Origin of the sequence: Paraburkholderia diazotrophica, from assembly GCF_900108945.1 — a bacterium.
GTDB lineage: Bacteria > Pseudomonadota > Gammaproteobacteria > Burkholderiales > Burkholderiaceae > Paraburkholderia > Paraburkholderia diazotrophica.
The window spans coordinates 55,474-111,848 of sequence record NZ_FNYE01000018.1 but is presented as its reverse complement, the minus strand read 5'-3'; the positions used below and the strand labels follow the sequence as shown (position 1 = coordinate 111,848).

Annotated in this window: 55 protein-coding genes (2 of these 55 only partly in view); 30 read left to right on the top strand and 25 right to left on the bottom strand. The window is 63.1% G+C overall.

The features are described from left to right. A protein-coding gene (locus BMW76_RS22485) for an MFS transporter (RefSeq protein ID WP_090869154.1) crosses the window boundary here: on the bottom strand, positions 1 to 399 show its 5' portion. It extends 966 nt beyond the left edge of the window; 399 of the gene's 1,365 nt are visible here — the first part of the coding sequence; it begins with the start codon at positions 397 to 399; its stop codon lies off the left edge, out of view. Positions 400 to 579: 180 nt separating this feature from the next. Between BMW76_RS22485 and BMW76_RS22480 the strand changes: the two genes are divergently transcribed. Further along, positions 580 to 1,548, top strand: coding sequence for a LysR family transcriptional regulator (locus tag BMW76_RS22480; RefSeq protein WP_090869083.1), 969 nt, complete (start codon positions 580 to 582; stop codon positions 1,546 to 1,548). Positions 1,549 to 1,576: 28 nt separating this feature from the next. Here BMW76_RS22480 and BMW76_RS22475 read toward each other — a convergent pair whose 3' ends face one another. From BMW76_RS22475 to BMW76_RS22460, 4 genes are all read right to left on the bottom strand, one after another. After that, complete coding sequence (locus BMW76_RS22475) at positions 1,577 to 2,557, bottom strand: sulfonate ABC transporter substrate-binding protein (protein WP_090869152.1); 981 nt, start codon at positions 2,555 to 2,557, stop codon at positions 1,577 to 1,579. Positions 2,558 to 2,704: 147 nt separating this feature from the next. Then, entirely contained in the window at positions 2,705 to 3,532 is an 828-nt protein-coding gene (locus tag BMW76_RS22470; RefSeq protein ID WP_090869081.1) for a MetQ/NlpA family lipoprotein, read from the bottom strand. Positions 3,533 to 3,719: 187 nt separating this feature from the next. Continuing rightward, a complete protein-coding gene (locus tag BMW76_RS22465; protein ID WP_090869079.1) occupies positions 3,720 to 4,190 on the bottom strand; it encodes a VOC family protein in 471 nt (156 codons plus the stop codon). 96 nt (positions 4,191 to 4,286) lie between these two features. Further along, on the bottom strand, positions 4,287 to 5,069 hold the full coding sequence (locus BMW76_RS22460) for a class II aldolase/adducin family protein (protein WP_090869077.1): 783 nt from the start codon (positions 5,067 to 5,069) through the stop codon (positions 4,287 to 4,289). 35 nt (positions 5,070 to 5,104) lie between these two features. Between BMW76_RS22460 and BMW76_RS22455 the strand changes: the two genes are divergently transcribed. Together BMW76_RS22455 and BMW76_RS22450 are read left to right on the top strand one after the other, a co-directional pair. Further along, positions 5,105 to 5,524: a TRAP transporter large permease subunit gene (locus BMW76_RS22455; RefSeq protein ID WP_245763320.1), complete on the top strand. Its 420-nt coding sequence runs from the start codon at positions 5,105 to 5,107 to the stop codon at positions 5,522 to 5,524. A gap of 271 nt (positions 5,525 to 5,795) precedes the next feature. Continuing rightward, the gene (locus BMW76_RS22450; protein ID WP_090869075.1) at positions 5,796 to 7,145 is read left to right on the top strand and encodes an MFS transporter; all 1,350 of its coding nucleotides are present in this window, start codon (positions 5,796 to 5,798) and stop codon (positions 7,143 to 7,145) included. Between the two features lie 76 nt (positions 7,146 to 7,221). Here BMW76_RS22450 and BMW76_RS22445 read toward each other — a convergent pair whose 3' ends face one another. Next, positions 7,222 to 8,109, bottom strand: coding sequence for a LysR family transcriptional regulator (locus tag BMW76_RS22445; RefSeq protein ID WP_090869073.1), 888 nt, complete (start codon positions 8,107 to 8,109; stop codon positions 7,222 to 7,224). A 182-nt stretch (positions 8,110 to 8,291) separates the two neighbouring features. On the opposite strand from BMW76_RS22445, the gene BMW76_RS22440 reads away from it, so the two are divergent. Beyond that, positions 8,292 to 9,473, top strand: a complete 1,182-nt coding sequence (locus tag BMW76_RS22440; RefSeq protein WP_090869071.1) for an MFS transporter — start codon at positions 8,292 to 8,294, stop codon at positions 9,471 to 9,473. A gap of 52 nt (positions 9,474 to 9,525) precedes the next feature. Here BMW76_RS22440 and BMW76_RS22435 read toward each other — a convergent pair whose 3' ends face one another. From BMW76_RS22435 to BMW76_RS22425, 3 genes are all read right to left on the bottom strand, one after another. Beyond that, complete coding sequence (locus BMW76_RS22435) at positions 9,526 to 9,795, bottom strand: DUF1488 family protein (protein WP_090869069.1); 270 nt, start codon at positions 9,793 to 9,795, stop codon at positions 9,526 to 9,528. Positions 9,796 to 9,844: 49 nt separating this feature from the next. Then, a complete protein-coding gene (locus BMW76_RS22430) occupies positions 9,845 to 10,024 on the bottom strand; it encodes a hypothetical protein (RefSeq protein ID WP_090869067.1) in 180 nt (59 codons plus the stop codon). 299 nt (positions 10,025 to 10,323) lie between these two features. Beyond that, a complete protein-coding gene (locus tag BMW76_RS22425) occupies positions 10,324 to 11,280 on the bottom strand; it encodes a ribokinase (protein ID WP_143062296.1) in 957 nt (318 codons plus the stop codon). Between the two features lie 225 nt (positions 11,281 to 11,505). Between BMW76_RS22425 and BMW76_RS22420 the strand changes: the two genes are divergently transcribed. After that, positions 11,506 to 12,711: a zinc-dependent alcohol dehydrogenase gene (locus tag BMW76_RS22420; protein ID WP_090869063.1), complete on the top strand. Its 1,206-nt coding sequence runs from the start codon at positions 11,506 to 11,508 to the stop codon at positions 12,709 to 12,711. 117 nt (positions 12,712 to 12,828) lie between these two features. Here BMW76_RS22420 and BMW76_RS22415 read toward each other — a convergent pair whose 3' ends face one another. Further along, positions 12,829 to 15,237, bottom strand: a complete 2,409-nt coding sequence (locus BMW76_RS22415; protein ID WP_407669007.1) for a glucose/quinate/shikimate family membrane-bound PQQ-dependent dehydrogenase — start codon at positions 15,235 to 15,237, stop codon at positions 12,829 to 12,831. 366 nt (positions 15,238 to 15,603) lie between these two features. Here BMW76_RS22415 and BMW76_RS22410 point away from each other — a divergent pair, with 366 nt between their 5' ends. From BMW76_RS22410 to BMW76_RS22400, 3 genes are all read left to right on the top strand, one after another. Beyond that, a complete protein-coding gene (locus tag BMW76_RS22410; protein ID WP_177200457.1) occupies positions 15,604 to 16,482 on the top strand; it encodes a glycoside hydrolase family 65 protein in 879 nt (292 codons plus the stop codon). Beyond that, positions 16,458 to 17,183 (top strand): glycoside hydrolase family 65 protein, encoded by a 726-nt coding sequence (locus BMW76_RS22405; RefSeq protein WP_177200456.1) that lies wholly within the window; start codon positions 16,458 to 16,460, stop codon positions 17,181 to 17,183. Before BMW76_RS22410 ends, BMW76_RS22405 begins: the two co-directional genes overlap by 25 nt. Before the next feature lie 292 nt (positions 17,184 to 17,475). Further along, entirely contained in the window at positions 17,476 to 17,700 is a 225-nt protein-coding gene (locus BMW76_RS22400; protein ID WP_090869055.1) for a hypothetical protein, read from the top strand. Between the two features lie 213 nt (positions 17,701 to 17,913). Here BMW76_RS22400 and BMW76_RS22395 read toward each other — a convergent pair whose 3' ends face one another. Continuing rightward, a complete protein-coding gene (locus tag BMW76_RS22395) occupies positions 17,914 to 18,186 on the bottom strand; it encodes a hypothetical protein (protein ID WP_090869052.1) in 273 nt (90 codons plus the stop codon). A 443-nt stretch (positions 18,187 to 18,629) separates the two neighbouring features. On the opposite strand from BMW76_RS22395, the gene mscL reads away from it, so the two are divergent. From mscL to BMW76_RS22365, 7 genes are all read left to right on the top strand, one after another. Then, positions 18,630 to 19,076: a large conductance mechanosensitive channel protein MscL gene (mscL, locus tag BMW76_RS22390; RefSeq protein ID WP_090869050.1), complete on the top strand. Its 447-nt coding sequence runs from the start codon at positions 18,630 to 18,632 to the stop codon at positions 19,074 to 19,076. 101 nt (positions 19,077 to 19,177) lie between these two features. Continuing rightward, positions 19,178 to 19,318, top strand: a complete 141-nt coding sequence (locus tag BMW76_RS41240; protein WP_177200455.1) for a hypothetical protein — start codon at positions 19,178 to 19,180, stop codon at positions 19,316 to 19,318. Between the two features lie 492 nt (positions 19,319 to 19,810). Next, positions 19,811 to 20,218 carry a hypothetical protein gene (locus BMW76_RS22385; protein ID WP_090869048.1) on the top strand — a complete coding sequence of 136 codons (408 nt, stop codon included), beginning with the start codon at positions 19,811 to 19,813 and terminating at the stop codon, positions 20,216 to 20,218. A gap of 70 nt (positions 20,219 to 20,288) precedes the next feature. Then, a complete protein-coding gene (locus BMW76_RS22380) occupies positions 20,289 to 20,987 on the top strand; it encodes a response regulator transcription factor (RefSeq protein ID WP_090869046.1) in 699 nt (232 codons plus the stop codon). Between the two features lie 59 nt (positions 20,988 to 21,046). After that, complete coding sequence (locus BMW76_RS22375) at positions 21,047 to 22,426, top strand: FecR domain-containing protein (RefSeq protein WP_090869150.1); 1,380 nt, start codon at positions 21,047 to 21,049, stop codon at positions 22,424 to 22,426. After that, positions 22,426 to 24,876, top strand: a complete 2,451-nt coding sequence (locus BMW76_RS22370; protein WP_090869044.1) for a CHASE2 domain-containing protein — start codon at positions 22,426 to 22,428, stop codon at positions 24,874 to 24,876. Before BMW76_RS22375 ends, BMW76_RS22370 begins: the two co-directional genes overlap by 1 nt. A 49-nt stretch (positions 24,877 to 24,925) precedes the next feature. Beyond that, positions 24,926 to 25,537: a DUF4136 domain-containing protein gene (locus BMW76_RS22365; protein WP_245763319.1), complete on the top strand. Its 612-nt coding sequence runs from the start codon at positions 24,926 to 24,928 to the stop codon at positions 25,535 to 25,537. A gap of 28 nt (positions 25,538 to 25,565) precedes the next feature. Here the strand turns inward: BMW76_RS22365 and BMW76_RS22360 are convergent, their stop codons facing one another. From BMW76_RS22360 to BMW76_RS22350, 4 genes are all read right to left on the bottom strand, one after another. After that, positions 25,566 to 27,152, bottom strand: a complete 1,587-nt coding sequence (locus BMW76_RS22360; RefSeq protein ID WP_090869039.1) for a Na+/H+ antiporter — start codon at positions 27,150 to 27,152, stop codon at positions 25,566 to 25,568. Between the two features lie 212 nt (positions 27,153 to 27,364). After that, on the bottom strand, positions 27,365 to 27,655 hold the full coding sequence (locus tag BMW76_RS42825) for a hypothetical protein (RefSeq protein ID WP_143062295.1): 291 nt from the start codon (positions 27,653 to 27,655) through the stop codon (positions 27,365 to 27,367). A gap of 70 nt (positions 27,656 to 27,725) precedes the next feature. Beyond that, on the bottom strand, positions 27,726 to 29,612 hold the full coding sequence (locus BMW76_RS22355) for an amidohydrolase (protein ID WP_090869037.1): 1,887 nt from the start codon (positions 29,610 to 29,612) through the stop codon (positions 27,726 to 27,728). Further along, positions 29,609 to 29,899 (bottom strand): XapX domain-containing protein, encoded by a 291-nt coding sequence (locus BMW76_RS22350; RefSeq protein WP_090869035.1) that lies wholly within the window; start codon positions 29,897 to 29,899, stop codon positions 29,609 to 29,611. The genes BMW76_RS22355 and BMW76_RS22350 overlap by 4 nt, the downstream gene beginning before the upstream one ends. A 510-nt stretch (positions 29,900 to 30,409) precedes the next feature. Here BMW76_RS22350 and BMW76_RS22345 point away from each other — a divergent pair. After that, positions 30,410 to 31,105 carry a hydrolase gene (locus tag BMW76_RS22345; RefSeq protein WP_090869149.1) on the top strand — a complete coding sequence of 232 codons (696 nt, stop codon included), beginning with the start codon at positions 30,410 to 30,412 and terminating at the stop codon, positions 31,103 to 31,105. Positions 31,106 to 31,388: 283 nt separating this feature from the next. On the opposite strand, the gene BMW76_RS22340 is transcribed toward BMW76_RS22345, so the two are convergent. Next, complete coding sequence (locus tag BMW76_RS22340) at positions 31,389 to 32,309, bottom strand: LysR family transcriptional regulator (RefSeq protein ID WP_090869033.1); 921 nt, start codon at positions 32,307 to 32,309, stop codon at positions 31,389 to 31,391. Positions 32,310 to 32,498: 189 nt separating this feature from the next. On the opposite strand from BMW76_RS22340, the gene BMW76_RS22335 reads away from it, so the two are divergent. The 9 genes from BMW76_RS22335 (at position 32,499) to BMW76_RS22295 (ending at position 40,187) form a co-directional block, all read left to right on the top strand. Next, a complete protein-coding gene (locus tag BMW76_RS22335) occupies positions 32,499 to 33,152 on the top strand; it encodes a hydrolase (protein WP_090869031.1) in 654 nt (217 codons plus the stop codon). Between the two features lie 83 nt (positions 33,153 to 33,235). Then, the gene (locus BMW76_RS22330) at positions 33,236 to 33,589 is read left to right on the top strand and encodes a XapX domain-containing protein (RefSeq protein WP_090869028.1); all 354 of its coding nucleotides are present in this window, start codon (positions 33,236 to 33,238) and stop codon (positions 33,587 to 33,589) included. Continuing rightward, a complete protein-coding gene (locus BMW76_RS22325) occupies positions 33,586 to 35,478 on the top strand; it encodes an amidohydrolase (RefSeq protein WP_090869026.1) in 1,893 nt (630 codons plus the stop codon). The genes BMW76_RS22330 and BMW76_RS22325 overlap by 4 nt, the downstream gene beginning before the upstream one ends. A 1-nt stretch (position 35,479) precedes the next feature. After that, positions 35,480 to 35,935, top strand: a complete 456-nt coding sequence (locus BMW76_RS22320; protein ID WP_090869023.1) for a DoxX family protein — start codon at positions 35,480 to 35,482, stop codon at positions 35,933 to 35,935. A 15-nt stretch (positions 35,936 to 35,950) separates the two neighbouring features. Further along, positions 35,951 to 36,859, top strand: coding sequence for a glyoxalase (locus BMW76_RS22315; RefSeq protein WP_090869022.1), 909 nt, complete (start codon positions 35,951 to 35,953; stop codon positions 36,857 to 36,859). Positions 36,860 to 36,964: 105 nt separating this feature from the next. After that, positions 36,965 to 37,672 (top strand): YoaK family protein, encoded by a 708-nt coding sequence (locus BMW76_RS22310; protein WP_090869020.1) that lies wholly within the window; start codon positions 36,965 to 36,967, stop codon positions 37,670 to 37,672. A gap of 137 nt (positions 37,673 to 37,809) precedes the next feature. Further along, positions 37,810 to 39,264 carry an alginate export family protein gene (locus BMW76_RS22305; RefSeq protein WP_090869018.1) on the top strand — a complete coding sequence of 485 codons (1,455 nt, stop codon included), beginning with the start codon at positions 37,810 to 37,812 and terminating at the stop codon, positions 39,262 to 39,264. Positions 39,265 to 39,343: 79 nt separating this feature from the next. Next, positions 39,344 to 39,709, top strand: coding sequence for a BON domain-containing protein (locus BMW76_RS22300; protein WP_090869016.1), 366 nt, complete (start codon positions 39,344 to 39,346; stop codon positions 39,707 to 39,709). 37 nt (positions 39,710 to 39,746) lie between these two features. Beyond that, the gene (locus BMW76_RS22295; protein WP_090869014.1) at positions 39,747 to 40,187 is read left to right on the top strand and encodes a DUF3331 domain-containing protein; all 441 of its coding nucleotides are present in this window, start codon (positions 39,747 to 39,749) and stop codon (positions 40,185 to 40,187) included. A gap of 19 nt (positions 40,188 to 40,206) precedes the next feature. Here the strand turns inward: BMW76_RS22295 and BMW76_RS22290 are convergent, their stop codons facing one another. Continuing rightward, the gene (locus BMW76_RS22290) at positions 40,207 to 40,983 is read right to left on the bottom strand and encodes a DUF4148 domain-containing protein (RefSeq protein WP_177200454.1); all 777 of its coding nucleotides are present in this window, start codon (positions 40,981 to 40,983) and stop codon (positions 40,207 to 40,209) included. Positions 40,984 to 41,280: 297 nt separating this feature from the next. On the opposite strand from BMW76_RS22290, the gene BMW76_RS22285 reads away from it, so the two are divergent. From BMW76_RS22285 to BMW76_RS22270, 4 genes are read left to right on the top strand one after another with little or no spacing between them, the layout of a single operon-like run. Next, on the top strand, positions 41,281 to 42,042 hold the full coding sequence (locus BMW76_RS22285) for a phosphocholine cytidylyltransferase family protein (RefSeq protein ID WP_090869010.1): 762 nt from the start codon (positions 41,281 to 41,283) through the stop codon (positions 42,040 to 42,042). After that, positions 42,039 to 43,748, top strand: coding sequence for a phosphoenolpyruvate mutase (gene aepX, locus BMW76_RS22280; protein ID WP_090869008.1), 1,710 nt, complete (start codon positions 42,039 to 42,041; stop codon positions 43,746 to 43,748). Before BMW76_RS22285 ends, aepX begins: the two co-directional genes overlap by 4 nt. After that, positions 43,745 to 44,929, top strand: a complete 1,185-nt coding sequence (aepY, locus tag BMW76_RS22275; RefSeq protein WP_090869006.1) for a phosphonopyruvate decarboxylase — start codon at positions 43,745 to 43,747, stop codon at positions 44,927 to 44,929. Before aepX ends, aepY begins: the two co-directional genes overlap by 4 nt. After that, a complete protein-coding gene (locus tag BMW76_RS22270) occupies positions 44,929 to 45,996 on the top strand; it encodes a 2-aminoethylphosphonate aminotransferase (RefSeq protein WP_090869004.1) in 1,068 nt (355 codons plus the stop codon). The genes aepY and BMW76_RS22270 overlap by 1 nt, the downstream gene beginning before the upstream one ends. Before the next feature lie 489 nt (positions 45,997 to 46,485). On the opposite strand, the gene BMW76_RS22265 is transcribed toward BMW76_RS22270, so the two are convergent. The 4 genes from BMW76_RS22265 to BMW76_RS22250 all read right to left on the bottom strand — a co-directional run bounded on the left by BMW76_RS22265 (position 46,486) and on the right by BMW76_RS22250 (position 51,849). Continuing rightward, positions 46,486 to 47,409 (bottom strand): fimbrial protein, encoded by a 924-nt coding sequence (locus tag BMW76_RS22265; protein ID WP_245763318.1) that lies wholly within the window; start codon positions 47,407 to 47,409, stop codon positions 46,486 to 46,488. A gap of 330 nt (positions 47,410 to 47,739) precedes the next feature. Beyond that, positions 47,740 to 50,280, bottom strand: coding sequence for a fimbria/pilus outer membrane usher protein (locus BMW76_RS22260; RefSeq protein WP_456090131.1), 2,541 nt, complete (start codon positions 50,278 to 50,280; stop codon positions 47,740 to 47,742). A gap of 198 nt (positions 50,281 to 50,478) precedes the next feature. Then, a complete protein-coding gene (locus tag BMW76_RS22255) occupies positions 50,479 to 51,237 on the bottom strand; it encodes a fimbria/pilus periplasmic chaperone (protein WP_090869000.1) in 759 nt (252 codons plus the stop codon). A gap of 63 nt (positions 51,238 to 51,300) precedes the next feature. Further along, on the bottom strand, positions 51,301 to 51,849 hold the full coding sequence (locus BMW76_RS22250) for a fimbrial protein (RefSeq protein ID WP_090868998.1): 549 nt from the start codon (positions 51,847 to 51,849) through the stop codon (positions 51,301 to 51,303). A 579-nt stretch (positions 51,850 to 52,428) separates the two neighbouring features. Here BMW76_RS22250 and BMW76_RS40435 point away from each other — a divergent pair. Beyond that, positions 52,429 to 52,698: a hypothetical protein gene (locus BMW76_RS40435; RefSeq protein ID WP_143062293.1), complete on the top strand. Its 270-nt coding sequence runs from the start codon at positions 52,429 to 52,431 to the stop codon at positions 52,696 to 52,698. A gap of 186 nt (positions 52,699 to 52,884) precedes the next feature. On the opposite strand, the gene BMW76_RS22240 is transcribed toward BMW76_RS40435, so the two are convergent. The 4 genes from BMW76_RS22240 to BMW76_RS22225 form a co-directional block, all read right to left on the bottom strand. Continuing rightward, entirely contained in the window at positions 52,885 to 54,114 is a 1,230-nt protein-coding gene (locus BMW76_RS22240) for a porin (RefSeq protein WP_090868994.1), read from the bottom strand. Positions 54,115 to 54,154: 40 nt separating this feature from the next. Next, the gene (locus tag BMW76_RS22235) at positions 54,155 to 55,660 is read right to left on the bottom strand and encodes an aldehyde dehydrogenase family protein (RefSeq protein ID WP_090868991.1); all 1,506 of its coding nucleotides are present in this window, start codon (positions 55,658 to 55,660) and stop codon (positions 54,155 to 54,157) included. A 24-nt stretch (positions 55,661 to 55,684) separates the two neighbouring features. Next, complete coding sequence (locus BMW76_RS22230) at positions 55,685 to 56,131, bottom strand: c-type cytochrome (protein ID WP_407669006.1); 447 nt, start codon at positions 56,129 to 56,131, stop codon at positions 55,685 to 55,687. Positions 56,132 to 56,271: 140 nt separating this feature from the next. Continuing rightward, on the bottom strand, positions 56,272 to 56,375 hold the end of the coding sequence (locus tag BMW76_RS22225) for a c-type cytochrome (protein WP_090868986.1). 397 nt of this gene lie beyond the right edge of the window; 104 of the gene's 501 nt are visible here — the last part of the coding sequence; its start codon lies beyond the right edge, outside the window — the gene reads right to left on this strand; its stop codon occupies positions 56,272 to 56,274.

Genomic DNA, 56,375 nt, shown 5'->3' with positions numbered 1-56,375 from the left:
GGCGAGGTAGGGCGCGATGATCGCGCTCTCGGCGCCCGTTCCCATGCCGGCCACGATTCGTGCGGCGAGAAACGTCGGCCACGAATCGGTCATCGCGCTGACGACGGAAGCAACGCAGTAGATCAGCAGCGCCGACATCATCACCTTGCGTCGGCCGATCAGGTCGCCGAGCGTGCCCGCGAGCAGCGCGCCGAAAAAGAAGCCGATGAAGTTGCCGCTGCCGAGCACGCCCGTCTGCACACTGGACAGGCTCCAGTCGTGGCGCAGCACGGGCAGCACGAAGGCGACAGCGGCGGCATCCATCGCGTCGAACGCGTAGCCGAGGCCGCCCATCAGCAGCAGGTGTCCGTGAAAGCGTCCAAACGGAAGGCGCTCGATGCGTGCAGAAACATTTGACACGGTGACGTTCGACACGGGTGTGCTCCTGTAGTCGCGATAGTCGCTCGGCCCGGCGGAGTGGCCCCGCGCAAGGTTCGCGTGCGGACGGCCCTTTCTGATTGAGGCCGATTCTATGGCTTGTCGAACGTCATAAATATTTATATTCTTGATCTCGTACATTGACCTCGTGAATGGACGGCAATGAGCTTCCGGTCGCTCGATCTGAACCTGCTGAAGGTATTCGAAGCCTTGATGACGGAAGGCGCCGTCACGCGGGCCGCCACCAAGCTGTCGCTCACGCAGCCCGCCGTCAGCAATGCGTTGAGCCGTCTGCGTGAGGCTTTCGACGATCCGCTCTTCGTGCGCAACGGCGCGGGCGTCACGCCGACACAACGCGCGATGGCGCTGTGGGGGCCTGTTGGCGATTCACTGAGCCGCATTCGTGCCGCGCTCGACGAAGAGACGTTTTCACCGGGTAACGCGCAGGTCAGCTTCAGTCTGTCGATGTCGGATTACGTCGCGGGCATCGTAATGCCGCGCCTGATCGAGCGGTTCAGCGAAAGCGCGCCGCACCTGCAATGGCACACCGTGCCGAACATCCTGCTCGATGCACCGGCGCTGCTCGAAGGCAATCGCGTCGATTGCGTGATCGGGGTCTATGTGAACGAGACGCTGCCGCCCGCGCACATCCGCTCGCGCTCACTGTGGACGGTGGACTACGCGTGTCTGATGCGGCGCGGTCATCCGCTTGCGGCACCAGGCCGGCTGACGACGCGGCGCTTTCTGAATGCAAGCCATGTCGACATCAGTCTTGCGGGACAGACGCAACCGTCATTCGGCAGCTTTCTTGCGTCGCGCGGATTGAAGCGCAACCTCGTCGCGACGGTCAACCACTACACGGTTGCGTGCGAGATCATCCGCGCAAGCGATCTGATCGCCGTGTTGCCGCGCGATCTGTGCGAACGCAGTGGAGATGGTGAACTCGTGAGCGTGCGCGCGCCGCTCGAGGCGCCGGATCGCGTGATCAGCCTGTTCTGGCATCAGCGCAACGAGACCGTGCCCGCGCATCGCTGGTTGCGCGATCAACTGGTCGATATGTTCGCTTCGCCCGGGCTCGCCGCGCAACGCGCGCTTCCGGCTGCGGGGGAGCGGCGGGCCGGCTCTGCGTAGACCGCGTCTAATGCGGTCGTTGCGTGCGCTACGCGAGATTCGGCGGCGCCGCTTTCAGTACGTCGACGTGCTTCGGAATAAGGCCAAGCTCAAGGAACGTATCCGCGATCTGTTGCTGCTCGCCGAGGATCGCGCGGGTAATCGGCTGCGTGCCGAACTGCTGGCGGCCCACGGCTGCATCGACTACGGGCTTCGGCAAGCCCCATAGCTGCGCGAGTTCGCTTGCCAGTTGATCCTTGTTCTGCTTGCCCCACTGATCGATCTTGTCGAGTTCGTCGATCAGAATCCGGATCACGTCGGGGTTCTTCGCTGCGTACGTGTGCGACGAAAAATAGTACGCGCGATTGCCTACGACGCCGCTCGCATCCGCAATCACGCGTGCGCCCAGCGATTTCTCCGCTGCCGCAAAGAACGGGTCCCAGATGACCCACGCGTCGATGGAAGCGCGCTCGAACGCGGCCCGCGCATCGGCGGGCGCGAGGAAGACCAGGTTGACGTCGCTATATTGCAAGCCATGCTGACGCAGCAGCTTCACCAGAAAGTAGTGGACGTTGCTGCCCTTGTTGAGCGCAATTCTCTTTCCTTTCAGGTCTGCCACCGAGCGGATCGTCGATTGCGGCGGTACGAGCACGGCTTCGGATTGCGGCCGCGTGACCGTCGCCGCGACATAAGCCAGGGGCGCGCCCGCTGCCTGCGCGAAGATCGGCGGCGCTTCGCCGACGTCGCCGAAATCGATCGAGCCGACATTCAGCGCTTCCAGTTGCACGGGGCCCGCCGCGAACTCCGTCCAGCTCACCGATACGTTGAGCGGAGCCAGCCGCTTTTCGAGCGTGCCGCGACCTTTGAGCAGAGTCAGATAGCCCTTCTGATTGCCGATGCGCAGCGTGCGCGGCGTCGCTGCCTGGGCCAACGACACGGGTACAACGGACATCGAGGCCGCTGCCGCAACAGCACCGACCGAAAGTTTCAGGAACGCGCGGCGATCGCGCGACGTGTTGATCGTGGACATGGCAGAAGGACGGAACGAAAGGAACAGAGAGGGCGAGTCTTCGGGAGCGGGCACGGTCATCTGTCGCGGGGCCCGCGACTCATAGCGCGACCCGCAACGTTGAGCGAGAGCGCGGCGCCGCTTATGCCGCTTGCGCCGCGTGCAGCGTCAATGCTGCGGCGCGCCCTCCCATGCCGGCAGCGTCGCGCCGTGATAAACCGTGAGGATCGCCGAAGCGACATTGGCCTGCTGATAGCTGTCGACGAGCGTCTTCACCCAGGCGGCTTTCGCATCTTTCGTGTTGACCGCGATGAAATTGCGATACGGATTGCCGGGCACCTTCTCCTGTGCGATGCGCTCCTGCGGAATCTGGATGCCGGCCTTGATCGCCCAGTCGGTATTGACGACCGCCGCGTCCAGATCGCCGATCGCGCGGCCGACGATACCCGCGTCGAGTTCCTTGATCTGGATGTGCTTCGGATTGTCCGCGATGTCGCGAGCCGTCGGCAGCAGGCCGACGTCGGGGCGCAGCTTGATGAGCCCGTTTGCCTGCAACAGCAGCAGCGCGCGGCCTTCATTGCTCGGATCGTTCGGCACGCCGATCGTCGCGTTCTGCGGCAGCGCGGCGACCGATTTCACCTTGCGCGAGTAGAGGCCGATCGGCTGCACGTACGTGAAACCCACGGGCACGATGTCATAGTGGCGCGCTGCGATCTGCGCGTCGAGATACGGCTTGTGCTGAAACGAATTGGCGTCGAGATCGTGCTGCGCGAGTGCTTCGTTCGGCTGCGTGTAGTCGGAGAACGTCGTGACCTTGACGGTGATGCCATGCTTCGCCGCGTTGGTTGCGACCGCACGCCAGACGTCCTCGTCCTCGCCGGACATGATGCCGACGCGCACGGTCTGACCGGCGGCGAGCGCCGGTTGTGCGCTCACGATGCCGCAAGCCAGAAGAAGGGAAAGGAGTGCGGTCTTGAGCGTCTTCGTTGTTCTCATAGGATCGAAGGTAATCGAAATTAGGATCACCAGATCGTAGAGAGGCGCTTGCGGCCACGCAAATAATATCGAGCGCTATCGTTATCGCGGATGAGCGCAAGTGAATTCGTTCAGCGATGCAAAGCCTTTTGCGCGGTACACGCTACGCCGCCGCTCGGGCCCACAGGCATCGATTAGATGAAGGCGCTCAATCGAGCCGTGTTCGGGTGATAAGCCCACTCGCCTTGTCCCACTCGTCAGGCGTCATCTTTTGCACGGTGACGCCGAAGGTCCAGATGTGGCCCTCCGGGTCCTTTGCACGATACGTTCGATCGCCATAGAACTGGGTTTGCGGCTCAGCCAGAATCGTCGCGCCCGCCGCGCGCGCATGGGCGCAATGGGCGTCGATGTCCTCGCCCTCGGCGAGCTGCACATGAACGGACTGCGTGTTCTTGCCGCTGACGGAGCGCGGGCTCTTATGGTCATCGCTCCACTCGCTGCCGACCATCACGACGGAATCGCCATATGACATTTCGGAGTGGGCGAGATTGCCGTCACTGTCGAGGATCACGAACAGCGGCTCGAACCCAAATGCGGCTTCGAGCCAGCGAAAAGCGGCCTTCGGGTCTTGATACGAAACTGCGCTGGACAGCCCTTTGCTACGGTAGGCATCAGTCATTTTTTCAATTCTCCTGTTGCCGTTGCAGGGAAAGCCTTGCCAGTTTCGCAATCTTTATCGAAGTCTGCCAGTCAATTTATGAGGAGGATGCTCGATCTAGTTGCGATACGAAGGGTCACGTCGGTCGAGAAAACGCAGCATCGCGGGCCATTCCATTTCGCCATAGGGGCGGCGAGTTTCGGGCTTGTAGAGGTGCGCCGTCTTGTCGATCACATGCTGTGGCGGCAAATGAAGCTCCGTATTGCACGCCATCGCATCGACTTGCGCGCGGCACGCATTTTCCAGCCAGTAGATCGCGTTGAAGGCTTGCGGTATCGATGCACTGGCAACCAGCAGGCCGTGATTGCGCAGGATCATCGCTTCGGCATTGCCCAGGTCTTCAGCGAGCGTCTTGCGTTCTTCGAGGTCGATCGCCACGCCCTGATAGTCGTGATACGCGACGGGACTGAAGCGCATCGCCGTTTGCGTAAGCGGCAAGAGCCCACACGACAGCGCCGACACAGCGAGTCCGCCACGGCTATGCGTATGGATCACGCAATTCTTCACATCATGCCTCGCCGCATGCACCGCGCTGTGAATCACATAACCGGCGGCGTTGACGCCATAAGTGCCATCGTTCGGATTGAAGAGCACGTTGCCGTCGATATCGATCGTGATGAGACTCGACGCCGTGATCTCCTCGTACATGTAGCCATACGGATTGATCAGCAGGCGCGTGTCGTCGCCGGGAATGCGTGCCGTGATGTGGTTGTACACGAGATCGCTCAAGCCGAACCAGGGCATCAGCCGGTAGCATGCGGCCAGATCGACACGTGTATTCCACTCCGCTTCGGAAACCATCGACTTCACGTCGGACGGCACGTTGTGTTCCATCAGCATGGTCGTCTCCAGAATTCATCGGATAGCGCGGCTCATTGCGGGTCGAACCCGTAGAGCGTGACAGGGTTGTCCACGAGGATGCACAGGCGGTCGCGGGCGCGCACGTCGAGCCGTGGGTGCTGTTTATCAGCATCAACCTGCTGCTGATCTTTCTCGGCTGTTTCATGGAAACCATTGCGATCATCGTCGTGACGATGCCCGTGCTCGTCCCTGTGGTGCAAGCGTATCACTGGAATCTGATCTGGTTCGGCGTCGTCGTCGTGATCAACATGGAGATGGCGCTGATCCATCCGCCCGTCGGGCTCAACCTCTTCGTCGTGCAAAGCGTGGCGCCCGATGTGCCGCTGCGGCGGATCGTGCTGGGGACGCTGCCCTATGTGTTCATCATGGCGGGCGTGCTTGCGCTGATCGGCATCTGTCCGCAACTGACGATGCTGCTTTTCAATGGCGCCTGATGGGAAGCGCGAGAAGCACGAGAAGAACGTACAAGAAGATCGAAGCGAAGTCTTCTCACATGCAACTGTCCGGTGATTCACGGTCGCATCTTGCGGAAGGTGTTGCTGACGAGTGCTTCCGCAAGGAAATTCTTTCCGAAGGTTTGCTCCCGATACTTTGCAAGCAAGCCCATTCCTTTCAAACAGCCATAAAGCACTTTTGTGCGCGCGGCCTAAGGAGTAGTCTCGTGAAGCATTGATACCGGACTGATCAATTCGGAGGAGACAAACGATGGAGCTGGAAAACCGCACCATGCGGCGCGTGATGATCCGCCTCGTGCCGTTCCTGATCGTGTGTTATTTCATTGCCTATCTCGACCGCGTCAATGTCGGCTTTGCGGCACTGCAGATGAACAGCGCGCTGGGCTTTTCGGCAAGCCAGTTCGGTTTCGGTGCGGGCGTGTTCTTCATCGCGTACTTCTTTTTCGAAGTGCCTTCGAATCTTCTGCTGGAGCGGTTCGGCGCGCGGCGCTGGATTGCGCGGATCATGTTCACGTGGGGCATCCTCGCCGGCTTGATGGCGTTCATTCCGGATATTTCCCGATATACGGGAATGTCGTCGGTTCACGTGTTCTACGGGCTGCGCGTGCTGCTCGGTGTCGCCGAAGCAGGGTTCTTTCCCGGCATCATTTTCCTGCTGACGTTGTGGTTTCCCGCCGTGTATCGCGGTCGGGTCGTCGGCTATTTCATGGCGGCGATTCCGCTGTCGACGGTGATCGGCAGTCCGATATCGGGCGCGCTGCTGTCGCTCGATGGCCGCGGCCAGCTTGCCGGCTGGCAGTGGCTCTACCTCATTGAAGCCTTGCCTGCTCTGCTGCTCGCGTTCGTCGTGTACTTCTACCTGACGGACAAGCCGGCCGATGCGCACTGGCTTTCGGCTGACGAGCGCGACTGGCTCGTCGCTCGCCAGGCCGAGGAGCGCAGGCAACGGGAGGCCGTGCGTGCATTCAGCGTGAAAGAGGCGCTCATCAATTCTCGCGTGCTCGCCATTGCGCTGATCTATTTCGGTGCCAATGCAACGAACTATGGCCTGAGCTTCTTTCTGCCCCAGATCGTCAAGTCGTTCGGCCTGACGAACGTGCAGACGGGTTTCGTGACATCGCTGCCTTATGTGGTCGGCGTGATCAGCATGATCGCGTGGGGTCGCCGCTCGGACCGCAAGCTGGAGCGCCGCTGGCATGTCGCGATTGCATTGCTGGTCGCGGCGGGCGGCATCGCGGCGTCGGCTGGCCTCGACAATCCCGTGCTGAAGATGGCCGCGCTGTCGATTGCGGGATTCGGCATCTTCGGCTGCCTGCCCGTGATCTGGACTTTGCCGGCCGCTTTCCTGTCCGGCGCAGCGGCTGCGGGCGGCATCGCCGCGATCAATTCGCTCGGCAACCTGGCGGGCTTCTTCGGACCCTATGCGATGGGCTGGATCAAGGACAGCACAGGCGGGTTCGGCGCGGGTCTGCTGTGCCTCGCGGGCGCAGGTCTGATCGGCGTGGCGGCCGTTCTGCTGCTGCATCACGACCCTTCGCTCGAAACGACGTCGACGGACGATCTCGACGACGCCCGCCGCGCGAGCACCGTCGGATCGTAGGCGCATGGCGTGCGCGCGGCGACGGTGCGGTCGCCGCGCGGCGCCACGTGTTTTAGAAGTAAATGCGCGAAGTCTGTCAGCGACCGGGCCATTGTTCGACGAGGTAATCGACGAACGTGCGGATTTTCGGCGATGACAGCTTCGCGCGTTCGAACAGCACGTGGACGGGCGTCGCGGGCGGCGCGTACCTGTCGAGCACGGACCGCAGGCGTCCTGCCTCGATATGCGCCGCGACCTGCCATCCGGGCGCACGCACGATGCCTGCGCCTTCGATCGACGCCGACACCAGCGCATCGAGGCTATTCATCCACAGACGCCCCGTCACGCCGATGCGCGAGCGCGTCGCACCCGACTGGAAGCGCCAGTCGACCGGGCCGGGCGCGTCCGAGAAAACGAGGCAATCGTGCTTGCGCAGATCATCGGGCGTGCGAGGCGTGCCGCGCCGCACGAGATATGCGGGCGCCGCGCAGACGACCATCTGAATGTCATCGAGCTTGCGCGCAACCAGACTCGAATCCGGCAGGCGGCCCACGCGCACGGCGAGGTGCAGGCCCTCTTCGACGAGATTGACGACACGGTCGACGAGCATGAGATCGACGGCGACTTCCGGATGTAGCGCAAGAAAGCGCGGCAGCAGCGGCGCGATCACGAGCCGGCCAAGCAGAGTCGGCGCGCTGATCCGTAGACGCCCGGACAGCTTGCCGCGGCCCGCCGACAGCGCACTGCCGAGCTCCTCGATCTCGCCGAGTATCGCCTTGGCGCGGTCGTACAGAATGCGTCCTTCGTCCGTCATCGCGAGATTGCGCGTGGTGCGCCGGAGCAACTGCGCGCCGAACTGCTCTTCCAGCGCCGAGATGTGCCTGCTGACCGAGGTCAGCGACATCGGGATCGCGCGCGCAGCGGCGGACAGGCTTCCCGCCTCCACGACCCGCACGTAGACGTTCATTGCTTCAAAGCGGTCCATGATTCGAGCCTTCCGGATTTCGCAAGGGTGCTTGCCGGTCGGCGTGGATACCGGCGATTTCCGGAATAGTCTACATTCGTTGCGTTAGACGGCAAGAGCCGATGCCGCGCGTTGTCGTCGATGGGATCGAGGCCGCCGATGGGTTCATGCGTCGGTCTGCGTCAAAGCTTCGGAGCACAAGGATGAAACGTTCGATCTACTGGCTGATGGCAGCCGCGGCCGGCATCGTGGTCGCGAACAACTACTACAACCAGCCGTTGCTGGCCGAATTCGCGCTGGCGTTTCATGCGAGCGAGCGGCAGGCGGGAGCGGTGTCGGTGGCCGCGCAGACGGGTTATGCGCTCGGCCTGCTGCTCTTCGTGCCGCTCGGCGACAAGCTTGAGCGCCGCTCGATGCTGCGCACGTTGCTGTGCATTGCGAGCCTCGCGCTGGTTGCCGTCGCGCTGTCTCCGACGCTGAACTGGCTCGTGGCCGCGAGCTTCGTGACCGGCCTCGCGAGCGTCGCGCCGCAGTTGCTCACGCCCTTCGCGGCGCAACTGGCAGGGCCTCAGCAGCGCGGCGAAGCCGTCGGCATCGTGATGTTCGGGTTGTTGTGCGGCATCCTCGTGTCGCGCTCGATTTCCGGAACGATCGCCGCGCACTTCGGCTGGCGCGCCGTCTATTGGCTCGCGGCGGCTGCGATGCTCGTGACAGCCGTCGTGCTGTCGCGCATGCTGCCGCGCGGCCAGCCGAGCTACACGGGCACCTATCGCGACCTGATGGGCTCGCTGTGGACGCTCCTTCGCGAAGAGCCGCTGGTGCGTCAAACGTCGGCCATCGCGGCGCTTCAGTTCGCTGCGTTCAGCGCGTTCTGGGCAACGCTGGCGTTCCACTTGCACAGCATGGATGCGCGCTACGGAAGCGAGGTGGCGGGGCTGTTCGGACTCGTCGGCGTAGCGGGCGCGCTCGCATCGACGAGCGCCGGCAAGCTGATCGACACGCGCAATCCGCGTCTTGTCGTGCTGGCCAGCGGCGCAGTCTTCGTCGCGGCGTTCGCGATTCTCGCGCTGACGGGTTCGACCATCGCGGGGCTCGTCGCCGGCGTGATCGTTCTCGACCTGGGATTGCAGAGCGGACATGTCGCGAACATGGCGCGCAACATGAGCATCAGAAGCGAAGCCAGCAGCCGCATCAATACGCTCTATATGGCGATTCGCTTTGCGGGCGGCGCGCTCGGCTCGTCGTTGGGCGTCTGGGCGTGGAGCGTATGGCAATGGCCGGGCGTATGCGCGGTCGGACTGCTGCTCGGATGCGGATCGCTGATGTTGCAGACGGGACGGCAATCAGCGGGTGAAACGGCGCATCGGCAACGATCGAGCAGTTGATACGGGCGGCGCGGCGGGCTATGCCGCGTAACGGCTGCGTTCGTCGTTGCGCTCAACGACGCGCGAAATCGTCCGGCGTCAGTTCGATATGCGCGGCCCGATGCGCGAGAAGCTTGCGCTCCGCGATGGCGCGGATGCGGCCATAGCCGTCGCGGAAGGTCTTCAGCACACGTGCGTCGCTCGCCTTCGGCTCGAGCCAGAACCAGGATTCGAGCGCAGCGATGCTGATTACGCATTCGACGGTGCTCTTCTGATGCACGAGGCCGAACGTCACGCCACGGCCGTTCGCGAGCACCTGCGGTTCGAGATCGAGTGTTTCCATCGGAGGTTCGCGCGTTTGTTCACGCGCGTTTTCTTGTTGAGTATCGGCTTCACGAATGGCTGTTCTTGATGCGCTCGACAGCCACGAGAAGATACGGCACGTACTCTTGCGGAAACTCGTCGCGCTCGCCCAGCCGTTCGAGCACGTGAACGAGCACATAAGGAAGAATGCGCCGCGCCGGCGGTTCGTCCGTATCCACTGGCAGCGGCAAATCACGAATGCTCGTCATCGGGTCACACCTCTGTTCTTGCGTCCTGGCGTCATTGCGCCGCGATCACCCGGCACTGCTTGTCGATCGCGGCTACGCGCCCTCAATTGTCAAACGGATTCTAGTCGCGCAAAAAGTGATTGCGGAGAGGCGCGGTATGTCCGAAAGCCGTACCTTTCGGACATGCCCGTCAATACTGGGTTAGACGCGGATGAATTCTTGCGGCATGTGAGGCGCGGCGGGAAAGGACAGGATAGACAGGCCAGACATGCAGCGCGGCAATGCGCTCGGACATCAACCTCAGGCATCGACCTCAGGCATCAACCATCGATTCTTTCCGTGGTCAGCTTCGCAGACCATGCTTCGATCTCGTCGCGCCGTCCGTAGGCCGGTTGCGAGCCCCATCGCGTGACGGCGAGATTCGCAGCGGCAGTCGCAAAGCGCAGCGCGGCGTCGAGTGGACGCTGTTCTGCGAGTGCTACAGCCAGCGCGCCCGTGAACGCATCGCCTGCGCCCGTCGAGTCGACGACATCCACCTTGCCGACGCGTACGGCGATCACGCCGTCATCCGATACGGCGATGCAGCCGCCATCGCTGCGCTTCACGACCGCGAGCGCGACGCCGCGATCGTGAAGGCAGCGAGCCGCGCGCACGACGTCCTCTTCGGAATCGATGCGTATGCCCGTCAGCGCGGCCGCTTCTTCTTCGTTGGGCGTGAATGCGTACACGCCGGACCACAGACGCCGCACCGATTCATCGAGCGCATGGGCCGGCGGCGCCGGGTCGAGCACGACGCGCGCGCCTCGCTCGATGGCGGCATCGAGCAACGCGGCGCATGCATGTGCGGCGATTTCGCAATCCATCGCGACGACGGCATCGCGTGGCGCCGATGCGAGCGCGCGGATCGCAAGCCCGATATCGCTTTCGCTCCAGACCTCGTTCGCATTCGACGCGAACACGATGCGCTTTTTGCCGTCGGGCGGCACTACGATGATCGCCACCGCCGTCGCGACACCTTGCGCCACGCCGACGCCATTCACGTCGACGCCGATGCCGCTGAGCGGCGCAAGTACTTCGTTGCCGAAGTCGTCGCTGCCGACCATGCCGATCAGCGTCGCTTGGTGTTCGAGCAGGCGCGCGAGGTACGCACGGTTCGCCGCCTTGCCGCCCGATAGCCGCGAGAAATTGTGAGCGCGAACGGTCTCCGCGCCAGGCGGCTCGTCGATGCGCATCTGGAGGTCGAGATTGATGCTGCCGATACTCACAACGGTGGCCACGATGCAGTACCTCAGTGCAGACAGGAGATGTCGGGACACGCCGCAAGGCGCGGGCCCGATACCGGAACGCTACGGAACGCGACGGAACGCGAAATTCGAACGACACATCGGCGCGGGAATGGGACATGCGCGCCACATGCGCGTGATTCGCACAGGTGCCCGCGTCCAGCGCGGCGCGCTTCGATTCAGCGTTTCGCTTCAAGTTCACCAAAGGGAGTGTGCAACATGAGAGCAGTCGTATTTCACGGTGTCGGCGACATCCGGCTCGACACCGTTCCCGATCCCGTCATCGAGCAGCCGACGGATGCCGTCGTGCGGGTGACATCGAGCGCGATATGCGGCACCGATCTGCACATGGTGCGCGGCACGATGCCGGGTATGCAGCCGGGGACGATACTCGGGCACGAGGCCGTCGGCATGGTCGAGGAAGTGGGGCGCAACGTGCGCAATCTGCGCGCGGGGGATCGCGTGCTCGTGCCGTCGACCATCTCGTGCGGCTACTGCGTGTACTGCCGCGCGGGCTATACGGCGCAATGCGACACGGCGAATCCGAACGGGCCGCTCGCGGGCACGGCCTTCTATGGCGGCCCGAAAACGTCGGGACCGTTCAACGGCTTGCAGGCGCAATACGCGCGCACGCCGCTCGCGAACGCGAGCCTGCTTCGGCTGCCGGACAACGTCGACGACGATCGCGCGATCCTGATGTCCGATATCTTTCCGACCGGCTATTTCGGCGCGCAACTCGCGGAGATCAAGCTCGGCGATACGGTTGCCGTATTCGGCGCGGGACCTGTCGGCCAGTTTGCGATCGCGAGTGCGAAGCTGATGGGCGCGGGCCGCGTGATCGCCGTCGATCGCGTGCCTTCGCGTCTCGACATGGCGCGCGCTCAGGGTGCCGAGGTCGTCAACTTCGACGAGGACGATCCCGTGCAGACGATCCTCGAACTGACGGGCGGCATCGGCGTCGATCGCGTGATCGATGCAGTGGGCGTCGATGCGCAGCGCGCGGAACAGGGGCCCGCCGCAAATGCGCAGACGGGCAAGGGCAAGTTCGACGAAGAGCTCAGCGAGATCGCGCCCGAGCAGAACGTGCAGGACGGCCAATGGAAACCCGGCAGCGGTCCATCGCAAGTGTTGCAGTGGGCGGTGAAGGCGGTCGCGAAGGCGGGCACGGTATCGGTGATCGGCGTATATCCGATGAACGATCGCTTCTTCCCGATCGGCGAGGCGATGAACCGCAATCTGTCCGTGAAGATGGGCAACTGCAACCATCGCTCGATCGTACCGCGGCTGGTCGAGCTCGTAGCGAACGGCTCGTTCGATCCGGCGTCGATCCTCACGCACCGCGAGCCGATCACGAATGCGATCGAAGCGTACCAGGCCTTCGACAAGCGCGAGCCAGGCTGGATCAAGGTCAAGCTGGAGCCCTGAGCGGCATGGAGCGTTATCGGTGCAATGTCGATTGCGGCGTTAGCGGCGTTAGCGGGCCTCCTCCCGAGCTATGAAGCCCGCTAACGTCCACTTACCGCTTACGCTTACGAACGCTCGTCACTTGTTGGGCAGCGCATACGCGATCACATAGTCGCCGAGCTTCGTGCCGAACGATCCATGCCCTCCCGCGGCGATGACCACGTACTGCTTGCCGTTCATCTCGTAGGTCATCGGCGTGGCCTGTCCGCCCGCGGGCAATCGCGCGCGCCATAGCTCTTCGCCCGTGTCCGTGCTGAACGCGCGCAGATAGTTGTCGGCCGTCGCGCCTATGAAGAACACATGGCCCGCCGTCGTGATCGGGCCGCCGAGCATCGGCATGCCCATCTTGAACGGCAACGGAACAGGCGCGCTGTCGCGCACCGTGCCGATGCGCTTCTTCCACACGATCTGATTCGTCTTGAGATCGAGCGCCGCGACGTAGCCCCACGCGGGCTGCTTGCACGGCAGTCCGACGGGCGACAGGAACGGGTTCAGCGTCACGCCGAACGGCGTGCCGTATTGAGGCTGGATGCCGACCTCGGTGCCCGTGCCGGCGGGACCGGCCTCCGCCGGCTCGATCGGGTTGCCGGGGCCGCGCGGCATCAGCCGTGAGACGAACGGCAACGCGATCGGATTCGCGATCGCGATCTGCCGGTCCGTATCGACGGCGAGCCCGCCCCATTCGAACATGCCGAGATTGCCGGGGAACACCAGCGTTCCCTGCTCCGACGGCGGCGTGAACGTGCCTTCATAGCGCAGCCGATGAAACATCACGCGGCACGCGAGCTGGTCGTACATCGTTGCGCCCCACATGTCGGCGCCTGTGAGATTCTTTGTCGGACGGAAGGTCAGTTGCGAGAACGGCTGTGTCGGCGAAACATGGTCGCCTTTCGCGGCACCTTGCGGCACGGGCTGCTCCGGCGCGGGCACGATCAGCTTGCCCGTGCGGCGATCGAGCACGAAGATGTTGCCCGTCTTCGCCGGCACGTAGATCGCGGGCACGACATTGCCGCTGCTATCGGCGACATCAGCGAGCGTCGGCTGCGCGGGCACGTCCATGTCCCACAGATCGTGATGGACCGTCTGATAGAACCACGCGAGTTTGCCCGTCGATGCATGCAGCGCCAGCAGTCCGCTGGCGTAGCGCTCGTTGTCGGGCGTGCGGTCGCCGCCCCAGATGTCGGGCGTCGTCACGCCCATCGGCAGATAGACGAGATCGAGCTTTGCGTCGTAGGCGGAAGGCGCCCATGAGTTCGGCGAGTTGTGCGTGAAGCTGTGCTGGTCGTCGGGAATCTCGTTCGGCGTTTTGGAGCCGGGATCGAAGGCCCACGCGAGCTTGCCCGTCTCGACGTCGAAGCCGCGTATCACGCCCGAGGGTTCGCGCGTCGAATAGTTGTCGGTCACAGACCCCGCGACGACGATGATCTTGTCCGTGACGATGGGCGGCGATGTCGGTTCGTACTGGCCCGATGTGGTGACGGGCTGAAGATGCTGGAGATCGAGGTCGCCGTTGTTGCCGAAGCCGGCGCAGCGCTGGCCCGTTATCGCATCCAGCTCGAACAGATGGCCGTTGTTGACGGGCAGGATCACGCGCCGCGCGCAGGCGGGCTGTGCGCCCGGCGTGGCGCCGCTGCTGGCGGCTGCCGCCGTCTCGTGATACGACACGCCGCGACAGGTCACATGCTGGAAGCTCGGGTCGGGCTTCAGGCCCGGATCGAAGCGCCACTTCTCCTTGCCCGTTGCGGCATCGAGTGCGAACAGGATCTGGTGCGGCGAGCATAGATACAGCATGTCGCCGGCCTTGATCGGCGTTACTTCGTTCGTGATTTCGACGGGATCGTTCGGGCCTTTCTTGTCGCCTGTTTCGAATGTCCACGCGACTTGCAGATCCTTCACGTTGTGCTGATCGATCTGCGTGAGCGGCGAATAACGGGTGCCTGTCTGCGTGCGGCCATACGCCGTCCAGTCCTCGCGCGGGACGTCCGTTTGCGCGGGCGCGGTTTGCGCGGGCGCCGCCGCATTCGTCGCCGCATTCGTCGCGATAGTGCCGTTGATCTGTTGCGGATCGTTGAACGCGGCATACGCGAGCGCGATGCCCGTGATGATCAGGCATGCGACGAGCGCGAGCGCGCCGGATCGCGCGGACGTGCGGAACGCATGAAAGACTAACGTCAGCAACAGCCACAGGCCGAACAGCACGAGGATGTCGGTGCGCGGCACGAGCGCCCAGAAGTCGAAGCCCGATTCGGCGATGGCCCACGCGAGCGTGCCGATCAGCAGCAGTGCGTAGAGCAGCAGCGCGAGCCCATTGCGCCAATACGCAAGCCACGCGACCACGAGCAGCACGATTCCGGCAACCACGTAATAAGGCGACCCGCCGATCGCGACGAGCCACGCTCCGCCCGCGAGCAGATACAGCCCCGACAGCGCGGCAAAGAGCACGCTCAGCCAGCTTGCGATGTTCAAGGGGGACCTGGGCTTTGACACGTCGCTCGAAGAAGCCCGGGACGCGTCCGTTTTCTTTTCGTCGTTCATGCTGTGTCCCTCCGGATCGTCAGCGTGCCGATACGAAATGCATGTTGCGCCGGTATGCGCAAAACATGCGCGCGAGAAATCTGATCTGCAACCTCACGATCTAGCATCTTGCGCGCCCGGCTCGCACGCATCGCGGATCACAGGCGCGATCATACGCAATGAAGCAAGGGACGCATGCCGGTGCGATCGATGATGGCACGTTTTAGGGCATCGGGTCTTCATCGGTGACGCTTGATTTTCCACGCGCCGGCGTGGGAAAAATTTTCAATCGACGACATGGGCAATGCGGCGGGTTCGCTGATTGCTCACCGACCGCTCATGAATCCAGACACGCATCCGTTGCGTTTCGATGCCTACGATCCGCGCGACGAGCGGCGCCGCGAGTCGCTGCTCGGTCTCGGCAATGGCGTGCTGTTCGTGCGTGCAGGCGTGCCGGAACAGCGCCTCGCGCGTACGTCCGCGTACCCGACAAACTACCCGCCCGACGAAGCGCACGCGCACTATCCCGGCATCTATCGCGCGGGGCTTTACAACCCGGTGACAGCATGCGCGAACGGCGAGACCTTGCGCGCGGCATTCCTGCCGCGCTTGCCGGATGCGACGGTGCTTGCGGTACGGCGCGGCGGCGAGCCGTGGCTCGGGACGCATACGGCGCAGCTCGTTCGCTACACGCATGCGCTCGACATGGAGACGGCGCAAGCAACGCGCACGCTGCTGCTACGCATCGCGGACAGCACGACGCGGATCGTCGAATCGCGTTTTGTCAGCGCGGCGCATCCGTCCGTGTTCGTGATCCGCTGGCACGTCACGGCCTGCGACTGGTCAGGGCCGCTCGATATCGCCGACGGCACGGACGGCGATGTGCGCAATGCGATCGTCGAAAGGCAGCGCGCGTTCGATGGCCGCCACATCGTCGACGTGATGCATGCGATACAACCCGATGGCGTGCTGCTGACGAGCGCGAGGTTGTCGGGCGCGCAGGTGAGCATCGCAATCGGATCGCGTGTGGATGTGCAGTGCGCGAGTGAGGAGATCGGCCCGCGCGTCGAATGGAAAGAGGGCGCGGCCTGCTTCACGCGTCGTACCGTGCATCTGCGCGCGGGCGAGACGGTATGCATCGACAAGATCGTGTCGGTGCATACGTCGCGCGATGCGTTGCGCGCAATCTGGCTGTGCCTTTCGTCGAAGATGGCGTGATCGAACAGTTCGAAGGCTTCGCGCGCCTGCGGCGAACCGCCGATCCGAAAGGACTCGCCGATGACGGCGCGCGCGTGGACTGGTCGCTCGAACGTGCCGGCGATACGGTGAATGCATGGCAGGTCTCGAAGCAGCCCGATGTCGTGATGCTGTTCTATCTGCTGGGCGAGACGAAGTTGCGCGAGTTGCTCGCGCAGGCGGGCTATGCGTTCGACGCAACTGCCGCGCGTCGCACGCTCGACTATTACCTTGCCCGCATGACGCACGAATCGAGTCTGTCGCAGGTGGTGTGCGCAGGCGCGCTCGCGCGCGGCCAGCCCGAGCGTTCGTGGGCGTACTTCTCCAATGCGCTGGCGACCGATGTCACGCCGCTCGAAGGCAGCGCGCACGAGGGATTGCATCTGGGCGCGCTCGCGGGGACGCTCGATGTGGTTGTGCGCCACTATGGCGGCGTCGACTTCGAAGATGGCGTGTTGCAGTTCGATCCCGCATGGCCGCGCGCATTGCCGCGAACGCGCCTGTCGCTGATGTTCCGTCATCAGCAGTTGCAGCTCGAAGGCAGCGTGCAAGCCGTTGCGCTTCGCGCCGCACGCGACAACACACAGGGCGTCGCAGTCGCAGCACGCGGACGACGCTTCGTGCTCGAACCCGGCGCTGTATTGACGATACGCGCGGGCAGCGGTGCCGTCGCGATCACATGACCGCGCTCGTCGATTCGCACGATAGGCAAAAACTCATTCGACGAACAGATGCGCGGGCAACACCGCCAGATGTTCAAAGATAGTTAAATCTGCTCGATCGACGTTGATGCCTGCGGGACAACGAACGAGAATGAAGACGCGGTGACCGTACCGCAAGTGGCATTTAGAGCCGCAGCCGTGGCTGCGGCTTCTTTTTTGCGGTGTGAATGAAGATGCCATTGTCAATCTGTGACGGCAGCGCGTAGGCGGCATGGCGCGATGTGGGCGACGAATTCTTTTAAGGGAGTGCGGTATGGGAATCCTCGATAAGGTAGGCGAAATAGCGGGCGCAGTAGCGGCAGTCGAAGCGCTCGAAAAGGTCGACCCGGATGCAGGTCTGCTGGCCAAGGCAGCGGCCGCCGTGGCAGGCTTCGAAGGCGCGGGCGCGCTCGAGTCGCTGATCGAAAAGAAAAAGGACGACACGCAAGAGGCAGCGGACGATCCGCAAACGGATGACGCTTCGGGTTCTCAGGCGTAACCGCGTATCGCATGCCAGCCAGTGCGAGACGAGATCAAAGCGCTCGAACATCGTCGATGTACTGGCTGCCCGTATGAAGACTTACATCGCGGCAGAGTTGCAGCCGCGATGTGCAGCTGCAAGTCTTTCCCGATTATTCATATAAGCCGAAGAGACTGGCCTCGCAATTCCTTCGGCTTTCGACACATCCCTGCGCCGCAAGTCGAGATGCCGCTATTGCGCGGCGGTGAGCCTGGGTCCCGGGCGCGTCGGCAGCGACACGTCCTGTTGTCCCTTGCGCTGGTCGGAGACCGCTTCGATGCCCTTTCTCGTGACATCTTCGAGGAAGATAAGACGCGACCGGTAGTACTCGGCGCGCAACTGTGCGTCGAGTACCTGCTGTTCGGCACGAAACAATTCCATGCGCAGTTCATCCACCGCGCGCCCGGCCTGTTTCTCGGGTGTCGGGGCGTGGCGTGCCGCCCAGTTTGCAATCCACATCAGCATGATGAATCCCTCGCGTTATCGGACAACGTTGCGCAGCCTGCGAAGCTGTTACGCCGCTGGTTCACATACGACGATCGATTCTGACGTCAAAAGACTACCAAAACCTGATGTGTTCGTTTTTTAAATAATGTTAGTGCAGTTTTGCACGACAAGCATTTGGCCGTCTTTTTTCAGTACGTCATTGCATCAAAGGCGCAAACAGGAATTGTCATCCGTGTTTGTTCACGGACTTGACAATTGCTAAAAGAATTCGATTCGCGGATCTCATATAGTACCTACCGCAATTCGAATTTCTTCGAATACGAAGGCAATCAGGGAGAACTACCAGACTGGACTATCCAGCGTCCCGATGATCGTTCAAGCGTGCAAATGACACGCCGCAGTCATCAAGTTGTCACGCAGACGTCATTGCAACCAGCTCGAAAAAAGACAAAGGAAAGTCGATGGGTATCGTTCAGGAATTCAAGGAGTTTGCCCTCAAGGCCAACGTAATGGATCTTGCTGTCGGCGTCATTATTGGCGGTGCCTTTTCGGGCATCGTCAATTCGCTGGTGAAGGATCTGATCATGCCCGTGATCGGTGTCGCGACGGGCGGCCTCGACTTCTCGAACATGTTCGTACGCCTTGGCGACATACCGTCCACCTTCAAGGGCAACCCAGACTCCTATAAAGATCTGCAGGCGGCCGGGGTCGCGGCGTTCGGCTACGGCTCTTTCGTCACCGTACTGATCAACTTCATCATCCTCGCTTTCATCATCTTCATGATGGTGAAGTTCATCAACCGCTTGCGCAATCCGGACCCGGTCGCCGCACCCGCACCTGCCGCGCCGTCCGAAGACGTGCTGCTGCTGCGTGAGATTCGCGATGCCGTGACGGGCCGCGTTTCCTGAAGGTTCGACCCGGGCGCGACTCATGCCGTGACTTACGGCATTACCGAGGCCTTTCGTTCGCAACGCGCGCGCATCGCACGCTGATTACAGGGATGGCGAACATGAAGACCTGGAGAATCATCGGATTGTGCAGCATGGCGCTGATCATCCTCGTCCTGTTCACGAGCATGTGCGTCATCCTGCAGGAAGGCGTGGCCGCACGGAGCGCGGGTGGAACGCTGCCCCGCGTCGTCCATCCGTAACCTCATCTGCCGATCGGTTGCCGGCGCGCGCCGGCAACCATCCGGTAGTTTGCGTGCCGCGAGCGGCGAGTCAGAGCAGATGAGCGGGGGCCGCTGCGATCGACACGGCCTTGTCTGCTCAATTGTCAATTCGGTCGGTTTGCAACCGTCAGCCGTTTAACAGACTGACGGTGACAACCGATGACGACAACGGGTGGATGGCGACCGTTCAGAGCCCGCCCGACGTGGCCGCAGCCAGCGATCACGACCCGCAAGAGGTGCCAGGCGGGCGGCGCCACCATCGACAGTGCCGCCTTGCGGGCGGCCCCGGCGGGCGAAAGCAATCGGTTAGGCGAACCGATCTAACAATCTTTAAATGATTTTATTGCGCCCTCTTTTTATACTGTGCGCAAAATTGTCAAAATCCGTCAACGCCGGATGACAATTTTTCGGGCTGCCAGGCCACGCAGGCACAGAGAGGGACGCGAATCGTCGTGTTCACCGAGGGATCGGATGTTTTTCAGACCAGGCACTACGAGGATTCCGTTCAAGACGGGCGAAGAGGCGAGCAAGGGCGGCAGCGACGGGCGGCGGATCGAGCTGGACCCGGCGAACGACTATCACGCTCGCGCGGCAATGGAAGCCTATGCGGATTCCTGTGCATTGGACATGCCGTGGCTCGCCGAGTGGTTGCGCGATTCGGCGGCAGGCGGCGATGCCGGTCTGACAAATTGCGCATCGACGGTTCGCCGTGTGTTCGACCTCGCGCAGGAATGGGCGTCGCGCGAGCCGGACTACGCGCACGCCGCATGGGAGCATGTGAGTATGGGTCTGCAGGCGGCGCTGGGCGCGCATCTGCGGCCGAAGGAAAACGTTGACGACAAGGTGGCGGCCCTGAGTGGCGCTGGAGCAAAGGCATGATGGACAGAGCACGTCCCGGACGATGCGGTGCGTCCGTCTGCCCGAAGAGTGATTTCGCGTGCGGGGTCTTATGAGAATTGCAGTGCTGGACGATGATGTGGCGCAAGCCGACTTCGTTTGTCAGTCGCTGGCGGTAGATGGACACGATTGCCATGCTTTTGCCGAAGGCCAGGCGCTCGTGAAGCATTTGCGCCGCCAGACATTCGATCTGCTGGTGCTCGACTGGAACGTGCCGGACATGTCGGGCGAAGAGGTGCTGCGCTGGGTGCGTCAGAGCCTGTCCGACCTTCTGCCCGTGCTGTTCATGACGAGCCGCAGCCGCGAGACCGATATCGCAGCAATGCTGAACAAGGGCGCCGACGACTATGTCGTCAAGCCCGTCGCGACGAGCGTGCTGCTCGCTCGCGTCAGATCGCTGCTGCGCCGCGCGTACCAGCTCAACCAGGCGGCGACGCGGGAAATCTTCGGTGAATTCGAGTTCGAATTGGGTTCGAAGCAGGTGGTCGCTCGCGGCCTACCCGTCACGTTGACGCAGAAGGAATTCGAACTCGCGTTGCTGCTGTTCCGGCATCTGAGCCAGCCGCTGTCGCGCGCGCATATTCTCGAAGCGATCTGGAGACAGGACATCGACATTCCGTCGCGCACGATGGACACGCACGTATCGATGCTGCGCGCAAAGCTCGGTCTTCGTCCGGAGAAGGGCTATCGGCTGACGCCCATCTACGGCTACGGCTACCGGCTCGAACGGCTCGAAAAGGGGGATGCGTGACGGTGGCCGCAGCGGACATCGCACTGCGCGTGCCGTCGCCGTCGCGTATTTCCGTCCGGATGGCGCCAATCGCGTTGCGCGGCATCATTCCGTCTTTGATGGCTGCGCTTGCGCTGCTGCCCGCGTACGCCGACGCGCAGACATCGGCGAGGCATGTGCCTGCTGCATCCACGGTCTATGTGACGCATGCCGGCGACACGCTTTACGACGTCGCCGATCGCTACCTGCGCGACCCGCGCGACTGGGTCGTGCTTCGTAAGCTCAATCATGTCGCGGACCCGCTTCATCTGCAGCCGGGCGCGAAGCTGATCCTGCCCGACGCGTTGCTGAAGCAGGAGCCCAAAACCGCGCGCGTCGTCGCAATGAGCGGTCCCGCCGAACATGCGTTCCGTCAGAACGCATTCGTGCCCGTCACGGTCGGCATGACGCTGGTCGAAGGCGACCGCGTGCGCACGGGTCACAACGGCTTCGTCACGCTGGAACTCGACGACGGCTCGCATCTGTCGGTGCCGCAGGACAGCACGATCGAGATCGGCACGCTGCGGCAGACCGTGCTGTCGGGTTCGCAGGATCGCGTGATCGACGTGCGGCAAGGCGAGATCGATAGCGAGGTCACGCATGCGACGAAGAAGGACGATCGCTTTCAGATCCGCTCGCCGTCGGTGGTAGCGGGCGTGCGCGGCACGCGCTTTCGCGTGAGCTATGACGGCGGCGAGCAGTCGACGGCTGTCGCCGTGCTCGATGGCGCCGTCGGCGTCGATGCCGCGCGCCTCCCGCCGCGTGCGCCGGGCGTGCCGCTGCGGGCATCGACGCAACTGATCGGCGCGAAGTTCGGCAGCGTCACGCGCGTGACGGGCGGCGTCGGCGCGCCCGTCGCCTTGCTGTCGGCACCCGCGCTCGCGGAACCCGGCAAGGTGCAGGACGCGAAGGACGTCTCGTTCGATATCGTGCCGTCCGGCAGAGCCCGCGCGTATCGCGTGCAGATCGCGCGCGACGCCGACCTGTTCGACCTGATCCGCGATCAGCGCGTGAACGCGCCGCACGCGACGTTCGAAGACTTGCCGGACGGCAACTACTTCGTGCGCATTGCGTCGATCGACGACATCGGCCTCGAAGGCCTGCCGCAAATCTATGCATTCGAGCGCCGCCAGTTCGCACTCGACGCGTCGGCGGGACAGCGCGCCGGCAGTCGCGACTTCGAGTTCCGCTGGCTGTCGGCGAGCCGTCCGGGTGTCGAGACGCGGTTCCGCTTCGTGCTGTCCTCGACCGACGATTTGCGCGAGCCGATCGTCGATCGCACGGATCTCGCGGCGGGACAGATCGTCGTTTCCGATTTGCCGCCGGGCGTCTACTACTGGACCGTGATCGCCGAGCAGTTCGAAAACGGCCGGTTCTATCAGAAGGGAAGTTCCGTCCGCTCGTTTACACTGGCCCGGTGATGACCACGGGCGGCCCGCGCATGAGCTTCGATCCGCGCATACGTCTTGGGCGGCCAGTCGGGCGCCGCTTCCTGTTCGAATGGCTGTGCATCGGCTGTCTCGGTGTCGTGGTCGTTCTGCTCGGCTCGCTCGGCCGGTTGACCGCGAGCGCGGATCACCTCGTCTATGACCGTTTTATGCGCTGGCGCGCGCAACCCGTGCTGTCCGATATTGCCGTCGTCGAAATCGACAACGCGAGCATCGCGCAGCTCGGTCGATGGCCGTGGCCGCGTGCCGTGCATGCGCGGCTGCTGGATGAAATCGCGAAGGCACATCCCGCTGCCGTGGTCTACGACGTGCTCTTCACCGAGCCGGCCGCAGACGATGCGCAACTCGCGCGATCGATTGCCGCGAATCCGACGTGGCTGCCTGTTCTCCTGACGCCTGAAGATGCGAGCGGCGAGCGCGTCGCGGACAAGCCCGTCGAGCCGCTCGCCGAGGCTGCGGCGGGGCTCGGCCATATCAACCTCGAAGTGGATGGTGACGGCATCGTGCGCAGTGTCGCGCTGTTCGAAGGCGATGCGCATATGCGCTGGCCGCAACTGATGGTGCCCGTATGGCGCGCGATCAGGCAGCGCGAGTTGAAACTCGCGGACGATCACAGCATTGCTGCGGCCTCGCCGGATCGAACGCGAGTCGATGGCAATGGCGAAGGGCGCTATCTGATTCCATTCAGCCCGCTCGCGCAGTCCTATCCGAAGGTTTCGTTCGCGAGCGTGCTCGATGGCCACGTGCCGCAAGACATGCTGCGCGGAAAGATCGTCGTGATCGGCGTGACGGCATCGGGGCTCTACGACCGGTTCTCGACGCCCGTATCGGGTCGGCTCGGCCCGTTGCCGGGCGTCTATATCCACGCGAACGTGCTCGATATGCTCGTCACCGGACGCGAGATCGAGCCAGCGAGCCAGGCGCTCCTATGCGCCGCGTCGCTCGTGCCGCTGGGGGTGCTGCTCGCGGGGCTGCTCGTGCTGTCGCCGGTGCGTTCACTGCTGATGACGCTCGTGCTCTGCGCGGCGATGGTCGTGGGCAGCGCGGCGCTGCTGTACGGATTGCGGCTCTGGATCTCACCCGTGCCCGCCATCGTCGGGCTGATCGCCGTGTACCCGATGTGGAACTGGCGTCGGCTCGAAATGACGATGTCGTATCTGCGCAAAGAACTGCAGCGCCTCGCCGACGAGCCGTATCTCTTGCCCGAGGCGCCGCATCGCAGCCGCGAGTTCGGCGGCGACGTGCTCGCGCAGCACATGTCGCTGATGGCGCAGGCGGCGCGGCGCGTGCAGGATATGAAGCGCTTCGTGTGGGACAGCCTCGACAGCATGCCGGAGCCGATCCTCGTGAGCGATGTGCGCGGTGTCGTGCTGATCGCGAACCATGCGGCGAAGGCACACTTCGCCGGGCTCGGCGCACCGAGGCCCGAGGGGCGGCAGATGCGCGAAGTGCTCGGCGATCTCGTCTTCGTGAAGGCGATAGGGTCGAGTGCAGAGGCCGACAGCTTCGGGCACGCGCACTGGCCCGCGATACTCGACCCTGGCCGGATTGCATTTGCCGGCATGATGGAGCAGGGCATCGAAGTGCGCGATCGCAACCTGCGCGATCACCTGTTGCGCTACGCGAGATGCACGAACGCGCAGGGCGAGGCAATCGGCTGGATTGCGGGCCTCGTCGACGTGACGGCCCTGCATGCGGCCGAGCGGTTGCGCGAGGACGCGCTGCGTCTGCTGTCGCATGACATGCGCTCGCCGCAGGCATCGATTCTGGCGCTCGTCGAGATCGAGCGGGCGCGCAAGCTCGAGTCGGACCGCATGCGCGATTTTCTGTGCCGCATCGAACGCTACGCGCAACGCGCGCTCACGCTCGCCGACGATTTCGTGCAGCTCGCGCGCGCGGAATCGCAGGCCTATGTGCTCGAACCCGTGAGCCTCGTCGAACTGGTGATCGATGCAAGCGACGAGGTCTGGCCTCAGGCGCAAGCGAAGTGCATCCGTCTCGAAGCGGCGTATGACGAGCAGGGCGACGGCCACTGGATCAACGCGGACCGCTCGCTGATGACGCGCGCGCTCGTGAACATCCTGAACAACGCAGTGAAATACAGTCCGACCGATACGCGCATCACGTGCACCGTCGCGCAGGAGCGCGGTGCTTCGGGCGCGTCGCCGGCGCGCGTGAGCTGCACGATTCGCGACGAGGGCTATGGCATTTCAACCGAAGATCAGGCGCATCTGTTCGAACGCTTTCAGCGCTTTCACGAAGCCGAGCGGCCGGAAGTCGCGGGCACGGGACTCGGCATGGCCTTCGTTAAAGCGGTCGTGACGCGGCACGGCGGCGACGTGTGCGTCGAGAGCGCGCCGGGCAAAGGGACGGCCTTCACGATTTCGCTGCCGGTGCTCGACGAGGCCGACGCGCACGCATGAACGGCACACGAATATGAACGGTACGCGAACCCTATTCAATCGAAGCGAGATGAAAGTGAAGAAAGTGACGTATAGCGCCGCAGTGGTCCTCGCGAGTGTCGTCGGTCTCGCGGGCTGCGCCGATGTGACGACGGATGTGCGCGCAACGGGAGCGCCCGTCGTGCTGCAGGGCGAACGTACCTATGCGTTCGTGCGTGCCCCGTGGCCGCAAGCGCATCCTGCGAGCGAGCAGTATGAGGCGCTGGTTCGAAGCGAACTTGCGAACTATGGGCTCGTCGATCGAACCGCGGATCACGCGAGCTATCTGGTCTCGCTTGCGTATGACACGCGGCCCGCTGCTGTCGGCGTCAGCACGGCCGATTGCGGAAACGCATGCGATCGTGCCGAAGGCGCGGGCTATTCGCTGTTCGGGCGCGTGTATCGACATTCGATGACGTTGCGGCTGCTCGAAGCGACAAGCGGCAAGGAAGTCTACAAGGTCACGGCGACGAGCCGCGACCGCGATGCCGACACCGATCATCCGATTCCGTGGCTCGTGAAGAGTGCACTCGCGCAATTTCCGTTTGCCGAGTACGGCGCGTGGCGCGTGAAGTTGCGGCCCGGCGATGCAGCCGACAAGCAGGTGCCGCGCGTGGTCGCGGTGAAGCGCGTCGACCAGTGACCAGTGGCGGGGCAGGCCGCGCCGCCCGTTAAGGTTCCAGCAGCCGCTGCAGGCGCAGTTCTTCGAGATCGAGTTCGGCCTCCAGCCTGTGCAGCACGGAGTCTTCGATCTTGCCTTCGCGATGCAAACGCAGCAGCGTTTGCCGCGAAGTTGAAACGAGATCGAGTTCGAGGCGCAGATGGCGCGCTCGCAGTTCGACATGTTCGCTGCCTTCCGAATGCGCTTTCTCGTTGTTGCGCACTCTCACCTCGTATTCGTCGATGAGCCGTCGCACGAGGTTCTTGTCTTCGCCCCCGGCTGACTTGCTGATCTTCTCCAGTTCGTTCAACGATGCGCGGAACGTATGCGAGCGGGCCTCCAGTTCCGACATCGTCGAGCCTCGCATCGGCCGAAGTCCGACGAGGCGGATCAGCACGCCGAGACTGCCGCCCTGTATCACCAGCGTCCCGAAGATCACGAGGAAGGTGCTGAACACGATGGCGTCGCGATCGGGAAACTGCTCGGGCAATGCCAGCGCCGCAGCGAGGCTGACCACGCCTCTGACGCCCGCCCAACCCAGAACGGCTATTTCGCCGGGACGCCAGGGGCGTCCTGCATTGCGATGACCGGCTGCGATGCGCGCGGGCAGATAGATCCCGATCGCCACCCACACGAGGCGCGACAGGATCACGGCCACGATGGCGGGCAACGCGACGCTCGCGCTCGTCGCCAGCATCGAGCGCGTGTCGCCCATCCGCTCGACGATTCCGTGCAGCGCGAGGCCGATCAGAATGAACACGAGCGCATCGAGCACGAACACGATCACTTCCCACGTTGCCGACGCCTTGATGCGTGTATGCGCATCGAACGCACGATGCTGACGTACGCCGAGCATCAGACCGCACGTGACGACGGACAGCACGCCTGACCCTCCGAGCTCTTCCGCGATGCTGTAGCTGGCCCATGCCATCAGAAACGTGAGCACGATGCGAAGCATCGGATCAGGGACGCGCTTGATCAGCCACATCATGATCTGTCCGCAGGCGACACCGACGGCGATGCCGATGAACGTCAGCATCAGAAAGACGCCCGTCGCGCGGCTCGCCGTGAATTGCCCTGTGAAAGCGGCAGCAATGGACATCTGATAGATAAGAAGACCCGTTGCGTCGTTGACGAGACTCTCGCCTTCGAGCACGGTAACGAGCCTCGATGGAAGCGGATTGCGATCGAGGATGGCCTTCGCGGCGACGGCGTCGGGCGGCGAGACGATCGCGCCCAGCGCAAAGCAGGCGGGCCACGCCAACGCAGGCGCGAAGGCATGCACGGTGACGGCGACCGCGACCGTGGTGAACGCAACGGCTCCCAGCACGAGCGACAGAATGCTCAAGACCTCGCGACGGAAGTCCGACCACGCAGTGTAGAACGCACTCGACATCAGCAGCGGAGGCAACACGGCCGTCAGCACCAGGTTGGGGTCCATGTCGACCGTCGTGTGCCGTCCCGTCAGCGCGACGGCGGCCCCGCCGAACAGCAGTATCACTGCGGGCGGAATGGCCACGCGCTCGGCAACCCACGTCAGTACGCCGGCACCGCAAACGAGCAGCAATATGTAGTGAAAGAGTTCGACGTTATTCATGCTGGAGTTTTCGGGCAAACATGGGACGTTGTCAGAGACGGAGGCAACATGTTCGCGTGCATCGTACCGGCGCGCGATGCGATGTTGTCACCGATGTCTGGAATTGTTGTGTGAAGGATAGCCCGACCCTGCTAGCCGACGCTACAGGGCCTGTTCAGCCAGTCCAGGTCGATTTGCCGGTTTGCCGGTTTGCCGCTCAACGCGGCTTTCCTTCAGGCAGCGGTGTCCAGTCCGTTTCGCCCGGGACCGAACCGAATGTCCGTTGCGTCCATGCAGCCTTCTGCTTCGATTTTTTCGGGCGAACTCGATACCAAGTTCCATTCGATATAGCGCTTGCCGATATCGCTTTCGCGTGGCGTGAGGATCGTTTTGATTGGAGTTGTCATGGTGCGATGAAGTGGAGCTCGATACGGTAAATCGGTAAGCCGGCGAGCGAAGCGATGGAAAAAGCCCGCGTTGTGAACGCGGGCACAGATGTTGAAGTCAGGCTTTTTGAAGAGCATTCCATGATGATGCCGCGCGCGTCGCGCATTCGAGCGCGCGGCATCGCACCGATATCGAACTGCCGTACTCTTAAACCGCCCAGCACGAGCAACCCAGCGCGCCCCAGAAGCTCTTGAGGTCAGACGCGGGCACGCTCTTCGCCCATGCTCGCGCATGCGCGTGACCATGCACGCCACAGGCGCTCGCGCAACCGCAGGCCAGCGCGTTCTGGCTGCGCTGCAACGGCGTGCCTTGCGCCGCGCCCCATCCCGCATAGCCGCCGTAGGCGCGCACGGGCGACCAGTCCGGCATCGCGGGCGCAATCGGCGCATCGTGATCCGCAAACGGACCGGCCGCATAAACGATCTTGCCGCCGACCACGGTTAGCACGGCAGTCGTATCGGCGATATCGGACTCGGGGCAGCTCAGATAGTCGCGATCCGGCACGATCAGATCAGCGAGTTGCCCTGCCTGAATGCGGCCTTTTTTGCCCTCTTCATTCGAGAACCATGTGACGTTCTCGGTCCACATGCGCAGCGCGGTCTCACGGTCCAGACAATTGCGTTGCGGATAAATCCGCAGTCCCGCGAGCGTCTTGCCCGTGACGAGCCACGCAAGCGCGACCCACGGGTTGTACGACGCGACGCGCGTCGCATCCGTCCCCGCTGATGTCTTCACGCCTTTCTCGAGCATGCGCGCGACGGGTGGCGTCGCCTCGGCCGCTGCCGCGCCATAGCGCTCGACGAAGTACTCGCCCTGATATGCCATCCGATGCTGCACGGCAATGCCGCCGCCGAGCGCCGCGATACGGTCGATCGACCGCTCGCTGATCGTTTCCGCGTGATCGAAGAACCAGTTGAGGCCCGCGAGCGGAATATCGCGGTTGATCTTTTCGAAGACATCGAGTGCGCGGCTGATGGTCTCGTCATAAGTCGCATGCATGCGCCACGGCCAGCGGTTTTCCGCGAGCACACGCACGACTTCTTCGAGCTCGCCTTCCATTTCAGCGCTCATGTCGGGGCGCGGCTGGCGAAAGTCCTCGAAGTCCGCAGCCGAGAACACGAGCATTTCGCCCGCGCCGTTATGCCGGAAGTAATCGTCGCCCTGCTTGTACTTCGACGTGCGCGTCCAGTTGAGAAAGTCTTCCTTCTCGCCTTTGGGCTTTTGCGTGAAGAGGTTATAAGCGAGCCGGATCGTCAGCAAGCCTTCGTCCGAGAGCTTCTGGATGACTTCATAGTCCTCGGGGTAGTTCTGAAAACCGCCGCCTGCGTCGATCGCGCCCGTCACGCCGAGACGGTTCAGTTCGCGCATGAAGTGGCGCGTCGAGTTGATCTGGTATTCGAGTGGCAGCTTCGGCCCTTTTGCGAGCGTCGCGTAGAGGATGCCGGCATTGGGCTTCGCGAGCAGCAGGCCCGTCGGATTGCCTGCGGAGTCGCGCACGATTTCGCCTCCGGGCGGCTCCGGCGTGTCCTTCGTATAGCCGACCACACGCAGCGCCGCAGCGTTCAACAACGCGCGGTCATAGAGATGCAGGATGAAGACGGGCGTATCGGGCGCGACGGCATTCAGTTCTTCGATCGTGGGAAGCCGCTTCTCGGCGAACTGATGTTCCGTGAAGCCGCCGACCACACGCACCCATTGCGGCGCGGGCGTAATGGCCACCTGACGCTTGAGCATCTCCATCGCGACAGCAAGCGACGGCACGCCGTCCCAACGCAACTCCATGTTGAAGTTCAGGCCGCCTCGAATAATGTGCAGATGATTGTCGATCAACCCAGGCAAGACGCGGCGGCCTTGAAGGTCGATTACCTTCGTCGCATTGCCTGCGAGCGGCAGGATCTCGGCGTCGTCGCCCACGGCGCTGAACACGCCTTCGCGTATCGCGACAGCCGTTGCTTCGGGCCTGCTTCTGTCGAGCGTGGTAAAGCGGCCGCGATGCAGGATCAGATCGGGTGTATTACCAGCATGCGTGCTCATGAGCGTTTCTCCGATGAATCGGCAGCGGCAGTGCGCGACGCGTTGCCCGTCTGGCGGCCGGGCAGCGACCCGAACATATGCTGCGTGCACTTCGAGTCGGTCCACGCGGTGTGGAAGCCGCTGCCGGACAGCATCTGTTTCGCGACGGGAATGATCTGTTCGCCGCCGAGAATGCCGAGCAGGCCGACAAGGGCGACAAGTGGCGGAGCGGGTGAACGCACGTTGATGAGGCTGTAGATCACGCCAACCAGTACGCCAGCAAGCAAGGAGAAGAGATAGAGTTTCATTGGCTCGTATTCCTGTGGTTCACGCGTCGTGCGAGTGCGTCGCAAGCGCTGGGGTGATAGGAAACGGCGACAACGGGTCGCCACTCAAGTTGGCGGATGGATGAAGGCGATGCGCAATGCACCGCACGCGCAGCACACGAGCAGTGTGGAAAGCAAGCTCGTCATCTGGTGGCGAGTACGCGAAAGAGTATCGGGTTTAAAGCGCGATGAAAAGAGGGCGTCACGTACCTGCATTTTTTGGAAATGAATCGATTCGATTTCTTTAGTGATGTCTCGCCGTATCACGTGGCGGGCGCAAAAAACAGAAGAACATCCTGCTCAATTTCTTTCCTCTGTCATCTTTTTCAGGATCGTGCGAAATAGTTTTTATGTCTCGCGATTCATGTCATACACTTCGAATCTCGTTGGCCATGTGGAGGCTACGCGGGCTGACGACAGCGATCCTGCCTTGCCTGAATCCTGGGGGCAGGGCGGTCCTTCTCTTCTATCGAAATGCGGATGGATCACACCATGAGTAATCCAAAGCTTGAAGTATTGACGCCCTCCAACTGTCAGATCATTTTCATCGATCAGCAGCCGCAGATGGCATTCGGCGTCCAATCGATTGACCGCCAGGTACTGAAGAACAATGTCGTCGCGCTGGCAAAGGCGGCAAAAGTATTCAACATCCCCACCACGATCACGACGGTGGAATCCGAGAGCTTTTCTGGCTATACCTACCCGGAATTGCTGGGCGTGTTCCCCGATCATCCGCTGCTCGAACGCACGTCGATGAACTCATGGGACGACCAGAAAGTGCGTGACGCACTCGCGAAGAACGGCCGCAAGAAAGTCGTCGTTTCGGGCCTGTGGACCGAGGTGTGCAATAACACGTTTGCGCTCTGCGCGATGGGCGAAGGCGGCTACGAGATCTACATGGTCGAAGATGCATCGGGTGGCACGTCCAAGGCCGCGCACGACTTTGCGATGCAGCGCATGATCCAGGCGGGCGTGGTGCCCGTGACGTGGCAGCAGGTCTTGCTCGAATGGCAGCGCGACTGGGCCCACAAGGACACCTACGATGCCGTGATGGCGATCGTCAAGGAGCATTCGGGCGCATACGGCATGGGTGTGGATTATGCGTACACGATGGTCCACAAGGCGGCTCAGCGCGTGAAGGACATGCACGAAGTACTCGCGCCCGTGCCGGCGCCTGTCGCGAAGTAAGCGCGCGAATCACGCAACTGTGAAGCAAAGGGAAGCGGCGGGCCGCATTCGCCTGCTACTTTCTGTCTGCCTGGTTGCGTGTCAAGGAAACTGCGTGTCAAAGAAGGCGCGTGTCAATGAAGCTGACGGGGCGACGCAACCATTGAATCATCACGGCGGCGTCTGATTGCAGCGATTTCGATGACGACGGGGGATGAGCCGGATGACTCGGCGGATCGTGTCGACGGATAAGCGCATGCGAGGAGCGACAACTTTCGTTATCGGCTCCTGCATTCACGAGACGTCATTCTTCCGGGTACGCCCAAGGTGCGTTCGCAAGACAGTCGACGAGATAGTCGAGCAGCGCTGTGACTCGCGCGGGCCTGAGAATGCCGGGCGGTGTAATCAGGTTGAGGTGAACTCTCGCGATCTGCCAGTCGGGCAAGACCTCTTCGAGTTGGCCGCTCGACAGCGCATCCCAGACGACGAACTCTGGCTGCAATGCCAGACCCTGCCCCGCAAGCAGCGCGGGGCTGATCGCCTCGGCGTTGTTGCTGCTGATGCGCCCCTTCACGGGCACGACGTATTCCCCTTCCGACTCGTGACGGAAGCGCCATTGGCCGGGCGTCGGCAGGTTCGTATAGATGAGGCACGTGTGTTCCGCGAGTTCTTGCGGATGCGTCGGGCGGCCGTGGCGAGCCAGATAGTCGGGGCTTGCGACAAGCGGCCGGCGCACCGCGCACAGCTTGCGCGAGCGCAGCGAAGAGTCGGGCAGTTCGGCGATACGCAACGCAACGTCGAAGCCTTCGGCGACGACATCGATCACCGTATCGGTGAGCGACAGGTCGATGTTGACTTGAGGATAGCGGTTGAGAAATTCGGGGAGCAGCGGCGTCAGATATTTGAGGCCGAACGACATCGGCGCGGTGACGCGTATCGTGCCGTGCGGCGTGAGCGCTTGCGCGGACGCTTCGGCTTCGACGGCTTCGCCTTCGTTCAGGATGCGGACCGCGCGTTCGAGAGCCATCACGCCTGTCGGTGTCAGTGACAGGCGGCGCGAGGTCCGATACAGCAGTGCCGTGCCGAGCCGTTGTTCCAGCCGTGCAATCGCCTTCGATACCGTGGGCTGCGACATGCCGAGCGATTCGGCCGCTTTGGCAAATGAGCCGAGATCGGAAACGCGGGCGAATATTGCCCAGGCTTCAAGATCGGGTAGAGGTGGCATGAAAAAATTGGAATGGAATCTATTCATTCCATTCTATTTATTAGGTTGAGGAGGTCAAATATTATCGCTTCTCCGAAATCGACGTTGCGAAGGCGCTTATTGATGTCGATGTGAAGTCGATGGCGCGCGCAGCGCGGGACGGCCTTCATCACGCAACGTCACGTTTGTTGATTCAACCTGGAGAACACGATGCCTCAAGCTCAAGCCAAGCCTGGAAAACTGCTGCTTTCGCCGTCCGATCACACGCTGATCATGATCGATCATCAGTCGCAGATGGCGTTCGCGACGAAGTCGATCGACCCCGTGATGCTGCGCAATAACGCGGCGCTCGTGGCCAAGGCCGCGAAGGAGTTCTCGGTCTCGACCATTCTCACCACGGTGGCCTCGAAGACTTTCTCCGGCCCGATCTTCGATGAGATCAAGTCGGTGTTTCCGGAAGCGGACATCATCGACCGCACGTCGATGAATACATGGGAAGACCAGCGCATCGCCGATCGCGTCAATGCAATCGGCAAGCCGCGCATCGTGTTCGCGGGGCTGTGGACGAGCGTGTGCATCGTCGGCCCGGCGCTGTCGGCGCTCGATCAGGGTTTCGAAGTGTATGTGATCGCCGACGCATGCGGCGACGTGACCGACGAAGCGCATGAGCGCGCGATGCAACGCATGGTGCAGGCAGGCGCGCGTCCGATGACCTCGCTGCAATACCTGCTCGAACTGCAACGCGACTGGGCGCGCAGCGAGACGTACAACCAGACGGTAGCGACGTCGATCCAGCACGGCGGCGGCTACGGTCTCGGCCTGATCTACGCGAAGACCATGTTCGGCGGCAGCGAGGGTCACTGATCTCGCGCCACAGTGGCAAGGCCGGCGCGTTCGCGCGCCGGCCGCTCTTTTAGATGATCCGACGATGCAAGCAAGGTGAGTCGATGAAAGTGTATGTGTTGTCACTGGGCGCCGGCATTCTGGTCGGCGTCATCTACAGCCTGTTGAATGTGCGTTCGCCTGCGCCGCCGCTCGTTGCGCTCGTGGGTCTGCTCGGCATTCTGGGCGGCGAGCAGATTGTTCCCGTAGGCAAGCAGCTTCTCTCGGGCTCGCCGCTTTCGACGGCATGGAACGAAGCGCGCAGTGCAGTGCACGTGTTCGGCATGCTGCCGAGCCGTCATGCCGGCGGGCAGGCTGCCCGTGCCAGTATCGATGGTGCAGAAGGCGCTAATACTGCCGAAGGTGACAATCGCGCCGACCGTGCCGATCATGCCGATATCAAGGAAAACCGCTCATGACCGTATCTGCAACACCCCCTGACCTCATCCTGCACAACGGCCGCTTCACGACGCTGAACCGCGCGAACCCGAGCGCGAGCGCAGTCGCGATCAAGGACGGCAAGTTCGTGGCCGTCGGCGACAATGCCGACGTCATGTCGCGCGCGACTTCCGCGACGAAGGTGATCGACCTGAAGGGACGTGCCGTTCTGCCGGGGCTCATCGACAATCACACGCACGTCGTGCGCGGCGGCCTGAACTTCAACATGGAACTACGTTGGGATGGCGTGCGCTCGCTTGCCGACGCGATGAACATGCTCAGGCGCCAGGTGGCCATTACGCCGCCGCCGCAATGGGTGCGCGTGGTCGGCGGCTTTACGGAACAGCAGTTCGTCGAGAAGCGTCTTCCCACGATCGAGGAATTGAATGCCGTTGCGCCCGATACGCCCGTCTTCATCCTGCATCTCTATGACCGCGCGTTGCTGAACGCTGCGGCGCTGCGTGTGGTCGGCTATACGAAGGACACGCCGGAGCCGCCGGGCGGACAGATCATGCGCGACGGCGACGGCAACCCGACGGGTCTGCTGCTGGCGAAGCCGAATGCGTCGATTCTCTACGCGACGCTTGCGAAAGGTCCGAAGCTGCCGTTCGACTATCAGCTCAATTCGACGCGTCATTTCATGCGCGAGCTGAACCGGCTCGGCGTGACGGGTGTCATCGATGCGGGCGGCGGCTTCCAGAACTACCCCGACGATTACGAAGTCATGCAGAAGCTCGCGGACGACGGACAGATGACCGTGCGTCTCGCGTACAACCTCTTCACGCAAAAGCCGAAGGCCGAGAAGCAGGACTTTCTGAACTGGACGAAGACATCAAAATACAAGCAGGGCGACGATTATTTCCGTCATAACGGCGCGGGCGAAATGCTCGTGTATTCGGCAGCGGACTTCGAAGACTTCCGCGAGCCGCGCCCGGACATGCCGCCGCAAATGGAAGACGAACTCGAAGAAGTCGTGCGCGTGCTCGCCGAAAACCGCTGGCCCTGGCGGCTTCACGCAACCTATGATGAGACCATCAGCCGCGCGCTCGATGTCTTCGAGAAGGTCAATCGGGACATTCCGCTCGACGGCATCCACTGGTTCTTCGATCACGCCGAGACGATCTCCGAGCGTTCGATGGACCGTATCGCGGCGCTTGGCGGAGGCGTAGCGGTGCAACACAGAATGGCCTACCAGGGCGAGTATTTCGTCGAACGTTATGGCGCGGCCGCAGCCGAGGGGACGCCGCCCGTCGCACGCCTGCTCGAAAAAGGCGTCCGCACATCGGCGGGTACGGACGCGACGCGTGTCGCGTCGTACAACCCGTGGGTGTCGCTTGCGTGGCTCGTGACGGGCAAGACGGTCGGCGGTCTGCGGCTCTATCCGCAGCGCAATCGTCTCGACCGCGATACCGCGTTGCGCATGTGGACCGAGAACGTCACATGGTTCTCGAACGAAGAAGGCAAGAAAGGCCAGATCGCAGTAGGCCAGCTTGCCGATCTGATCGTTCCTGATCGCGACTTCTTCGCGTGCCCCGAGGACGACATCGCGAGCACCGTGTCGGATCTGACGATTGTCGGTGGCCGCGTGGTCTTTGGTGCGGGAGCGTTCGCCGATCTCGACGACAACGCGCCGCCGCCCGCGATGCCCGACTGGTCGCCCGTGCGGCGCTTCGGTGGCTTTGCCGCGTGGAAGGACTCGAAGGGCGAAGGCGAGGCTTCGTTGCAGCAGATGGCGGCAGCATCGTGCGGCTGCTCGAACGGATGCGCGGTGCACGGCCACGACCACGCGCGCGCCTGGTCGAACAGCGCACCCGCGTCCGACCTGCGTTCGTTCTGGGGCGCGCTCGGCTGCGCGTGCTGGGCGGTCTGACATGAATGCGCGCGCTCAAGGGAATCCGCATTGGATCGCCGCGATCCTCGCGCAGCCCTGGCTGCTGATGCTCATACGCACGGCGCTGGTGTCCGCCTATGTGATCGGCGGTCTGGCGAAGCTCGCGAACTTTCATGGCGCCGTTCTGGAACAGGAGCATTTCGGGCTGCATCCGGGATGGCTATGGGCGGCGCTTGCGATCGTCGTCGAACTGGGCGGCTCGGCGTGCGTGATCGCGAACCGCTTCGTGTGGCTGGGCGCAGGCGCGCTCGCCGCATTGACGGCCGTGGCGATGTTCGTCGCGAACGACTTCTGGAACCTGAAGGGCGACGCGCACTTCTTTGCGTTGAACGCCTTCTTCGAACACCTTGGACTCATCGCCGCGCTTGTCATGGCGACATGCCTCGCCGGCGTCCAACATTCTTCCGGCCATGCCGGATTCAATAAAAGACCTTAAAGGACCTTCACCATCATGCGTAACTTCCGTTCCCTGATTGTGACGACGCTTGTTGCCGTCGGTCTTGCCGCATCGTCTGCTGCGCCCGTTGCGTACGCCAAGCCGGCGGCCAGTCCGCAACTCTCCGTCGGGCCGCAGTACGACACGACGCACGTCTACGTCGCGCCCGATGATTTCGACAAGTTCACCGACAGCTTCGTCGCGACGTTCGGCGGTCACAAGTCGCAGCAAGGCGTGTTTCAGGTGACGCCGACGCCGAGCCAGACGATGTCGCAACTCGTGTTCACACCCGTCGGCACGATCTCGGTGTTCGGCTTCAAGACGCCTGTTCCGTATCCATTCGGCAATGAGCGCACGGGCTACCTCGTGACCGACATGGACGCGGCCGTGAAGTCGGCGAAGGCGCACGGCGCGGACGTCACGGTGGCGACGTTCCCGGACCCGATCGGGCGCGATGCGATCGTCTCATGGCCGGGCGGCGTCAACATGCAGCTCTACTGGCACACGCAGGTGCCGAAATACGATCCGCTGCAGACGGTGCCGGAGAACCGCGTCTACGTATCGCCCGAACGCGCCGATGCGCTGATCCGCAATTTCGTGGCCTTTTCGCACGGCAAGATCGTCTCCGACGATCGCAAGGCGCCGGGTGTCGAGATCGGCCGGCCCAACGATACCTATCGGCGCGTGCGGATCGAGTCGGGCTTCGGCCGGATGACGGTGCTGGTGACGGACGGCCACTTGCCGTATCCGTACGGCCACGAGATGACGGGATACGAAGTGGCGGATCTCGGCGACACGCTGCAGAAAGCGAAGGCGGCAGGCGTCACCGTGCTGGTCGCGCCGTTCACTTCGGACAAGCGTGAAGCGGCCGTCGTGCAGTTCCCAGGCGGCTACATCGCCGAGATTCATGCAGCGGCGCAGTAACGCATGCGCGAGCGCTGCATGCGTTGCGTGATGGACGCGGATACATGCGCGCGCGCGTGCCGATACCGTTTGCTCCGGTGTCATCCCAACGGCGGGAGATGATCGATGAAATCTGAAGACAGCGTGCTCGCCGCTATCGCAGGCTATGTCGATACGCTCAGCTTCGTCGCGCTGTTCGGCCTGTTCACCGCGCACGTCACGGGGAACTTCGTGCTGATCGGCGCCGAGGCGGCAGGTTTCGGCCAGGGCGTGTTCATGAAGCTGATGGCGTTTCCGGCATTCGTTGCAGGCGTGGTCGTCAGCAGTCTGCTCGTGAAGAGCATGGAACCGGCGACGCCCAATCGCGCCGCGTGTCTTCTCTATGCGGTGCAGGCGGCGCTGATGCTGGCCTTTTGCGTTGCGGGTGTCGGCGTTTCGCCCGTCGTTCATTCGGACAGCACGCCCGTCATCATCTGCGGGATGGTCGGCGCGGCGGCGATGGGCGTGCAGAACGCGCACGGGCGGCTGGTCGCGCGTCCCGGAGTGCCGAACACCGTGATGACGGGCAACGTCACGCAAGCCGTGCTCGATGCGATCGACGTGCTTTCGCCGCGCGCGCCAGCCGATGCGCAGGCCGTGGCGCGAGCGCGTCTGGGCAAGATGCTGCCGGCCATTCTCGCGTTCGCTGCGGGCGCGATCGCAGGCGCGCTCGCATATCGGCATGTCGGGTTCTGGGCACTGCTGCTGCCGTTCGTCGTGCTCGTGTGGCTCGCATTCAACGCACGCGGCGCATCGTCGACGGCTGCCACAACCGCGACAGACGCAAGGAAATAGCCGAAGTACGTCCGCGCGGACTGCTGGTTGCGGCAGTTTGCGTTCGATCGAACGGCAACTGCGAACTGCATTTCGAACAGGCGCCGATGAATGTCGCGGGCAAAAGTACCACACCCCTTTCACGACACGGAGATCCTATGACGCGTGTGTGGCCCAGGCCGTTTGCAGGGACGCATGCTGTTGCGTACCTTGTCTTTTTCGTCGCTGGCCTGGCGTTGAGCGGCAATGCGCGGGCGACGGAGGAAACGACATCCGCCGATACCGCATCCGCCGCGTGCACCGCGAAGCGGCCCGTCGTGCTGTTCAACCGCTGGCAGGAGGACTGGTCCGTGCTCGCGGACAAGTGCGTGCCACGGCAGCCGCTGGACAGCCTCAAATACATTCCGCTCGGCGGCGATCCGCATTCGTATCTGTCGCTTGGCGCGAATCTGCGCGAGCGCGTCGAAGTCAACGATGCGCCGCTCTTCGGCATCGGCACAGGCCATTCGGATACCTACGTGATACAGCGCGCGCAGGTCAGCGCGGATGCGCGTATCGGTCCGTATCTCCAGTTCTTCGCGCAGCTCGAAGATGCGCGACCGTTCGGCAAGGATACGGTGTCGCCCGTCGACAAGAATCCGCTCGATCTCGAGCAGGCCTTCGTCGCGTGGGTCAGTCCGTTGGGACCCGGCACGTTCAAGTTCCGCGTCGGCCGTCAGGAGATGGCGTTCGACTTGCAGCGCTTCATCTCGGTTCGCGACGGCCCGAACGTGCGGCAGGCGTACGACGCGATCTGGGCGGACTACGAGTACGGCAAATGGCGCTTCATCGGCTATCTGACGCAGCCTGTGCAGTACCGCGACGTGACCACTTTCGACGATGTATCGAACCGGCATCTCACGTTCAGCGGCGTGCGCTTCGAGCGGCAGGGTGTCGGGCCGGGTGATCTTTCAGGCTACTACTCGAAGTACAACCGCTCGAATGCGCGCTTTCTCGATGCAACGGGCGACGAGCATCGCGACGTATTCGATCTTCGATACACAGGCAAGATGGGCCGCGCCGACTTTGACGTGGAATCGATGTATCAGTCGGGGCACGTCGGCAACAAGACGATCGGCGCGTGGGCGGTCGGCTCGCTCGCGGGCTATACGCTCGACCTTCCGTGGACGCCGCGCGTGGGCGTGCAGATCGACGCGGCGTCGGGCGACCGGCATCCCGGCGACGGACGCGTTGAGACATTCAATCCGCTCTTTCCGAACGGGTACTACTTCACGCTCGCGGGCTACACGGGCTATGCGAACCTGATCCACGTGAAGCCTTCTATCACGTTGAAGCCCACGAGCAAGCTCGCGTTGCTCGGCGCGCTCGGTTTCCAATGGCGCGAGACGACAGCGGACGCCGTGTATCAGCAGCCCAATACCGTGGTGCCGGGCACAGCGGGTCACGGCAGCCGGTGGACGGGCATGTATGTGCAGGTGCGCGCCGACTGGACGATGGCGTCGAACCTGATCGGTTCCGTCGAAGCGGTGCACTTCCAGGTCGGCGATTCCATCCGCAACGCGGGCGGCAGTAACGCGGACTACGTAGGCGTCGAACTGAAGTACGGATGGTGAGTGCATCGGAAGCGAAGCGGCGCGGCATGTCGCGTTGCCGCGTGTCGCCGGTTATCTGTGGATCGGATGGAGAACATCGATGAACGCAAAGATCGCAATGACAGGGGCTTGGGCAATCATCGTGCTGACGCTGTCAGCGAGCGTCTACGCGCAGACTGCGGGCGCACCGAATGGCGCAAGCGCCGCGGCATCTGCCGACAGCACGCAAACCCCCACGGCCGCGAAAGTGAACGACCGCCAACTGGAAAAGGACGTACATCACGCGCTCGGCAAGACGAAGCATCTGACCAGCATCGGCATCAGGGTTCACGCCGATGCGGGCGTTGTCACGCTGACGGGAACGGTGCCAAATCGCGCCGCGCTGGACAGAGCGGCTAGCGCCGCAAAGGGTGTTCGGGGCGTCACGGAGGTCAGGAACAACCTGACGATCCAGAGCGATCGATGAATGCCAGATAGCAAATGCTTCGTGGCGAAGGAATGTGATGGGCACTCTCGCGGAAGAAGACGCCGGGCGACGTGCGTTGCTGGACATCCTGATACCCGTTGCGCACGCAGCGGAGTCGGCGACGGGTACCGCGCGCCGGAAGAAGCAACGGTTCCGTTTGAAGAAACGCCGCTTGCGGGAAGAGCGCGCACCCGAAGTCGACGCGGAGCCTCGGCCGACGCGCATTTCGGTTGTCGAGCGTCTGTCATCGGAAACCGTGAGCGTTTGCTGGAGCGACGCGAGGATGGGCCGTTACTCGGAACAGACCTGGCGGCTCGGACGCGCGCGCACTGAATCGTTTTGCCTGTTGACGGGCAGACAGATTCGATACGGCGACAGGATCTTTCGGCCGCGGACCGAGCAGGGCTATCTCACGTCCGATCACAACCGGATGATCCTCGCGTGTGCCGTCGACGATTTGTGCTGCGCGGACGCATGACAGGCGCGGGCGCTCATCGTCATCGTGCGGCGTGATACGGCGAACTCGCGGACCCATACCGGGAAGGATTGCCGAAGCGAGGGATCGATCCATTCGCGCGGGCGCGCTTCAGTTCGTTGACGACTTCGGCGCGCGTTTTAGGGCGTCCATTTGAAACATGCGCCGCAGGATGATGGCGCGGCGTCTGTCCGGCGTGCCGCGTCTTTGCGGATGGTTTGTCGGCCGACGCAGGCCGTTCGCGCCGCGTGCTGTATTGCGGCCTGTCAGTCGATTTACTCGATGTGCGCACGAGCGTCGATGGTCGAGCAGGCGGTTCCATTGCGCGATCTGATTTTTCGTCGACAGGACTGGGCGAAGCGTCGTGCGAGCCTTCGCTGAATGAGGCAGCGGCAACGACGGACGTCATCGCCTTCGCTGCTCTCGCCTCGCGCACATTGAGTTCCTTCTGCAACTCCAATGCTTCAGGCAGATTCGTGCGAACCGAGAGCACGGCATTGAGCAACACCTTCGCGGACGTCAGATCGTTGCGATGCAGACTCGCGCGTATCGACTGGAGGATGAATGCGATATCGGCATCGGATGTGCCATCGGAGGTCGCCGCCAATTGCTCGGAGCGACGCACGGATTCGTCCTCCGCGTTCGATGAATCTGCACTGCGCGGGTTCTCGTCGCCGCCATACACTGACCGATAGGCGGCCAGCCGGTCGCTGTCCATCGGCAGTGCAAGCGCCACGACGATCAGAACGACCATCACGACAAACCCGGCAATGGCCATTCTGTCCGGTCGACGGATCATCGCGTCCCTCCTGACGAGTTGTGCGTCCCCAGCCACCATTATGGTTCGCTTAGCAATGCACGTGCCAATTCTTTAAAGCGATCGCTGCAAGGCCATCGGCGATTAAAACCTCCACATTTTTCACTCTTATTCCATCAATTGCCAAAAGCGGGCCAGTTGCTCTGCAATTCGTTCTCAGTTCCGATATAGTCGCCATTTTTGGCGATTCAGAATGCGCACGCGCGCCATGCGTAAAGTCATTTTGAGCGCCGAATAAAAAAAGCCAAAAGACCATTCACTCTTTTCCCTGGAACCCGAATGCGAGCGATCATTCTTGCCGCGGGCCTCGGCCTGCGACTCCAGCAACCCCCGGGGGAGCAGTTTCCAAAATGTCTGTTGCGATTCGATGGCGTTACGCTGCTCGAACGACATCTTTCGATGCTCGAGGCGGCGGGTGTCGATGAAGTCGTGCTCGCGCTCGGCTTTCAGCCGGAGCGCGTCGAAGCGGAATTGAAGCAGGCGGGCCGCAAGGTGCCCGAGATCAGGCTCAATCCGCGTTTCGACCTCGGCAGTGTGCTCACCGTGCACACGGTCGCCGATGCGCTGACGCGCGGCGGCGATGTGCTGCTGATGGACGCCGACGTGCTTTACGACGAGCGCATGCTGGCCGCGCTCGTCGCCGGCGATCACGCGAACCGCCTGTTGATCGACCGCGATTACGAAGCAGGCGACGAGCCCGTGAAGCTGTGTCTGAAAAACGGCGTGCCCGTCGAGCTGCGCAAGCAACTGGCCGTCGGACTCGAGTACGACACGATCGGCGAATCGGTCGGCTTTTTCCGCTTCACGCAAGCAACGGCAGAGCGCTTCGCGCAGATCGTCGCGGGCTATATCGACAGCGGCCGCGCAAACATGCCCCACGAAGAAGCCGTGCGCGACCTGCTGCTCGAACGCACTCACGCATTCGATACGGCCGACGTCACCGGCCTGCCCTGGATCGAAATCGATTTTCCCAATGACGTTGCGCGCGCAAGCGAGGAAGTGCTGCCGCAACTTCAGCGAACCGCCGGAGTTACACGATGAACGCACGCGAACCCTCTTTCGTCACCACACTGTCGCGCAGCGCGCGCCTGCGCCAGATGCTGACGAGCAACGAACTCGAATTCCTGATGGAAGCCCACAACGGCATCTCCGCGCGCATCGCGCGCGAAGCCGGTTTCAAGGGCATCTGGGGCTCGGGCCTCGCGATCTCCGCGCAATATGGCGTACGTGACAACAATGAAGCGAGCTGGACGCAAGTCGTCGATACGCTCGAATTCATGGCCGACGCGAGCGATCTGCCCATCCTGCTCGACGGCGATACCGGCTACGGCAACTTCAACAACGTGCGCCGTCTCGTGCGCAAGCTGGAGCAGCGCGGCATCGCGGGCGTGTGCATCGAGGACAAGCAGTTTCCGAAGACGAACAGCTTCATCAAGGGCGAAGCGCAGCCGCTCGCCGATATCGACGAGTTCTGCGGCAAGATCAAGGCGGGCAAGGACTCGCAGACGGACGAGCATTTCTCCATCGTCGCGCGCGTCGAAGCGCTGATCGCGGGCTGGGGCATGGATGAAGCGTTGAAGCGCGCGGAAGCGTATCGCCAGGCGGGCGCGGACGCGATCCTGATTCACAGCAAGCTCTCGCGTCCCGACGAGATTCTCGAATTCGCGCGCGAATGGGCAGGGCGCGGCCCGCTTGTCATCGTGCCGACCAAGTACTACAGCACGCCGACGGAAGTGTTCCGCAACGCGGGCATCAGCACGGTGATCTGGGCGAACCATCAGATTCGCGCGGCCACGTCGGCGATGCAGGCCGTCGTGAAGGAGATCTACGAGAGCCAGACGCTCGTGAACGTCGAAGACCGCATCGCGACCGTCAACGAGATTTTCCGTCTGCAGGACGCCGACGAGTATTCGGAAGCGGAAGAGCGCTATCTGTCGGCATCGCGCGCATCGGGCTCGGCTATCGTGCTCGCCGCGAGCCGCGGCAAGGGCCTCGAAGCGGTGACGACGGATCGTCCGAAAGTCATGCTGCCCATCGCGGGCAAGCCGCTGTTGCGCTGGCTCGTCGATGCGTTCAAGAAGCAGGGCGTCAATGACATCACCGTGGTCGGCGGCTATCGCGCCGATGCGATCGACACGGCGGGCATCAAGCTCGTCGTCAACGAGCATCATGAAGGGACGGGCGAGCTGACGTCGCTCGCCTGCGCCATCGACGGCTTGAACAACGACACCGTGATCTCGTACGGCGACCTGCTGTTCCGCAGCTACATCGTGCGCGATCTGGTGGAGAGCGAAGCGCCGTTCAGCGTGGTCGTCGATTCGTCGACGGTTGCGGAAGCGGGCGCGGCGAACCAGAGCGTGCGCGATTTCGCGTGGTGCTCGTCCGCCGACGATCGCGGCCTGTTCGGCAACAAGGTGCTGCTGCGCCGCGTGTCGAACAACGAAGCCGACGTGAAGGGCGAAGCGCCGCATGGCCGCTGGATCGGTTTGCTGAACGTGCGCGGTGAAGGACGCGAGCGCTTGCAGGCAGTAGTGAACACGCTGCGCGCACGCGCCGATTTCGATTCGCTCGATATGCCCGCGCTGCTGAACGCGCTGCTCGAAGCCGGCGAAGAAATCGAAGTGCAGTATGTGCACGGCCACTGGCGCGGCGTGAACGATCTCGAAGACTTCCGTCGCGCGGGCGATTTCGCGCACGAGCAGACGCCGCTCGCACAGGGCGACGCAGCGGGAGGCGCGGCGCAATGATCGAAGCTGCACAGTTCGTCGAGGCGGCGCGCGAGCGCGGCTTCGACTGGTATGCGGGCGTGCCGTGCTCGTATCTCACGCCGTTTATCAACTACGTGTTGCAAGACCCGAAGCTGCACTACGTATCGGCGGCGAACGAGGGCGATGCCGTCGCGTTCATCGCGGGCGTCACGCTCGGCGCAAAGAATGGTCGGCGCGGCGTCACGATGATGCAGAACTCGGGCCTCGGCAACGCGGTGAGTCCGCTGACGTCGCTGACGTGGACGTTCCGTCTGCCGCAACTGCTGATCGTCACGTGGCGCGGCCAGCCGGGCGTGCCCGACGAGCCGCAGCATCAGTTGATGGGCCCCATCACGCCGGCGATGCTCGACACGATGGAGATTCCGTGGGAGACGTTCCCGACGGAAGCGGACGCGATCGGCCCCGCGCTCGATCGCGCGATCGCGCATATGGATGCGACGGGCCGTCCATACGCGCTCGTGATGCAGAAGGGAAGCGTCGCGCCGTATGAACTGAAGGACGCAGGCCGCGCAGCGAAACGCGAAAAGCGTGCGTCGCGCGACGTGTCGCGAGCCATCTCATCCGATGCGCTGCCGACGCGCAACGAGGCGCTGCAACGCGTGATCGCGCACACGCCTTTGGATTCGACGGTCGTGCTCGCATCGACGGGTTTCTGCGGCCGCGAACTCTACGCCATCGACGACCGGCCGAACCAGTTGTACATGGTCGGCTCAATGGGCTGCCTCACGCCGTTCGCATTAGGACTTGCGCTTGCGCGTCCCGATCTGCATGTCGTCGCGCTCGACGGCGACGGCGCCGCGCTGATGCGCATGGGCGTCTTTGCGACGCTCGGCGCATATGGTCCCGCGAACCTCACGCACATTCTGCTCGACAACGGCGCGCACGATTCGACGGGCGGCCAAGCGACGGTGTCGCCCGACGTGTCGTTTGCGGGCGTCGCGGCGGCGTGCGGCTATGCATCGGCTGTCGAAGGCGATGACGTGAGCCTGATCGACGAGCTGTTCGCATCGCCGCAACTCGACGGTCCGCGCTTCGTGCGCGTCGCGATCCGTCGCGGCACGCCCGATGGCTTGCCGCGCCCGACCATCACTCCGTCCGATGTGAAGACGCGTCTAATGCGCCACATCGCCACTTCCGGCTCGAATGAAGGAGCACGCTGATGCTGCTGATGAACCCAGGCCCCGTCACGCTGACCGAGCGCGTGCGCAACAGCCTGCTGCAAACGGATCTGTGCCATCGCGAGAGCGAGTTCTTCGATCTGCAGGACGAAGCGCGTGCGCGTCTCGTGAAGCTGTACGATCTCGACCCCGCGCAATGGAGCGCCGTGCTGATGACGGGCTCGGGCACAGCGGCCGTCGAGAGCATGATCGCGGCGCTCGTGCCGGAAAACGGCAAGCTGCTGATCGTCGAGAACGGCGTGTACGGCGAGCGCATCACGCAGATCGCGACGCAGTACCGCATCGCGCACAGCATCGTGAAGCACGAATGGATGCAGGCGCCTGATCTCTCATGCATCGCGGCTGCGCTCGACGCCGACACGTCGATCACGCATGTCGCCGTGATTCATCACGAGACGACGACGGGCCGGTTGAACGACCTGAAGGCGCTCGCCGAGGTTTGCCGCGCGCGCAACGTGAAGATGCTCGTCGATGGCGTGAGCAGCTTCGGCGCGGAAGAGATCGATTTCGCGGAAGACACGATTGCAGCCGTCGCGGCGACGGCGAACAAGTGCCTGCACGGCGTGCCGGGCGCGGCGTTCGTGATCGTGCGGCGCGATGCGTTGGCGAGTGCCGCGAGCCGCACGTACTACCTCGGGCTTGCGCGTCTCGCGAGCTTGCAGGATCAGCGCAATACGCCGTTCACGCCGTCCGTGCATGCGTATTACGCGCTCGTCGAAGCGCTGCGCGAACTCGACGACGAAGGCGGCTGGAAGGCACGTCATGCGCGATATGCGGCGCTCGCCGAGCAGGCGCGCGCGGGGCTTGCTGCGCGTAGGATCGACAGCGTGTTGCCGCCGCAGGAGAGTTCCGTGGTGCTGCGCGCGTATCGTTTGCCGAAGGGCATCGCGTATGAGCAGTTGCACGATGCGTTGAAGGCGCGTGGCTTCGTGATCTATGCGGGGCAGGGCGGCTTGTCGAAGGAACTGTTCCGCATCTCGACGATGGGGGCGATTCATGCGCCGGATATCGAGCGGTTGCTGGCGAGCTTTGATGAGTTGATGCGGTAGGCAGCACCGGTTACGTTGCTACCCATGCCGAAGGGCGATACTTGTTCGCCGTGTGTCGGCCGGATGTGTCAGTGCGCGTCCGTCCTGGGATTGTCACGTAGTTGCATCCGGCGCGGCTTTCGCGGGTTAGATTGAGGGACCATTCGCCGAAGACTTGCTACGCGGTGCCGGCTGGCCGGCAGCTACAGATGCGGGGATGGGTGCTCCGGCGGGCCCGGCCGTACCTCCGCTGAATGTGCCAGCATTGGCACCAGATACGCCTGGCCCGACGGGCCCCGTTGGAAAAGTGGCCCTGGCGTTCGCTGCTGGCACAATCGTAATCGGGCCACCGGCGAACGCTGAGGCAGAAGCCAGGGCCGCGACGGCGGCGAGCATCAGAACACAGGTTTGGGTTTTCATCGCTAATCCTCTTCAAGTGTGCAATTCAAGGTGCGGGCATGTGCGCGCGATCGGTCCGCGTTTAGCAGATGATCGCGAGCAACCAGGCCTCTACTGATAGTTCATCGTGAAGGTCATCACCGTATTCGCCGAGCCAGCGAGTACGGGCGCCGTAGTCTGGTAGTACCGCGCCTTCAGGGGAATCGTGTAGTTGCCGCCGGCCGGGTCGTATCCGGGCAGCGTCTGCTGCGTGCCGATAGGCAGCGCATTGCCATTGGCGTCGAGCAGCTGAACGCCGACGCCACGCGCGGTCGAGGCGCTATCGAGCGCCACGACCGACTGACTGGCGTCGACGATCGTGGTCACGGCATCGATCTCGTACTTGATGCTGTTGATGCCGGCAGGGCAGTTGTTCAGGCTGATGTTGAACGACGCCGGTGCAGTCGAGATCGGCCCGACGCCGGAGAATTCGGTGTTGGCGTGCGTGCCCATCGGCACCGTGACGTCGGGCGTCGCGCAAGCCACAGGTGCGAAGGTCGGACCGCCGACCAGCGTGACGTCGACGAGATTCTGGGGCGGGGAGACGTAGTTCGTATACGGAGCCGGCGCGGCGGTGACGGACACGCCCGCCTGCGCGACGACGCCCGGCATGTTGATTGTGCCGCCCGTGACGGGCCCGATCTTGATGAACGCGAAATCCATCTTCATACCGAAGGGCATACCCGATATCGCGTAGTTGTAGTTGGTTACGCCGTTATCGAAGGTATAGAGGCGAGCTCCGATTGCGCCGCCGAGAGACCAGCTCGCGTCAACCGGATAGCCATAAGTTCTCCCGGTAGCTTCGTTTGTCCAGCCGGACTTGCCCCCTACGCTTGCCCATGACTCGTAGCCTGAACTGCCCATCACGATGCCGATTCCGGCCACGTTTGTCTTGAACACGGGATACGTGACGCCGCCTTCGCTATAGGTGCCAACGGGCTGGCCCAGCAGTGAAATGAACGAAACGCCCCAGTAGTGGGCGGGCGAATCCAACACGCTTAAGGTATCGCACGTCCATACGCTTGTGCCTGTGCCTGGCGCGTAGAACGGCGTCCACGGTCCAATCCGGACTCCTGTAGCGGAGTTGTCCCGCGGCACCGCATAGGTATCGGTAGGCAGTGTGATGACGAAGGTGCCGGGGTTCGGCCCGGCGCAGCTCGAGATGTACTGTGCCGATGCCTGACCATGGGCCAGCGCACCCAGCCAAACGAACGCGACTATCCGCAGCCACCGCAACCAGTGCAGGCGTTCTCGTGAACGTTGAATGTCGATCGATACGTTGAATCTCATGACCTTTGCATCCATGGTGTCATATAAGAGGCGGCGTCAGAACGCGGCCTTCGCCATCTGCTCGAACCTGCATTCGGCGGGCACGCGCACGACGAGCCGGCTCTTCGCGTCGGCGAGTTTCGGTAGCGCATAGCCCAGCGTGCAGGTCTCGTTCGCACCCGTTCCCCACTTCGCCGTCAGCGTTCCGCTGTCGCTCTTCAGACCGCGCACGACGATGCGGCCGGCCTGCGCCACTGTCCCGACCATTTGACCCGTCGGGTCCATTACCTCCGCGCCGAACGGCAGCGGCTTGCCGTCAGGCATCCTGATCTGAAGCAGCGCGGCGCGGCCCGGATTGTCGGTCTCGAACTTCACCTTGACCACGGCGCCCGCCGTCGGCGCGACGTTCTGTATCGTCGACTTGAATTCGACGTCGAGCGGCAGCCCCTTCGGATCGATTTCGATCTCATTGCGCGAGAACGGCGTCAGATTGGACACCACGGCATGGCCCCAGCGGTCGACATGCAGGCCGTTGCCGTTGAGCACGCGCGCACCCGCCGCGTCCTTCGCTTCGACGACGGCCAGCGTGTCGCCCATGCTCGCCATGAAGGCAACGCCGCCCGGGTACGCGACGACGCCGCCCGACATGCCCGCACCCACCTGGCTGTAGTTGCTGCCCTTGCTGACATTGCCGGTGAACGTAGCAGCCTGGGAAATGTAGCTGGCGCCCAGGCCCGCGCTGGTATTGCTGCCCATCCCGCCGCCGCCGCTGTAGCCGGCGCTCGCGGAATACGACAACGCGTTGTCCGTGCCGAGCGAACCCGATACGGATTCCTGCATGCTCACGGCGCCCGACGAATCCTTCGTCAGACTCGTGCTGGCGTAAGGCGCATACGGCGATTTGCCTAGCGGGATGCCGAGCGTGAGCATCACGCGGTTGTCCCACTTCGCGCTGTTGATGTTGAGCTGGCGTGACGCCGAAACACCGAAGTTGATGTTTCTGTAGCTGTTGCTGTAGCCGGCCTGGAACTGCGTATCGCGGCCATTGCGGTTCCAGTAGTCCTGCGTGGACCCGGACAGGTAGAAGCTGCCATAGCCGGCAGGCAGCGCCTGATTGACCATCAGCTGTAGACGCCCGCGCACGGTCCCGCCCATCGCGAAGCCGAGGCCTCGCTGATCCAGATCCTTAAGCGCTATCGCGTCGGACAGGCCAAGGAAGCCGCGCGTCGAATAGCGGTAGGCGGCGAGCGTCAGGTTGGTATGGGTGGGCGCAACCAGCTTGCTGTACGAAACGCGGATGCTCTGGCCGTTGCGGCCGGGTTCGTTGGTGAGGCCCGTCGTAGCGTGCGTGACGTCGAATCCGAACGCGCCGTAGGGCGTATTCAATGCGACGCCCATCAGCGCAGAAGCGTAGTTCTGCGCCAGCAATACGCCGCCATAGCCCGTGAACAGGTTGTTGAAGCCGTGCTGGACCGTCGCCTGAAAAACGCCCGGCGCGATTTGCGCGGAGGGATTGCGATACTGGCCAACGGTCACGTTGAAGCGTGTCGTTCCCGGGCGCAGCGCGTTGACCATCGGCGCATACGGAACGCGCGAGATCCGCTGGCTGCCGTCGGCTTCCGTCACGATCACTTCAAGGTCGCCGCCATAGCCAGTCGGATAGAGATCGTTGATCTCGAACGCACCCGGCGACACCGTCGTTTCATAGATGATGTTGCCGTTCTGGCGGATCTGCACGCGCGCATTGCTGTTGGCAATGCCGTGAATGGTCGGTGCATAGCCGCGCTGCGACTCCGGGTACATCCGGTCATCGCTGGCCAGTTGCACGCCGCGAAAGCCGAAGCTGTCGAACATCGAGCCGTCGGTAAACGCATCGCCGATGACGAGCTGGCTCTTGAGCGGCGCGATCGAGCGCTGCACGTTCGTCTGCAAGGTCTGGTACTGCGTGCCCGCATGGTCGCTGTAGACGAGGCTGCCGTCGTGGTGAAAGCGCCATGGGCCGATGTTCACGCCGGCATTCAGTCCCACATAGGCTTGGGTATAGGACACGCCCGCGCCGTCCGAGTGATACGCGTTGGCGTTGTACTGCACGCGCGCGGCGGGCACGCCGTCGTCCCAATAGCGCGGATCGACATAGCCACGCGCTGCACGGCTCATCGCGATCTGCGGCACGCTGATGTCGAGGCGCTGCTCGCCGTTGTCGAACACGGCGGTGGCGTCGGGAATCAGCTTGGGTAGCGGCGCGCATGCGCTGCCCGCATTGTCCGCGAGAAGTGCAGCGGCCTGCGGCGAAAGCTTGTCCACGTCCACGCCGACGTGCTCCAGCATCGCGCGGTCGAAGCAAGGCTGTACGTCGCCGCCTACGACCTTGCGCAGCACGGCCTGCGAGCGTCCCGTCCAGACCTCGTTGACGTACAGATCCACCCGGTAGATGCCGGGTGCTGCCGCATTGCCCTGATTGAAGCGCGAGACGTCCAGCCGCGTTCCGCCCTGATCGTGCAGGAATGCATCATTGAATTCGACCGAGGCGATCGTCGTATCGGCGGGTGCAGGCTGGGCTGCCCATGCACCGACACTGGAGAACAGAGAAAGCGCCACCGCACTGACCGGACTGAGTCGCGAGGGGATCGGGCAAGTACTTCGATACGAATGCATGCAGTCGACTCAGGATCTTTAGACAACAGCCCGCCCTGCAGCTGTCGCAGCTGCATCAAAGGGCCGTTCGAAGTGAGGTGAAGGTCAGCAGCCGGTTACGACGTGTCCGTCCCGGCTGTCCCTGGCTGTCCCTGGCTGTCTCTAGTAAGCAGCGGATAACGGGGCCTCGCCGTCGATCGGGCCGCCCCAGTCATTGATCGCGCGGTAGTGCACCTTCGCGCCAGCAGCAGGAACGCCTTCGCCCGTCAGAGGAAACACCTCGGTTTCGCCCGGGGCGACCATGCCGCCGTCGTCGTTCTTCAGGGTCTTGCCGCCTGCGCTGACTTCCAGGCTGGCAAAAGAAACGTAGTAAGGCGTCGGGTTGCGTGCCTCGATAGCCGGCGTCTTCGCGGATCGCGTGATGCGCCAGGCAAGCTGTGCAGGCGCGTCGGTCGTCACGCCCTTGAGACCCGATGGGCGATAAAAGAGCTTGATACGCGTGCGGAAAGCCAGTTGCAGCTTGTTGACATCGGCCAGTTCGCCCGTCGGCTTGGGCGGCACTTCCAGTACGTTGAGCCAGAACACCGATTCCTTGTCCTGCGGCAACGGCTCGCCCGTATAGATAATTCGCAGGGTCTGCGCTTTGGCGGGATCGATGCGCGCGGCGGGCGGCATGATCGTAAAAGGCACTTCGATGGAAGACGGCGTTTCTTTCGCGTTGCCTTTATCTACCCACGACTGGACCAGCGCGGGCAGTTTGCCCTCGTTGGTCATCTTGACCGTGGCCTCGCTGTCCTGCGAGTTGAAGATGACGCGTGTTGCACCGACCACCACGGACGCATGCGCACCAGGGGACCCGATAAGTCCCAGTGCAAGCATCCCGGCAGCGAGCACGGATTGGATTGTTTCCCTGGCGTTCATTGCAGCATCCAAAAATGAAAAGCAGGGAGACGCCTTCGATCAGGCGTCGCCCCGCAGAGTCGATTAGTTATACGAGATGTCGTAGGTCACGGTCGCGGACACCGAGCCCGCGCCGGCAGCGCCCGTCGTCGCGTGGTATTGCGAGTAGTAGTCCAGATTGGCCGCGCCGCTCACGATGGGGACCGACTTGGAGTTCTGCAGGCCAGCACCGATACCGTCCGATGCGCCGACCGTGATGACGCTCGCGTCCTTGTTCAGCAGTTCGACCTGCACATTGGCGGCTGTGCCCGCATTGATCAGGCGGCCCGTGCCGAGGTCGACCGTCGGGCTGGCTTCGAAGAACGTATGCACGTTGCCCGTGCCCGTACAGTTGCTCAGTGCAATGCGAAAACCGGTGCGGCCCGAGGTCTGGTCGACCGCCGCCAGGGTAGTCGTCGAAACCGTCGGCATCGTCACGGTGAAGTTCTGGGGAGCCGTGCCACCGTTGATCAGGCAGGTGGTCGACGTGATTGCGCCGTTGAACGTGATCGTGCCGTCCGGAGCGGCGTGCGCGAATTGCGAGCCCATGGCGCCTGCGGCAACGATCAGAGCTGTGAAAAGCTTGATTTTCATAAGTGAGTGTCGTGTGAGTCGAAAAATATTGATGAACCAAAGCGGCCCTCGACACGAGAACGCAGCCCGGATTCCACGCTCCCCGGCGTCCACCAGCGGAATTGCCGTGCATTTGCCTAAGGAGTTGACGCATCGTAGCGACGCGCGGACGCAGCCTCTATAGAACAATTATTAAAATTGGCGAGCCGGATCGAAGAATTCGTAAATTGCCAGGTGAGTCGAAAGGTGCGGCCGTTCGCCACCATTCGACGACCGGTCGTTTGATCGCTGTCGACTCTCGAAAGATGCCCTGGGGCATACGATGAGCCCTACTGTTTCGTAGGGCTTATTCGAGAGGAGGCCGTGATGGTGGCGAGAGGGAAGAGCGATCGGATGAACTGGCGGACGATTGTCAGGGCGATGATTACGGCCACAGCGCTTTGCACATCGACGATGGTTTCGGCGGCAGAGGGCGGAGTGATTTCGTTTATCGGCGCAGTGGTCGAGCCGCCTTTCGAGGTGATGGCCGCGAGTGCCGAAGCGACCGTACTGCCGCGGGTCGCTCATTGCGCAGCGCGATCCGGCGCCGACGCATCGGCAATGAGCGTGACGTTCGCCGTTTTAGCCAATAGCGCGCCGAGCGCCAGGATTTCGATCGAGGCGATCAAAGATTCAGCGACGGCCGCATCAACGCTTGCTCGCGATTCGGTGACGTCCGTCTTTGCCGACGGCTCCGGCCACAAGACCGCGCCCGACCAGAACGGCGAATATCGCGTCGGACGTACGGGCGGCACGCTGTTGCTGACGTCTGCGGGCGTGAAGTCCGCTGTGGAAGCTCCGCGCGTCACCATAGTGAGCCAGTACAACTGAGCCGAATGGATTGACGTCGATGCGTGTTCTCGACGAGGCGACGGCAGATCGCATTACAGATCAGGCTGGAACGCGGCGTGAAAATGCAGATGCAACGCACGACCTGCGAGGCGAAGGCGCGGATGCCAGCGGGACGCCAGGCATCCCGACACTAAACGCCATCGCAGACAAGAAGCTCAGTGAAACTCAAAAGCTATGCTTCAAACCGACTGTGACCGACACCTGCTTGTCGGTAGTTGAATTCGGCAGATTGGGAATCTGCGCATAGTTCGCGGCCTGCCCCGTCACAGGGTCGGTGCCGATTCCGCTTCCCGTTGCCTTCTGGAAAATCCCCACCGCGTAAAGCGTCGTGCGCTTCGACAGGCTGTACGTCGTGCCCAGATTCACCTGATGGAATTTCGGCGAACCGCTCACATCGGTTTTCATCGAGTTATAGATATACGCCGCGCCGAGCGTCAGTGCCGGTGACAGCGCATACGTCCCGTTCACCTCGACGATATCGAATCGCGCATCCGCGCCTTGCGGACGCGTGGCGCTCGCGAAATACAGACTGTTGTCGAGCGCCGTATGCGTATAGACGAGGCCGATCGTCGCCGGCCCGATCGTGTACGAGCCGCCCGCGCCGAACGCCTTCAACGCATGCGCGTTCTGCAACTCGCAGTACATCGCCGTCGGATTCGAACACGCGAAGTCGCCGATATAACCCTGCTCGCCGCCGAGCGCCGCATCGAGCGGATTGTTGAGGTCGAGATAGCCGATGCCGAACGAGAACGGCGCGTTGTTGTAGCTCGCCGAAACGGCCCAGCCGCGCTTCTGCGAGAAGTCGCCCGCGACGCCGCCCAGCGAATACGTGCCGCTCACCGAGAAGCCCGCGAAGGTCGGGCTCACGTACTGCACCGCGTTGTTCAGATTGAGCGCGGCATTGAGGTTGTCGACGTCGCCGATGTGCGCGCCGTATAAGGTCGCCCACGTGATGCTCGACGCGTATGGCGCGAGCGCGTTCGTGTACGAGTCGAACTGGCGGCCCAAGGTCAGCGTGCCGTAGCGCTCGTTGGTCAGACCGACCCACGCGTTCTGATTGAAGAGCGTGCCCGCTTGTACGACGTTGCCGCTGCCCGTGAAGAAGCTGTTTTCGAGCTTGAACGTCACGGCCGTGCCGCCGCCGATGTCCTCGCTGCCCGTCAGGCCGAAGCGCGACGGCGCGAGATTGCCGCCCGTGAACTGAAAGTTGTGGCCGCCGCCGACACTGCCGTCCGCATGCGTGACCTGCTGGTTGTTCGTGTACGTGATGCCGGCGTCGACGTCGCCGTATAACGTGATGCTGCTTTCGGCATGCGCGATGCCGTGTGCAGCCATCGACGCGGCGAGCGCCGCCACCGCCGCCGCGATCGTGCGCGTCGTCGTCGGATGCTTCATCTGTCTTCCCCTTTGTGTTGTAGTCGCTTGACGCGGGCGCTTACGCGTAATTGATCATCACCGACTTGCTTTCCATGTACTGGTCGATGACGGCGCGGCCCAGTTCGCGTCCGAAGCCCGATTGCTTCATGCCGCCGAACGGCATCGCGTTGTCGAGCAGCGAGTGGCAGTTGACCCACACGGTGCCCGCCGCAATGCGCGGAATCAGCTTGTGGATCGCGGACAGATCATTCGACCAGATGCTCGCGCCAAGACCATACGGCGTGTCGTTGGCGAGCTGCACGGCCGTGTCGATATCGTCGAAGGGCATTGCGACCAGCACCGGCCCGAAGATCTCTTCGCGCACGACGCGCATCGTGTGATTCGTATCGACCATCACGGTCGGCTCGACGAAGAAGCCCGGCTTGTCGATCGCGTTGCCGCCCGCGACGGCGCGCGCGCCTTCCGCGAAGCCCGAGTCGAGATAGCCGCATACGCGCTCGCGTTGCTTCGCGGACACGAGCGGGCCGATCTGCGTCGACGGGTCCATGCCCGCGCCGATCTTCAAACTCTTCGCGATATGCGCGACGCCGTCGATCACCTTGTCGAATACCTTGCGGTGGATATAGACGCGCGAGCCCGCCGTGCACACCTGGCCCTGGTTGAAGAAGATCGCATTCGCGACACCTTGCGCAGCCTTGTCGATGTCGACATCGGGCAGCACGATCACAGGCGACTTGCCGCCCAGCTCCAGCGACATGCGCGTCATGTTGTCGAGCGCCGCGTGGCCGATCAGCTTGCCTGTCTGCGTCGAGCCCGTGAACGCGATCTTGTCGATACGCGGATCGCGCGACAGCGCAGCGCCCGCCGTGTGGCCGTAGCCCGTGACGATATTGACGACGCCTTGCGGATAACCCGCTTCGACGATCAGTTCGCCCAGGCGCAGCGCAGTGAGCGGCGTGTCCTCGGCGGGCTTGAGCACGACGGTGCAGCCTGTTGCGAGCGCGGGGGCCAGCTTCCACGCGGCCATCAGCAGCGGGAAATTCCATGGAATGATCGCGCCCACCACGCCGACGGGTTCCTTGCGCGTGTACGCGAACACTTCGCTATCCGGCATGTACGGCAGGCCCGCATCCATCACGCTGCCCTCGATCTTCGTCGCCCAGCCGGCCATGTAGCGGAAGCACTGTGCGGCCATCGACACATCGAGCCCCTGCGCGACCATCACCGGCTTGCCGTTGTCGAGCGATTCGATTTCGGCGAGCTCGCGCGCATTCGCTTCGACGAGATCGGCGAGCTTGAGCAGCAGACGTTCGCGGTCGGTGGTCTTCATCGCGCGCCACGGGCCCGCGTCGAACGCGCGGCGCGCGGCGGCGACGGCCTGTTGCACGTCGTGTTCGTTCGCTTCGGGCACGCGCGTGAGCACGCTGCCGTCGGCGGGGTTCACGACGTCGATCGCACGGCCCGACGAGGCATCCGTCCACTCGCCGCCGATCAGCATCTTCTTCGGCTTCGCGAGGAACGCTTGGGTCGAGTCGAGCAGCGCGAAGGTGTTATTCGTCTCCATGTCCGTTTCCTTGATTGAAGAGGTTCAGTAGCGATCCGCGACGCCCGTGATGCCGTGCTCGTGCAGATCGCGGATCAAACGCGCGCGCACGGTCGCGACATCGGAGAAAGCAGGGCGGCGGTGCGCCGAGATTTCATCGGCTGTGTAGGGCTTGAAGTCTTTCGGCAGCGAGTCGCGGTTCATCGTCGTGAGCAGCCAGTTCAGCACGTCTGCGAGCTCCTGGTCGGAGAGCGCTGAGTTCGACGCGCCCGGCACGCGCATCACGTATTCGCGGCCGCGAGGCAGATGCTCGAAGTAGCCGAGCGAATTCGCGAGCGGCGGCACTTTTCCGGGAATGCCGCCGCCCGTGCCTGTGTGGCAGCCCATGCAGTTGAGCACCCAATGCTGTTGCGCGAGCGCGGCATCGGCTTTGCTCTGCGCATTTGCGGACGACGGCGGCGTGAGTGTCGCGGCGCACGCCAGTAGCAGCATCGATACGCGGCGCGCTGCGCTTGTCCACGGTGCAGCCGCCGAAGCAGCCCGCGCGCGCTTTTGCATGTGCGGATGCATGTGCGGATGCATGCGCGGTTGCATGTTCACGCGCTGGCCGGCACCCGGCACGCGGGCGGCGTTCATAGGCCGAGTCCCTTCGTGACGACGGCGCGTTGCGCGTGAACGGCCGCGCTGTCCATCGTCTGCGCGCGAGCCGCCTTGATGTCCGCGGCCGTGAACGGCT

Excerpts from the sequence above, each read along its gene's own strand:
- BMW76_RS22420 (WP_090869063.1), top strand. The coding sequence starts at position 11,506 with ATGAGAGCAGTCGTATTTCACGGTGTCGGCGACATCCGGCTCGACACC.
- BMW76_RS22380 (WP_090869046.1), top strand. The coding sequence starts at position 20,289 with ATGAGAATTGCAGTGCTGGACGATGATGTGGCGCAAGCCGACTTCGTT.
- BMW76_RS22335 (WP_090869031.1), top strand. The coding sequence starts at position 32,499 with ATGCCTCAAGCTCAAGCCAAGCCTGGAAAACTGCTGCTTTCGCCGTCC.
- BMW76_RS22375 (WP_090869150.1), top strand. The coding sequence starts at position 21,047 with ATGGCGCCAATCGCGTTGCGCGGCATCATTCCGTCTTTGATGGCTGCG.
- BMW76_RS42825 (WP_143062295.1), bottom strand. The coding sequence starts at position 27,655 with ATGCTCTTCAAAAAGCCTGACTTCAACATCTGTGCCCGCGTTCACAAC.
- BMW76_RS22305 (WP_090869018.1), top strand. The coding sequence starts at position 37,810 with ATGACGCGTGTGTGGCCCAGGCCGTTTGCAGGGACGCATGCTGTTGCG.
- BMW76_RS22345 (WP_090869149.1), top strand. The coding sequence starts at position 30,410 with ATGAGTAATCCAAAGCTTGAAGTATTGACGCCCTCCAACTGTCAGATC.
- BMW76_RS22315 (WP_090869022.1), top strand. The coding sequence starts at position 35,951 with ATGCGTAACTTCCGTTCCCTGATTGTGACGACGCTTGTTGCCGTCGGT.
- BMW76_RS41240 (WP_177200455.1), top strand. The coding sequence starts at position 19,178 with ATGAAGACCTGGAGAATCATCGGATTGTGCAGCATGGCGCTGATCATC.
- BMW76_RS22450 (WP_090869075.1), top strand. The coding sequence starts at position 5,796 with ATGGAGCTGGAAAACCGCACCATGCGGCGCGTGATGATCCGCCTCGTG.
- aepY (WP_090869006.1), top strand. The coding sequence starts at position 43,745 with ATGATCGAAGCTGCACAGTTCGTCGAGGCGGCGCGCGAGCGCGGCTTC.
- BMW76_RS22250 (WP_090868998.1), bottom strand. The coding sequence starts at position 51,849 with ATGAAAATCAAGCTTTTCACAGCTCTGATCGTTGCCGCAGGCGCCATG.
- BMW76_RS22325 (WP_090869026.1), top strand. The coding sequence starts at position 33,586 with ATGACCGTATCTGCAACACCCCCTGACCTCATCCTGCACAACGGCCGC.
- BMW76_RS22430 (WP_090869067.1), bottom strand. The coding sequence starts at position 10,024 with ATGACGAGCATTCGTGATTTGCCGCTGCCAGTGGATACGGACGAACCG.
- BMW76_RS22290 (WP_177200454.1), bottom strand. The coding sequence starts at position 40,983 with ATGATCCGTCGACCGGACAGAATGGCCATTGCCGGGTTTGTCGTGATG.
- BMW76_RS22370 (WP_090869044.1), top strand. The coding sequence starts at position 22,426 with ATGACCACGGGCGGCCCGCGCATGAGCTTCGATCCGCGCATACGTCTT.
- BMW76_RS22365 (WP_245763319.1), top strand. The coding sequence starts at position 24,926 with ATGAAAGTGAAGAAAGTGACGTATAGCGCCGCAGTGGTCCTCGCGAGT.
- BMW76_RS22440 (WP_090869071.1), top strand. The coding sequence starts at position 8,292 with ATGAAACGTTCGATCTACTGGCTGATGGCAGCCGCGGCCGGCATCGTG.
- BMW76_RS22360 (WP_090869039.1), bottom strand. The coding sequence starts at position 27,152 with ATGAATAACGTCGAACTCTTTCACTACATATTGCTGCTCGTTTGCGGT.
- BMW76_RS22340 (WP_090869033.1), bottom strand. The coding sequence starts at position 32,309 with ATGCCACCTCTACCCGATCTTGAAGCCTGGGCAATATTCGCCCGCGTT.
- aepX (WP_090869008.1), top strand. The coding sequence starts at position 42,039 with ATGAACGCACGCGAACCCTCTTTCGTCACCACACTGTCGCGCAGCGCG.
- BMW76_RS22320 (WP_090869023.1), top strand. The coding sequence starts at position 35,480 with ATGAATGCGCGCGCTCAAGGGAATCCGCATTGGATCGCCGCGATCCTC.
- BMW76_RS22235 (WP_090868991.1), bottom strand. The coding sequence starts at position 55,660 with ATGGAGACGAATAACACCTTCGCGCTGCTCGACTCGACCCAAGCGTTC.
- BMW76_RS22295 (WP_090869014.1), top strand. The coding sequence starts at position 39,747 with ATGGGCACTCTCGCGGAAGAAGACGCCGGGCGACGTGCGTTGCTGGAC.
- BMW76_RS22460 (WP_090869077.1), bottom strand. The coding sequence starts at position 5,069 with ATGCTGATGGAACACAACGTGCCGTCCGACGTGAAGTCGATGGTTTCC.
- BMW76_RS22480 (WP_090869083.1), top strand. The coding sequence starts at position 580 with ATGAGCTTCCGGTCGCTCGATCTGAACCTGCTGAAGGTATTCGAAGCC.
- BMW76_RS22400 (WP_090869055.1), top strand. The coding sequence starts at position 17,476 with ATGGGAATCCTCGATAAGGTAGGCGAAATAGCGGGCGCAGTAGCGGCA.
- BMW76_RS40435 (WP_143062293.1), top strand. The coding sequence starts at position 52,429 with ATGAGCGTGACGTTCGCCGTTTTAGCCAATAGCGCGCCGAGCGCCAGG.
- BMW76_RS22300 (WP_090869016.1), top strand. The coding sequence starts at position 39,344 with ATGAACGCAAAGATCGCAATGACAGGGGCTTGGGCAATCATCGTGCTG.
- BMW76_RS22270 (WP_090869004.1), top strand. The coding sequence starts at position 44,929 with ATGCTGCTGATGAACCCAGGCCCCGTCACGCTGACCGAGCGCGTGCGC.
- BMW76_RS22410 (WP_177200457.1), top strand. The coding sequence starts at position 15,604 with ATGAATCCAGACACGCATCCGTTGCGTTTCGATGCCTACGATCCGCGC.
- BMW76_RS22255 (WP_090869000.1), bottom strand. The coding sequence starts at position 51,237 with ATGAACGCCAGGGAAACAATCCAATCCGTGCTCGCTGCCGGGATGCTT.
- BMW76_RS22240 (WP_090868994.1), bottom strand. The coding sequence starts at position 54,114 with ATGAAGCATCCGACGACGACGCGCACGATCGCGGCGGCGGTGGCGGCG.
- BMW76_RS22285 (WP_090869010.1), top strand. The coding sequence starts at position 41,281 with ATGCGAGCGATCATTCTTGCCGCGGGCCTCGGCCTGCGACTCCAGCAA.
- BMW76_RS22470 (WP_090869081.1), bottom strand. The coding sequence starts at position 3,532 with ATGAGAACAACGAAGACGCTCAAGACCGCACTCCTTTCCCTTCTTCTG.
- BMW76_RS22230 (WP_407669006.1), bottom strand. The coding sequence starts at position 56,131 with ATGCTGCTACTGGCGTGCGCCGCGACACTCACGCCGCCGTCGTCCGCA.
- BMW76_RS22465 (WP_090869079.1), bottom strand. The coding sequence starts at position 4,190 with ATGACTGATGCCTACCGTAGCAAAGGGCTGTCCAGCGCAGTTTCGTAT.
- BMW76_RS22435 (WP_090869069.1), bottom strand. The coding sequence starts at position 9,795 with ATGGAAACACTCGATCTCGAACCGCAGGTGCTCGCGAACGGCCGTGGC.
- BMW76_RS22445 (WP_090869073.1), bottom strand. The coding sequence starts at position 8,109 with ATGGACCGCTTTGAAGCAATGAACGTCTACGTGCGGGTCGTGGAGGCG.
- BMW76_RS22475 (WP_090869152.1), bottom strand. The coding sequence starts at position 2,557 with ATGTCCACGATCAACACGTCGCGCGATCGCCGCGCGTTCCTGAAACTT.
- BMW76_RS22330 (WP_090869028.1), top strand. The coding sequence starts at position 33,236 with ATGAAAGTGTATGTGTTGTCACTGGGCGCCGGCATTCTGGTCGGCGTC.
- BMW76_RS22385 (WP_090869048.1), top strand. The coding sequence starts at position 19,811 with ATGTTTTTCAGACCAGGCACTACGAGGATTCCGTTCAAGACGGGCGAA.
- BMW76_RS22355 (WP_090869037.1), bottom strand. The coding sequence starts at position 29,612 with ATGAGCACGCATGCTGGTAATACACCCGATCTGATCCTGCATCGCGGC.
- mscL (WP_090869050.1), top strand. The coding sequence starts at position 18,630 with ATGGGTATCGTTCAGGAATTCAAGGAGTTTGCCCTCAAGGCCAACGTA.
- BMW76_RS22395 (WP_090869052.1), bottom strand. The coding sequence starts at position 18,186 with ATGCTGATGTGGATTGCAAACTGGGCGGCACGCCACGCCCCGACACCC.
- BMW76_RS22350 (WP_090869035.1), bottom strand. The coding sequence starts at position 29,899 with ATGAAACTCTATCTCTTCTCCTTGCTTGCTGGCGTACTGGTTGGCGTG.
- BMW76_RS22310 (WP_090869020.1), top strand. The coding sequence starts at position 36,965 with ATGAAATCTGAAGACAGCGTGCTCGCCGCTATCGCAGGCTATGTCGAT.